The sequence below is a fragment of the Priestia sp. FSL H7-0729 genome (genome assembly GCF_038005685.1).
Lineage (GTDB): Bacteria > Bacillota > Bacilli > Paenibacillales > Paenibacillaceae > Paenibacillus.
Genome location: NZ_JBBOTQ010000004.1, coordinates 1 through 57,671 on the forward strand (window position 1 = coordinate 1; position 57,671 = coordinate 57,671).

At 45.8% G+C, this 57,671-nt stretch carries 56 protein-coding genes and 1 other RNA gene (1 of these 57 running past the window's edge); 49 read left to right on the plus strand and 8 right to left on the minus strand.

The genetic code is table 11. The annotated features are described in order from the left end of the window. Together MHH93_RS11095 and MHH93_RS11100 are read left to right on the plus strand one after the other, a co-directional pair. A partial coding sequence (locus MHH93_RS11095) for an SbcC/MukB-like Walker B domain-containing protein (RefSeq protein WP_500054113.1) occupies window positions 1-1,316 on the plus strand: 1,316 nt, incomplete at its 5' end. A gap of 475 nt (window positions 1,317-1,791) precedes the next feature. After that, complete coding sequence (locus MHH93_RS11100; protein ID WP_442032381.1) at window positions 1,792-2,136, plus strand: hypothetical protein; 345 nt, start codon at window positions 1,792-1,794, stop codon at window positions 2,134-2,136. A 319-nt stretch (window positions 2,137-2,455) separates the two neighbouring features. Here the strand turns inward: MHH93_RS11100 and MHH93_RS11105 are convergent, their stop codons facing one another. Together MHH93_RS11105 and MHH93_RS11110 are read right to left on the minus strand one after the other, a co-directional pair. Continuing rightward, window positions 2,456-3,589 carry a bifunctional cystathionine gamma-lyase/homocysteine desulfhydrase gene (locus MHH93_RS11105; RefSeq protein ID WP_500054114.1) on the minus strand — a complete coding sequence of 378 codons (1,134 nt, stop codon included), beginning with the start codon at window positions 3,587-3,589 and terminating at the stop codon, window positions 2,456-2,458. A gap of 1 nt (window position 3,590) precedes the next feature. Beyond that, window positions 3,591-4,514 (minus strand): PLP-dependent cysteine synthase family protein, encoded by a 924-nt coding sequence (locus MHH93_RS11110; RefSeq protein WP_500054115.1) that lies wholly within the window; start codon window positions 4,512-4,514, stop codon window positions 3,591-3,593. 213 nt (window positions 4,515-4,727) lie between these two features. Between MHH93_RS11110 and MHH93_RS11115 the strand changes: the two genes are divergently transcribed. The 24 genes from MHH93_RS11115 (at window position 4,728) to rnpB (ending at window position 27,492) form a co-directional block, all read left to right on the plus strand. Further along, window positions 4,728-5,087, plus strand: coding sequence for a histidine triad nucleotide-binding protein (locus tag MHH93_RS11115; protein ID WP_500054116.1), 360 nt, complete (start codon window positions 4,728-4,730; stop codon window positions 5,085-5,087). A 189-nt stretch (window positions 5,088-5,276) separates the two neighbouring features. Beyond that, window positions 5,277-5,450, plus strand: coding sequence for a 30S ribosomal protein S21 (gene rpsU / locus MHH93_RS11120; RefSeq protein ID WP_005547957.1), 174 nt, complete (start codon window positions 5,277-5,279; stop codon window positions 5,448-5,450). 15 nt (window positions 5,451-5,465) lie between these two features. Next, the gene (locus MHH93_RS11125; RefSeq protein ID WP_062835503.1) at window positions 5,466-5,909 is read left to right on the plus strand and encodes a GatB/YqeY domain-containing protein; all 444 of its coding nucleotides are present in this window, start codon (window positions 5,466-5,468) and stop codon (window positions 5,907-5,909) included. Between the two features lie 285 nt (window positions 5,910-6,194). Next, entirely contained in the window at window positions 6,195-7,517 is a 1,323-nt protein-coding gene (locus tag MHH93_RS11130) for an NfeD family protein (RefSeq protein WP_500054382.1), read from the plus strand. A gap of 166 nt (window positions 7,518-7,683) precedes the next feature. Continuing rightward, complete coding sequence (gene floA / locus MHH93_RS11135) at window positions 7,684-8,694, plus strand: flotillin-like protein FloA (protein ID WP_440390595.1); 1,011 nt, start codon at window positions 7,684-7,686, stop codon at window positions 8,692-8,694. A 13-nt stretch (window positions 8,695-8,707) separates the two neighbouring features. Then, window positions 8,708-9,304, plus strand: a complete 597-nt coding sequence (locus tag MHH93_RS11140) for a YqfB family membrane protein (RefSeq protein WP_500054117.1) — start codon at window positions 8,708-8,710, stop codon at window positions 9,302-9,304. Between the two features lie 180 nt (window positions 9,305-9,484). After that, a complete protein-coding gene (gene yqfC / locus MHH93_RS11145) occupies window positions 9,485-9,778 on the plus strand; it encodes a sporulation protein YqfC (RefSeq protein ID WP_500054118.1) in 294 nt (97 codons plus the stop codon). Further along, complete coding sequence (gene yqfD / locus MHH93_RS11150) at window positions 9,775-10,968, plus strand: sporulation protein YqfD (RefSeq protein WP_500054119.1); 1,194 nt, start codon at window positions 9,775-9,777, stop codon at window positions 10,966-10,968. The genes yqfC and yqfD overlap by 4 nt, the downstream gene beginning before the upstream one ends. Window positions 10,969-10,974: 6 nt before the next feature. Next, on the plus strand, window positions 10,975-11,946 hold the full coding sequence (locus MHH93_RS11155; RefSeq protein ID WP_215077563.1) for a PhoH family protein: 972 nt from the start codon (window positions 10,975-10,977) through the stop codon (window positions 11,944-11,946). 16 nt (window positions 11,947-11,962) lie between these two features. Then, window positions 11,963-14,212, plus strand: a complete 2,250-nt coding sequence (locus MHH93_RS11160) for an HD family phosphohydrolase (RefSeq protein ID WP_500054121.1) — start codon at window positions 11,963-11,965, stop codon at window positions 14,210-14,212. Window positions 14,213-14,291: 79 nt separating this feature from the next. After that, window positions 14,292-14,789: an rRNA maturation RNase YbeY gene (gene ybeY, locus MHH93_RS11165; protein ID WP_036674804.1), complete on the plus strand. Its 498-nt coding sequence runs from the start codon at window positions 14,292-14,294 to the stop codon at window positions 14,787-14,789. After that, window positions 14,789-15,160, plus strand: a complete 372-nt coding sequence (locus MHH93_RS11170; RefSeq protein ID WP_076211618.1) for a diacylglycerol kinase family protein — start codon at window positions 14,789-14,791, stop codon at window positions 15,158-15,160. Before ybeY ends, MHH93_RS11170 begins: the two co-directional genes overlap by 1 nt. Window positions 15,161-15,470: 310 nt before the next feature. Then, window positions 15,471-15,884, plus strand: coding sequence for a cytidine deaminase (locus MHH93_RS11175; RefSeq protein WP_076211616.1), 414 nt, complete (start codon window positions 15,471-15,473; stop codon window positions 15,882-15,884). A gap of 37 nt (window positions 15,885-15,921) precedes the next feature. After that, window positions 15,922-16,821 carry a GTPase Era gene (gene era / locus MHH93_RS11180; protein WP_145151051.1) on the plus strand — a complete coding sequence of 300 codons (900 nt, stop codon included), beginning with the start codon at window positions 15,922-15,924 and terminating at the stop codon, window positions 16,819-16,821. Between the two features lie 105 nt (window positions 16,822-16,926). After that, window positions 16,927-17,067 (plus strand): YqzL family protein, encoded by a 141-nt coding sequence (locus tag MHH93_RS11185; protein WP_091013993.1) that lies wholly within the window; start codon window positions 16,927-16,929, stop codon window positions 17,065-17,067. Between the two features lie 33 nt (window positions 17,068-17,100). Next, window positions 17,101-17,853: a DNA repair protein RecO gene (gene recO / locus MHH93_RS11190; protein WP_500054122.1), complete on the plus strand. Its 753-nt coding sequence runs from the start codon at window positions 17,101-17,103 to the stop codon at window positions 17,851-17,853. A gap of 409 nt (window positions 17,854-18,262) precedes the next feature. After that, window positions 18,263-19,150 carry a glycine--tRNA ligase subunit alpha gene (gene glyQ / locus MHH93_RS11195; RefSeq protein WP_017687252.1) on the plus strand — a complete coding sequence of 296 codons (888 nt, stop codon included), beginning with the start codon at window positions 18,263-18,265 and terminating at the stop codon, window positions 19,148-19,150. Further along, window positions 19,143-21,218 (plus strand): glycine--tRNA ligase subunit beta, encoded by a 2,076-nt coding sequence (gene glyS, locus MHH93_RS11200; RefSeq protein ID WP_500054123.1) that lies wholly within the window; start codon window positions 19,143-19,145, stop codon window positions 21,216-21,218. Before glyQ ends, glyS begins: the two co-directional genes overlap by 8 nt. A 229-nt stretch (window positions 21,219-21,447) precedes the next feature. Beyond that, window positions 21,448-21,915: a YaiI/YqxD family protein gene (locus MHH93_RS11205; protein WP_440131283.1), complete on the plus strand. Its 468-nt coding sequence runs from the start codon at window positions 21,448-21,450 to the stop codon at window positions 21,913-21,915. Between the two features lie 47 nt (window positions 21,916-21,962). Continuing rightward, window positions 21,963-23,783 carry a DNA primase gene (dnaG, locus tag MHH93_RS11210; protein WP_421885703.1) on the plus strand — a complete coding sequence of 607 codons (1,821 nt, stop codon included), beginning with the start codon at window positions 21,963-21,965 and terminating at the stop codon, window positions 23,781-23,783. A gap of 43 nt (window positions 23,784-23,826) precedes the next feature. After that, on the plus strand, window positions 23,827-24,966 hold the full coding sequence (rpoD, locus tag MHH93_RS11215) for an RNA polymerase sigma factor RpoD (protein WP_062835490.1): 1,140 nt from the start codon (window positions 23,827-23,829) through the stop codon (window positions 24,964-24,966). Window positions 24,967-25,150: 184 nt separating this feature from the next. Then, a complete protein-coding gene (locus MHH93_RS11220) occupies window positions 25,151-25,909 on the plus strand; it encodes a tRNA (adenine(22)-N(1))-methyltransferase (RefSeq protein ID WP_500054124.1) in 759 nt (252 codons plus the stop codon). Beyond that, window positions 25,885-27,000 (plus strand): Nif3-like dinuclear metal center hexameric protein, encoded by a 1,116-nt coding sequence (locus tag MHH93_RS11225; RefSeq protein WP_500054125.1) that lies wholly within the window; start codon window positions 25,885-25,887, stop codon window positions 26,998-27,000. Before MHH93_RS11220 ends, MHH93_RS11225 begins: the two co-directional genes overlap by 25 nt. Window positions 27,001-27,082: 82 nt before the next feature. Continuing rightward, an RNA gene (gene rnpB, locus MHH93_RS11230) (RNase P RNA component class A) lies at window positions 27,083-27,492 on the plus strand. Between the two features lie 277 nt (window positions 27,493-27,769). Here rnpB and MHH93_RS11235 read toward each other — a convergent pair. After that, window positions 27,770-28,999, minus strand: a complete 1,230-nt coding sequence (locus MHH93_RS11235) for an aminotransferase-like domain-containing protein (protein WP_500054126.1) — start codon at window positions 28,997-28,999, stop codon at window positions 27,770-27,772. Between the two features lie 108 nt (window positions 29,000-29,107). Between MHH93_RS11235 and pdxR the strand changes: the two genes are divergently transcribed. Both pdxR and MHH93_RS11245 read left to right on the plus strand, forming a co-directional pair. Further along, complete coding sequence (gene pdxR / locus MHH93_RS11240) at window positions 29,108-30,628, plus strand: MocR-like pyridoxine biosynthesis transcription factor PdxR (RefSeq protein WP_500054127.1); 1,521 nt, start codon at window positions 29,108-29,110, stop codon at window positions 30,626-30,628. Between the two features lie 86 nt (window positions 30,629-30,714). Next, window positions 30,715-30,972 carry a hypothetical protein gene (locus MHH93_RS11245; protein WP_500054128.1) on the plus strand — a complete coding sequence of 86 codons (258 nt, stop codon included), beginning with the start codon at window positions 30,715-30,717 and terminating at the stop codon, window positions 30,970-30,972. A gap of 100 nt (window positions 30,973-31,072) precedes the next feature. Here the strand turns inward: MHH93_RS11245 and MHH93_RS11250 are convergent, their stop codons facing one another. Further along, window positions 31,073-32,947, minus strand: coding sequence for a S8 family peptidase (locus MHH93_RS11250; RefSeq protein ID WP_500054129.1), 1,875 nt, complete (start codon window positions 32,945-32,947; stop codon window positions 31,073-31,075). Between the two features lie 283 nt (window positions 32,948-33,230). Between MHH93_RS11250 and MHH93_RS11255 the strand changes: the two genes are divergently transcribed. The 6 genes from MHH93_RS11255 to thiI all read left to right on the plus strand — a co-directional run bounded on the left by MHH93_RS11255 (window position 33,231) and on the right by thiI (window position 38,085). Next, window positions 33,231-33,737, plus strand: a complete 507-nt coding sequence (locus MHH93_RS11255; RefSeq protein WP_091014020.1) for a YpuI family protein — start codon at window positions 33,231-33,233, stop codon at window positions 33,735-33,737. A gap of 166 nt (window positions 33,738-33,903) precedes the next feature. Continuing rightward, complete coding sequence (locus MHH93_RS11260) at window positions 33,904-34,122, plus strand: DUF1540 domain-containing protein (RefSeq protein WP_500054130.1); 219 nt, start codon at window positions 33,904-33,906, stop codon at window positions 34,120-34,122. A 35-nt stretch (window positions 34,123-34,157) separates the two neighbouring features. Continuing rightward, window positions 34,158-34,571: a hypothetical protein gene (locus MHH93_RS11265; protein WP_500054131.1), complete on the plus strand. Its 414-nt coding sequence runs from the start codon at window positions 34,158-34,160 to the stop codon at window positions 34,569-34,571. Between the two features lie 193 nt (window positions 34,572-34,764). Continuing rightward, on the plus strand, window positions 34,765-35,517 hold the full coding sequence (locus MHH93_RS11270; RefSeq protein WP_500054132.1) for a lytic transglycosylase domain-containing protein: 753 nt from the start codon (window positions 34,765-34,767) through the stop codon (window positions 35,515-35,517). Window positions 35,518-35,688: 171 nt separating this feature from the next. Further along, complete coding sequence (locus MHH93_RS11275) at window positions 35,689-36,837, plus strand: cysteine desulfurase family protein (RefSeq protein WP_500054133.1); 1,149 nt, start codon at window positions 35,689-35,691, stop codon at window positions 36,835-36,837. A 6-nt stretch (window positions 36,838-36,843) separates the two neighbouring features. Beyond that, window positions 36,844-38,085: a tRNA uracil 4-sulfurtransferase ThiI gene (gene thiI / locus MHH93_RS11280; protein ID WP_500054383.1), complete on the plus strand. Its 1,242-nt coding sequence runs from the start codon at window positions 36,844-36,846 to the stop codon at window positions 38,083-38,085. 120 nt (window positions 38,086-38,205) lie between these two features. Here the strand turns inward: thiI and MHH93_RS11285 are convergent, their stop codons facing one another. Next, window positions 38,206-38,916, minus strand: a complete 711-nt coding sequence (locus tag MHH93_RS11285) for a TerC family protein (protein WP_500054134.1) — start codon at window positions 38,914-38,916, stop codon at window positions 38,206-38,208. A gap of 87 nt (window positions 38,917-39,003) precedes the next feature. Between MHH93_RS11285 and MHH93_RS11290 the strand changes: the two genes are divergently transcribed. From MHH93_RS11290 to MHH93_RS11315, 6 genes are all read left to right on the plus strand, one after another. Beyond that, complete coding sequence (locus tag MHH93_RS11290; protein ID WP_500054135.1) at window positions 39,004-39,663, plus strand: TerC family protein; 660 nt, start codon at window positions 39,004-39,006, stop codon at window positions 39,661-39,663. A 296-nt stretch (window positions 39,664-39,959) separates the two neighbouring features. Continuing rightward, window positions 39,960-40,454 carry a hypothetical protein gene (locus tag MHH93_RS11295; protein WP_100527044.1) on the plus strand — a complete coding sequence of 165 codons (495 nt, stop codon included), beginning with the start codon at window positions 39,960-39,962 and terminating at the stop codon, window positions 40,452-40,454. Window positions 40,455-40,630: 176 nt separating this feature from the next. Further along, window positions 40,631-42,475 carry a translational GTPase TypA gene (typA, locus tag MHH93_RS11300; protein WP_253439360.1) on the plus strand — a complete coding sequence of 615 codons (1,845 nt, stop codon included), beginning with the start codon at window positions 40,631-40,633 and terminating at the stop codon, window positions 42,473-42,475. A gap of 306 nt (window positions 42,476-42,781) precedes the next feature. Next, complete coding sequence (locus tag MHH93_RS11305) at window positions 42,782-43,078, plus strand: YlaH-like family protein (protein WP_047843765.1); 297 nt, start codon at window positions 42,782-42,784, stop codon at window positions 43,076-43,078. Window positions 43,079-43,168: 90 nt separating this feature from the next. Then, the gene (locus MHH93_RS11310) at window positions 43,169-44,230 is read left to right on the plus strand and encodes an LCP family protein (protein WP_500054136.1); all 1,062 of its coding nucleotides are present in this window, start codon (window positions 43,169-43,171) and stop codon (window positions 44,228-44,230) included. Window positions 44,231-44,328: 98 nt separating this feature from the next. Further along, complete coding sequence (locus MHH93_RS11315; RefSeq protein ID WP_500054137.1) at window positions 44,329-44,781, plus strand: pyridoxamine 5'-phosphate oxidase family protein; 453 nt, start codon at window positions 44,329-44,331, stop codon at window positions 44,779-44,781. Between the two features lie 7 nt (window positions 44,782-44,788). Here MHH93_RS11315 and MHH93_RS11320 read toward each other — a convergent pair whose 3' ends face one another. Then, entirely contained in the window at window positions 44,789-45,487 is a 699-nt protein-coding gene (locus MHH93_RS11320; RefSeq protein WP_500054138.1) for a YhcN/YlaJ family sporulation lipoprotein, read from the minus strand. A gap of 152 nt (window positions 45,488-45,639) precedes the next feature. Between MHH93_RS11320 and MHH93_RS11325 the strand changes: the two genes are divergently transcribed. Next, complete coding sequence (locus tag MHH93_RS11325) at window positions 45,640-46,974, plus strand: PhoH family protein (protein ID WP_500054139.1); 1,335 nt, start codon at window positions 45,640-45,642, stop codon at window positions 46,972-46,974. Window positions 46,975-47,195: 221 nt separating this feature from the next. Continuing rightward, window positions 47,196-48,467 carry an extracellular solute-binding protein gene (locus MHH93_RS11330; RefSeq protein ID WP_500054140.1) on the plus strand — a complete coding sequence of 424 codons (1,272 nt, stop codon included), beginning with the start codon at window positions 47,196-47,198 and terminating at the stop codon, window positions 48,465-48,467. A gap of 2 nt (window positions 48,468-48,469) precedes the next feature. Here the strand turns inward: MHH93_RS11330 and MHH93_RS11335 are convergent, their stop codons facing one another. Both MHH93_RS11335 and MHH93_RS11340 read right to left on the minus strand, forming a co-directional pair. Beyond that, complete coding sequence (locus MHH93_RS11335) at window positions 48,470-49,549, minus strand: hypothetical protein (protein WP_500054141.1); 1,080 nt, start codon at window positions 49,547-49,549, stop codon at window positions 48,470-48,472. 183 nt (window positions 49,550-49,732) lie between these two features. Then, entirely contained in the window at window positions 49,733-49,969 is a 237-nt protein-coding gene (locus tag MHH93_RS11340) for a DUF2626 domain-containing protein (RefSeq protein WP_017687281.1), read from the minus strand. Between the two features lie 314 nt (window positions 49,970-50,283). Here MHH93_RS11340 and MHH93_RS11345 point away from each other — a divergent pair, with 314 nt between their 5' ends. The 7 genes from MHH93_RS11345 to MHH93_RS11375 form a co-directional block, all read left to right on the plus strand. After that, window positions 50,284-50,934, plus strand: coding sequence for an RsfA family transcriptional regulator (locus MHH93_RS11345; protein WP_278298902.1), 651 nt, complete (start codon window positions 50,284-50,286; stop codon window positions 50,932-50,934). Window positions 50,935-51,084: 150 nt separating this feature from the next. Beyond that, on the plus strand, window positions 51,085-52,044 hold the full coding sequence (locus MHH93_RS11350; RefSeq protein WP_500054142.1) for a ketopantoate reductase family protein: 960 nt from the start codon (window positions 51,085-51,087) through the stop codon (window positions 52,042-52,044). After that, window positions 52,044-52,418: a DUF3397 domain-containing protein gene (locus MHH93_RS11355; protein WP_500054143.1), complete on the plus strand. Its 375-nt coding sequence runs from the start codon at window positions 52,044-52,046 to the stop codon at window positions 52,416-52,418. The genes MHH93_RS11350 and MHH93_RS11355 overlap by 1 nt, the downstream gene beginning before the upstream one ends. 153 nt (window positions 52,419-52,571) lie before the next feature. Then, on the plus strand, window positions 52,572-54,269 hold the full coding sequence (locus MHH93_RS11360) for a peptide ABC transporter substrate-binding protein (protein ID WP_500054144.1): 1,698 nt from the start codon (window positions 52,572-52,574) through the stop codon (window positions 54,267-54,269). A gap of 189 nt (window positions 54,270-54,458) precedes the next feature. Then, complete coding sequence (locus MHH93_RS11365) at window positions 54,459-55,391, plus strand: ABC transporter permease (RefSeq protein WP_264928075.1); 933 nt, start codon at window positions 54,459-54,461, stop codon at window positions 55,389-55,391. Window positions 55,392-55,438: 47 nt separating this feature from the next. Continuing rightward, window positions 55,439-56,320: an ABC transporter permease gene (locus MHH93_RS11370; RefSeq protein ID WP_500054384.1), complete on the plus strand. Its 882-nt coding sequence runs from the start codon at window positions 55,439-55,441 to the stop codon at window positions 56,318-56,320. Window positions 56,321-56,337: 17 nt separating this feature from the next. Further along, a protein-coding gene (locus MHH93_RS11375) for an ABC transporter ATP-binding protein (protein WP_500054145.1) crosses the window boundary here: on the plus strand, window positions 56,338-57,671 show its 5' portion. 436 nt of this gene lie beyond the right edge of the window; 1,334 of the gene's 1,770 nt are visible here — the first part of the coding sequence; the start codon lies at window positions 56,338-56,340; the stop codon falls past the right edge of the window.

Here is a 57,671-nt window from a genome sequence, read left to right on the forward strand (position 1 = left end):
AGGGCCGCTGGGCCGCGGAACTGCCGGGCATCGCCCAGGAGGAGGCCAAGGCCCTCTATCAGGCGATGCAGGAGCGCGATGCGCGCGCCGAAGACATCAAGGAACGTCTGAACAAAAGTGTGACGTTCCTTGAGGAGAAGGATCAGATCATTCAATCGCTCCAGCACAAGCTGGTGGAATTGGACAAACAACTGATCCAGTGGCAGACGGAGTGGCAGGGCAACAGTAAACAGCTTGCGGAAAAGGAAGAACGCTTGCGCCAGTGGGTTGGGGAGCAGCGGGTAGAAGACCTGATTGCTGCGGCTCAGGCTCGTCTGGATGGACTGCGGAAAGCAGCTGCAGACTCGGCACAACGCTTCAAAGAAGCGGATACGCTGAAGCAGGAGTCTGCCAAGAAAGATGTCATGGCTCAGCAGGCCGCCGCCTCGGCCGCAGAACATCTGCAACAGGCACAGGACCGGTGGGAGAAGTTACTGGAACAATCCCCGTTCGACTCGGATGATGCCGTTGTGTCTGCGGCGATTCCCTCTCATGAAGCGGAACGGTTGGCAGGGGAGATTCAGCAGCACCGTGAACGTGAGCGTGAACTGGCATCCCAATTACGTGAACTGGAACAAAAGCTGGGTGGAGCTGTCGTATCGGAGGAACAGTGGTTAGCCTGCACCGAACGTTTGCAACAGGTCCGAATTGAGGATGAGGCCGCACTTCGTGCCAAAGCACGTGCAGAACGTGATCTGGAGGATGTGGAGCAACGGCATGTTCGCTGGACCGAACTGGAGAACAAGCGGTTGGAGGTAAGCCGTCAAGGCGAATTGCTCAGCAAACTTCAATCCGCGTTTAGAGGTAATGCTTTTGTCGAGTATATTGCGGAGGAACAACTGATGCAGGTTAGTCATGCGGCATCTCAACGTCTGCGCTTCCTGACCAAACAACGTTATTCACTGGAAGTGGATTCCGGTGGTGGTTTTGTAATCTGTGATGATGCCAACGGGGGAGTCAAACGGCCGGTATCGACGTTGTCCGGTGGCGAGACGTTTTTGACCTCATTGTCACTGGCTTTGGCGCTGTCGGCCCAGATTCAGCTGCGAGGTCAGTATCCGCTCCAATTCTTCTTCCTGGATGAAGGGTTCGGCACACTTGACCCGGAGCTATTGGATACCGTCATTACGTCGCTGGAAAAACTGCATGACGACCGATTGGCTGTTGGCGTAATCAGTCACGTGCCTGAATTGCGTGCACGCTTGCCGCGCAAGCTGGTGGTAATCCCTGCAGGTGAGGCCGGGAACGGCTCACGTGTGGTCTTGGAAACCTTATAGAAGAAAACAAGTATGATCTTGCTTTGCGTAACTTTTTCTGAAAATGATGACCTGCTAAAGCGCAAGAAAGGAGAAAAGCGGGAAATCAATTCGACCTTCTCTACCCCAATTCTGTGAAATGAGAGAATGTTACACCAATCTAAATATCATTTTCAACTAGAAAGGCACCGATTGAAATACTTCTTATGTAAAAATATTTCTTTTCTTGCTTTTATAACATAGCGGAGTGAGTTTCATCACAGATACAGGTTCATCCCACTGTTATACTACAGTTAAGCCGACAAACTTGTTTTAAGTACCCCGGCGGACATCTGAACAGGACGTTTCCTGAATAGATGTCCGCGCAGCAGACTTCCGAGGAAGTCGCTCACGGGGTACTTCTTTTTTTTGTGTTTTCCCGTCGGCAGTGTCAATTCGCCCAGTTCTGAATACCATGAAAAGGTGATCAAGAGCAGAATCAGGGAGGCGTTGGCAAGTGGAAAAAGTGGAAGCGAAGAAATTATGCAAGGAACACATGCACCGTTATGTATGTGTACAGATGAATGACGGTATGCACTACGATGGCATTATGGAAAATGTAGATGACGAAATGATCTACCTGGCTGTTCCCGTTGGACCGGAAGCCATGGTGAATCATGCGAACTGGGCTCCAAATGCAATGCCTGGAGGGAACTATCCCATAGGGCATACTCGCGGATTTTATCCAGGTTACGGCTACCCTACGCCTTATCCGTATTATGGTTATGGCCGTAGACGTTTTAACCGTCTGGTGCTCCCGTTATTTGCGCTTACAGCATTAACCCTTTTACCGTACTATTGAAATTGAGAAATAAAGGCATAAATACAGTGAGTCATTTTCATCTTCCTTATGAGAGTCTTTGAAAAGAACAGTTCAGAATGAGTATGTTTTATTCATGGATACCACCATACAGTATGAAATAGAGCAGTCTTATCACATACGGAGTCTCAGCCTCATGTATTGCGTAATTATTACGATACTACTGGCAACATACCGAACATCCCGAAGGTCATGGCTGTACAGAAGCGAACTTCTGTAAGGCATGACCTTTTTTTGAACCTAATTATTGTGGTCAACTAAGTGTTCTCAAGCATCAGTCAGCATGGGCTTACACATGCCCTTAACTTAATGCAGATTTCATATCCTCAAGTAAATCCTCAACATCCTCGATCCCAACGGAGATACGAATCAAACCATCCGTGATCCCCAATTCTTGCCGCCGTTCATAAGGGATGGAAGCATGTGTCATTCGGGCAGGGACAGAAATTAGACTTTCCACCGCACCCAGACTTTCAGCCAATGTAAAATAACGGAGTTTGTTTAACACGTCATCTACTTTTTCAGCCCTGCCTACATCAAAGGAAACCATACCGCCATATCCTCTTGCTTGTGTGGAAGCGAGTTTGTGCTGCGGATGGTCGGGCAACCCGGGATAATAGACTTTGCTCACTGTCGGGTGCTGATTCAAAAATGTCACAAGCTGTTCGGTATTTCGTTCCTGTGCTTCCATCCGCAATCCCAGTGTTTTCAGGCCACGCATTAACAGCCAGGAATCCATAGGTCCCAGGACTGCGCCGATTGCATTTTGAATAAAATGCAGATCCTCTCCAAGTTGCTCGCTGTTGACAACCACAAGTCCTGCCACGACATCACTATGACCACCAATATATTTCGTTGCAGAATGCAGTACAATATCTGCTCCCAGAGCCAGCGGGGTTTGCCAATAAGGCGTACTAAACGTGTTATCCACGATGAACAGCAATTCATGTTGTTTTGACCATTTCGCTACAGCAGCAATATCAGTGATCTTGAGTAACGGATTAGTAGGTGTTTCTACATAAATGGCCTTTGTATTGGTTTGCAAAGCTTGCTCCAGTGCTTGTGGTGAAGTTGTATCTACAAAGGAAGACTCGATCCCCAGACGGTTCAGCACCTTGGTGAAAATGCGATAGGTCCCGCCGTATACATCATCCGTCAGAATGACATGATCTCCAGTTTTTAACAGCGACAGTACAGCGTGAATCGCAGCCATTCCCGAACTAAAAGCAAAACCTCGAACGCCATTCTCCAGCTCTTTAATGACTTCTTCCAAGGCATGACGCGTAGGGTTGCCTGTACGTGAATACTCGTATCCTTTGTGTACACCAACCGATTCTTGCTCATACGTGCTTACCTGATAGATAGGAACACTCACTGCTCCAGTGTGTGGATCACCAACAATTCCTGCATGAATCAGCTTTGTTCTGGGTCTCATTTCATTGTCCTCCATTATAGATATTTTGGCTTAAATACCGTTCGCTGCTGTCCGGGAAAATAACGACGATGTTACTTCCCGGAGCCGCGTGAACGGCTTCGTTCAATGCGGCTTGCATAGCTGCACCTGAGGAGCTTCCTACCAGTAAGCCTTCTAACAGGGCTAGATCCTTTACCCGCTCAAAGGCGTCTTCGTCTGAGATCGTATGAATGGCATCAAAGTAACTCACATCCATAAAAGAAGATAACGTTTCGACGCCTATTCCTTCTGTACGATGAGGTCCCGAGGGACCACCTGCGAGAATTGAACCTTCGGGTTCCACGATACATGTTTTGATTAACGGGTTTTGCTCTTTCAAATAGCGAGATACTCCCATAAAGGTTCCCCCAGAACCAGCTCCCGCGACAAATACATGCACCTGTCCGTTCAGATCACGCCAAATCTCAGGGCCTAGATGTTCATAATGGGCGAGAGGATTATCCGCATTGGAGAACTGACCCGGAATATATGAACCCGGTATTTCTTTCGCCAGCGATTCCGCCTTGCGTATGGCACCAGTGATTCCTTCCGATGTGGGGGTGTTCACGACTGTAGCTCCAAGGGCTTTCATCAATTGCTGCTTTTCGACGCTGAACTTCTCAGGTACCGTAAAAATTACATTTAGATTCAGGCCTACAGCCGCCATTGCAAAACCAATGCCTGTATTACCGGCAGTAGCTTCAATTACCGTTCCACCAGGGTTAACATCACCTCGTGCCAAGGCTTTCTCCAATAAAAACTTGCCGATCCGGTCTTTCACACTTCCTCCGGGATTCATAAATTCCAATTTGGCGAACAAGTGGATTCCTTCCGGTATTGGATAACGAGTTAATTCAAGCAGAGGCGTATTACCTATAAGTTCCTGTACATGTTGATAAACGGTCAAATTAACCAATCTCCTTTTTTGCGTTCATTAACTATACATATTTGTTTACTTGGAAAAAGTGCGTGATAAAACCATATTTCGATAAAATGGTCTATGCTACCTACATTAGTTCCCAGATTACCTGATTGTGTGTCTGGAGATTGGACGTGGGTTTTTACTTCTAGTATGATAGAAGGGAATACATACACTGGATTACAAAGGAGGGTATGAACTATGGATTGCTTATTTTGCAAAATTGTAGAGGGCACCATTCCCTCCAATAAAGTACTGGAGAATGACCATGTTATCGTGTTTCATGACATCCAGCCCGCTGCACCAACACATGTGCTTGTCATTCCAAAGAAACACATTGCTTCCATGAATGAAGTTACTGTAGAAGATCTGCCTTTGATCGGCGAGATTCATCTGGCTGCTCAAGAAGCGGCCAAGCGTCTTGGGGTGGAGGAAACCGGATATCGGTTAATTAACAATTGTGGTAAGGATGGAGAACAAACCGTTCATCATCTGCACTATCATTTGCTGGGTGGTACCAGACTTGGCGTGTTGACCAGTCTGTCGGATTCTCACAAATAAACGAGCTAACAGGTACTACTATTGAGGATTTAGTCATATGCATTAAATCCATGAATATGTGACCAAACGCTTATATAAATAAGTGATCATTACATTGAGGTTGACACCTTTATTACCTTTCGCCTATAATGAAAGATGATGAACCGTGTTATTGCTCTTGGACGGTCTGGTCGGAGGGAGGGAAAACTGGTGTCTGAAACTAAAGTTCGCAAAAACGAGACTATTGATGCTGCACTTCGTCGTTTTAAACGCTCCATCGCTAAAGATGGCGTATTGGCTGAGGTGAAGAAACGTAAGCATTATGAGAAGCCAAGCGTAAAGCGCAAGAAAAAGTCCGAGGCTGCTCGTAAGAGAAAGTTTTAGGAGGATTTTAACTACATGAATCTTAGCGAACGATTGAACGAAGATATGAAGCAAGCGATGAAGAGTAAGGACAAGTTCAGACTCTCCAACATTCGGTTGATTCGTTCGACGATCAAGAATCTTGAAATAGATTTGAAAAGAGATTTGGATGACAACGAAGTGCTTGATATTCTGAGTCGTGAAATCAAACAGCGCAAAGATGCCCTCCAAGAATTTGACAAAGCGGGCCGTGAAGACCTCGCGGCAAATGCAAAAGCGGAAATTGAAGTACTCATCCAGTACCTTCCCGCACAACTTTCCGAAGAAGAAATTAAAGTTATTGTACAGCAGACCATCCAGGAAACCGGTGCTTCTTCGAAAGCCGAGATGGGGAAAGTTATGGCTGCCCTTATGCCGAAAGTTAAAGGCAAAGCGGACGGCAAACTGGTGAATCAAGCAGTTCAACAATTTCTGCAATAAAGCAAATCAATAAACACCTTCTGACTTGTCAGAAGGTGTTTTTTCCATTTAGAATCAGAAGACATGCTGTCCTTGGAATAGTGAAATTCCTTTTTAATGGTTAATATATATGATTATGGTATTATATTCTTGCAATTGATCAAGATTTCAAATATAATTTTAAGATTTTGAAACGAATTGTTGCATTGCACGTAATAAATACCATAAGCTGGACAGTATAACATTAATGGAAAAGGGGGGACTATTGTGAAGGGAAAGCACCGGAAGAAGCTTACGGGGCCATTGATGCTCTTAATGCTGCTGACGCTGCTGCTTCCTGTCTGGATTGGATCACCGTCAGCGCATGCAGCTGAGAAGAGTGGCGCCGTATATATTATTCCGGTTGATAAACCAATCGAGCAGGGACTTGGCAAGTTCATGGAACGTGGGTTCAAGGAAGCGGAAAAGATGAACGCTGGCCTGATCGTTCTTGATATCAATACGCCGGGAGGCCGTGTGGATACTGCGGAAGCGTTGGGTACCCTGATCAAAGACAGTCCGATTGAGACTGTTGCATTTGTCCGTGGAGATGCTGCTTCAGCCGGAAGTTTTCTGGCCCTGAATGCAGATAAGATCGTAATGTCACCAGGCAGTATGATTGGTGCGGCAGCCATGGTCGACAGTGCGGGTAAACATGTTGATGATCCGAAGCTTGTTGCATTCTGGAAAAGCAAAATGCAGGGAGCAGCTGAAATCAGTGGTCGTGATGGCAAGATTGCAGCTGGAATGACGGATGTTAACATCGTGGTTGAAATGCCAGAGATCAATAAAACCAAGCAAAAAGGTGAAATTATTGCTCTTTCGGCTGAAGAAGCGCTGAAAGTTGGTTATGCCGACCACATCAGCAAAACACCTGAAGAAGCGGCAGCTTGGCTAGGTTACAGTCAGGATGACGTATTTAAGGTGGAACGTACGACAGCGGAGAATATCTCATCGTTTCTGACCAATCCGGTTGTCATGACAGTACTGTTATTCCTGGGAATTGCAGGTGTGATCATTGAATTGATTGTTCCTGGTTTTGGAGTTCCTGGTATTGTAGGTATCGTGTGTTTCGTGTTGTATTTCTCGGGTAATTACATTGCGGGATTTGCCGGAGCAGAGACATGGGTACTATTTACCGTCGGACTCATTATGATGATTCTGGAGATGTTTATTCCGAGCTTTGGTATTCTGGGGATTTTGGGATCGATTGCACTTGTGGCCGGTGTTGTAAGGGCTGCTTATGATACGAGTGATGCTTTTGTGTCTCTGGGTATCGCCTTTGGAGCAGCGCTGGTGGTCATTGCGATTATCTCAATCATCTTTAAGGATCGAGGAATCTGGAATCGATTCATACTAAGTGACAGCATGTCTGCGGATCGGGGTTATTCATCAGCTACAGAACGTAAAGAGCTGGTTGGTCTGCAAGGGATCAGTCTGACACCGCTTCGCCCTTCTGGTACAGCGATGTTTGAAGGAGAACGAATTGACGTTGTGACCGACGGAGATTTTATTCCCATCGATACACCGATTATTGTGATTAAAGCGGAAGGTACCCGAATTGTGGTTCAGCAAGCTTTGCCGGTGTAACTCGCTTTATGGCCGAAGCGGAATAACGCTTCGGCAATGTACATAACCATTTAAGCTGAAGCTGCCAGCGAGGTGGTGCATCATTTTTTCATTTAGCAGCGCACTCATGTATGCTTCTTTGACTGTGTTTATCAAAATTCAATTTGCAAATGGAGGAAATTAAACAATGGACACATCTACGATTACGATTTTGCTCATTGCGGTAGTAGGTATTATCGTATTGAGCGTATTCTTCAGCTTTTTCCCGGTTATGCTCTGGGTTTCGGCAATTGCATCCGGTGTACGCGTAAGTATTATCACACTGGTGGCGATGAGACTGAGACGTGTAACGCCTAGCCGTATCGTGAATCCAATGATCAAAGCAACCAAAGCGGGTCTAAAACTCTCAATGAACCAACTGGAAAGTCACTTCCTTGCCGGTGGTAACGTTGACCGTGTTGTAAACGCTCTGATTGCTGCACAACGTGCGAACATTCCACTCGAATTTGAACGTGCTGCTGCCATTGACCTCGCAGGTCGTGACGTATTACAAGCCGTACAAATGAGCGTTAACCCACGTGTTATCGAAACACCAATTGTCTCTGCGGTAGCCAAAGATGGTATCGAAGTTAAAGTTAGAGCGCGAGTTACGGTTCGTGCGAATATTGATCGTCTCGTCGGTGGTGCTGGTGAAGAAACGATCATCGCCCGTGTCGGCGAAGGTATCGTAAGTACAAACGGTTCCTCCAATTCTCACAAAGACGTCCTGGAAAATCCGGATCTGATCTCACGTACTGTATTGTCCAAAGGTCTGGATGCAGGTACTGCTTTTGAAATCCTGTCCATTGATATTGCGGACGTTGATGTAGGTAAGAACATTGGTGCCTTCTTGCAAACAGAGCAGGCAGAAGCTGATAAACGAATTGCTCAGGCAAAAGCGGAAGAGCGTCGTGCAATGGCAGTAGCGCAAGAGCAAGAGATGAAAGCACGCGTAGTTGAAATGAGAGCGCGCGTTGTTGAATCCGAATCCCAAGTACCTTTGGCAATGTCTGAAGCCCTGCGTAGTGGTAAGATCGGTGTCATGGATTACATGAACCTGAAAAATATTGAAGCAGATACTCAAATGCGTAACACATTGGGAAAACCTGGTGAAGGTTCAAATTCCAACGATCAGGGTGATTCCAAAAACGGAAGATAGGCGGTGAGTGCATATGGGCCTATTTGAATGGATTTTTAATAATCTGTATATCGTGGCCGTCATCGGTTTTGCGCTCTTCTCCTTCTTGGGGAAGGCTGCCAAATCGGCTGATCCAAAAAAGCGTCCTCCCAACGGGATGCCTACATTTGGAGGCAACGGCGATTCAGGCCGGGATGAACGCTCAAGAGGGGACTTACCTCCGCAGCAGACGTCTGGACCTGTAGATCCCCGCTATGATGAACAGTATGACGATCGGTATGATGACGAGGAATATAAGAATCAGTACGATCAGCCGTATTCGGAGCCTGTTGCATCTTCTCGCCCTGCAAATGACTCCAGAAGTGAGGGCACGATGAGTGCCATGGAAAATTCACTTGAAGAACAGATGAGAGGCATGGAAGAACAGCAGCGTTTGATCGAAGAACGCCTGAATCGCATCTCTTCTGCGAATCGGCCAGTTGTGTCTGATTCTGGTTGGGATGATTCCAGCACAGATGAATCGGGAGCATCTCCGCTTCGTCCGGCGGACATTCGTACAGGTGTATTATGGGCAGAAGTACTGGGTTCCCCACGTTCCAAGCAACCGTTTGGTACAAGAGGGAAGCTGTAAACAAGTTAGGCTGTTGGACGGAATTAGAGCCGTCTCTGGTGAGCATGAAGCCGCCGGAGACGGCTTTTTTTGTGTTCTATCCTTTTTTCTCAACATTCGTCCTTAACACGCCCCGGAATTTTCATAAATTCATGAATCTGCGCATAAGTTGAACTGTAGAGGAAGGGGGAAGACCTTCGAATGACCCGGATCAGCCGCAAGCTGCGCAGATGGACCAGTGAAGTGTTGGATCTGCCGCAGGATGTGCTTTATGATATGCCACGGTTAACCCTGATCGGCAGTAAGCAATTGTATATAGAGAATCATCGCGGTGTCATCCATTTTACCCCGGATCGCATTGTGTTGGCTCTTTCCCAAGGCCAGTTAGAGATCAAAGGAACTGCCTTGGTGATACTTAATATCTTGCCGGATGAAGTAGCAGTTGAAGGGACGATTCTGGATATTCATATGAATGGAGTGGAGGGGAACGGATGAAGCAGCCCAGTCTGTATAAACTGCGGGGAGCAGTCCGAATCAGGGTCACTGGGGGAGACATTGAAACATTGATCAACACGGTGGCAGAGCAGGGACTGGAAGTGTGGAACCTGCGTGCTCACGATGGACGCGTGGCAGAGATGAATATTTTGCTGCCGCATTTTTTCAGGCTGCGTCCTGTGTTGAAGCGGACAGGCTGCAGGGTGAAAGTGACCCATCGCAGCGGTTTCCCTTTTTTTGCAGCTCGACTATTACGCAGGAAGTTCTTTCTTGGGGGAATGCTGTTTTTTGTGGCAGCTTTGTTTGCGTTATCGTCTATGGTATGGGATGTAGAGGTCAAGGGTAACGCCACTATTCCTACGGACGAGGTACTCGCAGCAGCAAAAAAAGAGGGGATATATCCTTTCCAATGGGTGTTCCGCTTGCAAAGCCAAGAGAAGCTCTCCAGACAGCTTGCACTCGCCCTGCCGGATGTAACCTGGATTGGCGTGAGCAAAGAGGGGACAACCATTACCATTCAGGTCGTCGAATCGGCGCAACCAAAGCGCGAGCCGTTACTGAATCCCAGACATCTGATCAGCAAGTCAGATGCTGTCGTCACACAAATCTATGCGGAGCAGGGACGCCCTGTTGTTCAGAAGGACATGCGTGTCAAAAAGGGCCAGGTATTGATCTCGGGAATTCTCGGGGATGAGGAGAACACCAAAACTATCGTTGCCAAAGGCGAGGTTCGTGGTCTGGTATGGCGTGAGTATCAGGTAGAGGTCCCGCTGGTGCAAAAACATAACACCATGACAGGTGAGAGCAAAGAACGTTTTTACATGGTACTGGGAAATTGGGCGATCCAACTGTGGGGGTATGGAAGTACACCATTCAGTTCATTTGATACCGAGAGTAATCATAGACCATTAACGTGGCGATCCTTCACACTTCCGATGGGTTGGCTGACAGAGAAAGACCTGGAGACCCGAGAACATGAGGAACAACAGACGATAGAATGGGCCAGAACGAAAGGATTGGAAGGAGCAAGGAACGATATTATCGCCAAAAACGGCAAAGGAACGAAAATTATAAGTGAAAAAATTTTGCATGAGAAGAAAGAGAATGGTAAAGTTTATATGAAAGTCTTATTTGAAGTAGAAGAAAGCATTGCGGAGGAACTTCCGCTAGTCCATAGTCAAGGAGAATGAGGATATTTGTCAGAGCAAACACGCAGCATACAAATCTCCCTCCAGAGTGCGGGAGAGGGTCAATCTCTATTTGGACCCCAAGATACTTTTCTTAAACTGATTGAATCCGAGATTCCCGCCCAGATTGCATCCCGTGAAGCGGAGATTGTGATTTTCGGCAACGCACAACAGGTGGAATCGCTTGAACAATTATTTGATGTGTTACTGCAATTGATACGCAACGGATATGTGTTAACCGAAAGAGATGTGAAGTATGCGATTGAACTTGCCAAGGATATGCGTGCAGACCAGCTATTGGATCTGTTCAAGGGCGAGATTACAACGACATACCGAGGTAAACCAATCCGTGTTAAAACCATTGGACAGAAGCACTATGTAACTACAATTAAAAAACGTGATATTGTATTTGGCATTGGTCCTGCCGGTACGGGTAAAACCTACCTTGCTGTTGTACTGGCTGTTGCCGCAATTAAAGAAGGCAGCGTCAAACGCATTGTGCTCACACGGCCTGCTGTTGAAGCAGGAGAGAGTCTTGGGTTTTTGCCAGGTGATCTTCAGGAAAAGGTAGACCCGTATCTGCGACCGCTGTACGATGCCTTGTATGACGTTATGGGACAAGAACAGACCGCGAAGGCACTGGAGCGTGGCTTAATCGAAATTGCACCACTTGCCTATATGCGGGGGCGTACCTTGGATGACTCGTTCATCATTCTTGATGAAGCACAGAACACAACGCCTGAACAGATGAAGATGTTTCTGACCCGTCTTGGCTTTGGCTCCAAAATGGTCATCACCGGAGACGTGACACAGATTGATTTACCGCGTGGCAAGAAATCCGGGCTTGTGGAAGCGAATACGATCTTGAACGAAGTTGAAGAGATTGGATTTGTGCATTTTGCCGAACAAGATGTTGTGCGGCATTCCCTCGTCCAGAAAATTATCGTGGCTTACAACCACGCCGCAGAAAATCAAGCATAGAAAGGGATTGTCTAAAGTGACCTCGAAGGAACCGTCAAAAGGCAAATCTTTTCAGAATAAGGCTACAGGATGGAAGTATAGCGTGTGGGCACGCTATCTTCTGTTTTTGTTTCTGGTGATTCTTTTCTTCGTGAGTCTCGCCTCCAAGCTGCTCCCTGAGCGATATGATATTCAGGAAGGTACACGAAGTGAAGTGGACATTGCTGCGCCCATGCAGATTCCGAATAACAAGGCCACACTCAAAGCACAGGAAGAAGCTGCTGAACGGGTACAGCCGATATTTCAGATTATCCAGTTGCGAAACGAAAATCTGATGACAACCCTGCTTGATCGCGTAGATCGATTAAATCAGGATGATCAGATTTCAAGTCAGGACAAGATTGATATATATCGGGATGAAATTCCGCAGCGCCAGAAGGACTTTGTGACCAACTATATCAATAATAATCGGAAAGCCGGTACATACTCCGAGACTCTGTTGGAAGAGATCAGAAACGTGGTACAGGAGCAAAGCTACCGTATTCCCGAAGAAACCTACATCAAAATCTCACGTCTGACATCGGATGATATCCAGGAGATGAAACCAGTTGCAAGGGATATTGTTGCCCGGTTAATGACAGATCAGATCAGTGATGCAACAACTGCCCGTGCCAAAGTGGCTGAGATGGTTAGTGTCAGCTCTCTTAGTAAGCGTACGCAACGTGAGGTCGTGCAAGAGCTTGCTCGCCTCGTGGTGACTGCTAACCGCTTCTACGATGAAGAGGGAACCAAGGAAGCGAAAGTGCAGGCACGTGAGAACACGCAAACCGTTTTTATCAAGCAAGGAGACACCTTAGTTGCCAAAGGTGAGATGATCACCCCGGAGATGTATACTTTGCTGGATGAGAATGATTTGCTGAAAAATGAAGTGAACTACTGGCCACAGCTTGGTCTTCTTATGTTTTCCTGTCTGTTGTCAGCAGCAATTCTGATGTATATTCAGCAATGCAGCGGAACGCATTTCAAATATAATAATGCGCAGCTGTTGATGCTTGTTCTCATTTTTATTATTACGATTGTGGTTATGCATGTGACGGCGATTATTCAAACCAATGAGAGGTCGTATGTAGGCTTCCTTGCACCTGTTGCGGTAGGGGCGATGTTAATTGCGCTGTTGCTGGATACGTCGCTTGCCTTTGTATGTTCGATATTGATCGGTATGTTATCCAGTATCATTTTGAACACGCATCAGGGTCAACTTTTTGACTTCGAACTAGGTTTCTTCGCCGTGGTAGTTTCGTTTGTTGCGATCTTTGCAACTCACCGGGCTAGCCAGCGATCCACGATCCTTAAAGGGGCCATTATGGTCTGCCTGTTCGGGTCGATAGCCGTCTTCACCCTGGCTTTGATTGACTCGGGAGATTGGAACCGAACCACGACACTGTATGGCGTTGGTTTTGCATTTGCGGGTGGCGTGTTAACTGCCATACTGGTCATTGGGCTGATGCCATTTTTCGAAACTTCATTTGGCATTTTGTCAGCGCTCAAACTGGTGGAACTATCTAATCCGAACCATCCACTTCTACGTAAGTTGCTTACGGAGACACCGGGTACTTATCATCACAGTGTGATGGTAGGGAATCTGTCCGAAGCTGCAGCAGAGGCCATTGGAGCTAACGGATTGCTCTGCCGAGTGGGTTCGTATTATCATGATATTGGCAAGACGAAGCGCCCCATCTATTTTATTGAGAATCAGAACAATATGGAGAATCCGCATGATTCAATTGATCCAAAATTGAGCAAATCCATTATCGTTGCCCATGCGCGCGATGGGGTGGAAATGCAGAAGGATTATAAGCTGCCCAGACCTATTCGTGATATTGCGGAACAGCATCACGGCACAACATTTCTCCACTATTTCTATCACAAAGCTTTGCGTCAGGCGGAAGAAGCAGGCGTTGAACCTGATTTCACGGAAGAAGATTTCCGTTACCCTGGGCCGAAGGCTCAGTCCAAGGAATCAGCTATTGTTGGCATTGCCGATAGTGTAGAGGCTGCTGTGAGATCTTTGCGCAAACCGACCGTGGAGCAAGTGGAGTCCATGATTGAGAAGATTATTAAAGGACGATTGGACGATCATCAATTCAATGATTGTGACCTTACGATGCGTGAACTGGATATCGTCGCAAGAACATTGAAGGAAACGGTGATGGGTATCTTCCACTCCAGGATCGAATATCCGGAGGAAATTAAGAAACCCAAGCCGACTTCGCCCGAAGCAGGCTAATTTAATAATAGTTCGTGTTCAAAAGGTCGGTTTTTGTTTTGAACAACCTCTAATATGAGCAGACAGGAGTTATGAAAGAATGAGTCTTAATCTGGCATGGAATAATGAACAACAGGACAAAGAAATTACTGAACCGATGATTGCAATGCTGGAACAGTTGCTGAATCTAGCTGGAGAAGCGGAAGGTGTTGCAGACGGGGAAGTGGCTCTGACTTTTGTGAACGATGAGCAGATTCATGAGTTGAACCGTGATTATCGTGGCATTGACCGTCCTACGGATGTACTGTCATTTGCGATGAACGAAACGGTGGATGAAGAACTCGATATTATCTATGAGCTTGACGAAGATGAAGAAATGGAAGAAATGCCAGATGTTCTTGGAGACATCATCATTTCCGTACCACGGACCATCCTGCAAAGTGAAGAGTATGGACACTCCTTTGAACGTGAGCTTGGTTTTCTGTTTGTCCATGGCTTCTTGCACCTGCTCGGATACGACCATCAGGATGAAGCAAGTGAGGCTGAAATGATGGGTAAACAAGAAGCGGTATTGGCCCAGGCCGGGTTGACACGATAATGAAAAGACGCTCCTGGGGTCTGGTATTCCGCAATGCTGCGGAAGGAATCGCATATGGGTTGCGGACTCAGCGTAATGTGAGAGTTCACACGGGAGTGGCTATCTTGATGTGTGTAGCCGGCTTTTTTTTCAGAATTTCAAGAACGGATTGGATGTTTGTGCTGACCGCTGTCTTTTTGGTTCTGGTGACTGAATTGATGAACACGGCTGTAGAGGCAGCAGTTGATTTGGCACATCCCCATATCCATCCGCTGGCAAAAGCGGCGAAGGATACCGCGGCCGGGGCAGTTCTGCTGGCTGCGGTATTCGCCGTCATCATCGGTTGTATCGTATTCATTAAGCCGGTGATGAACTGGTTAGGTTTGTACTGATGTTGTTTTAACTTTGTTTTAATTCGTTTCAATTTGATTTTAATACTACACAACTTTGTAAAGTTGGACCTTTTTTTAAGTTGAACTTGTAGACGTTACACGATAACGTAGAGGCCAGAAATAACTTGTAGAAGCGTAGCGTTCGCCTTTATCCCCGGATTTTCACTTTGAAAAAGTGAATAATAAAAATCTGGGGATAACAGCGATCGAAAAGTTATTCTGGACGCGGAGTGGCCAGTGTAAATGAACTTTAGTTGAACTTAACTTATAGAGCGCAACTTTATATTGCACCCTAAGGGAGAGAATATTGATGGATAATGGTTTGCTAATGCAGGAGGCAATTAAGGCACGTACGAAGGCGTACACGCCTTACTCCCATTTTGGTGTAGGTGCAGCTTTGCTTGACAGTGAAGGGCATGTGCATCATGGTTGTAATATTGAGAATGCTGCGTATACCCCAGGTAACTGTGCTGAACGTACAGCGATGTTCAGTGCCATTGCAGGTGGGCAGAAGCCTCGCAGTTTCAAAGCGATTGCCATTGTAGGAGATACGGATGGTCCGATTGCTCCATGTGGTGTATGTCGTCAGGTCATGTACGAGCTGTGTGAACCCGATATGAAAGTCATCTTGGGGAACATGAAAGGTGATCTGCAAGAGACCACCGTTGCTGAATTGTTACCTTGGGCTTTTGGGCCTTCTGATCTGAATTCTGCCAAAAAATAAACCAATATTCCAGGCCTAGGCGCCTGAGGAGGAACATATGAAAAAACAAGCATTTAAATCCGGTTTTGTAGCCATTATTGGACGTCCAAACGTAGGTAAATCCACCCTGATGAACCAGGTGATCGGACAGAAAATCGCGATCATGTCGGACAAGCCGCAAACGACTCGTAATAAAATTCATGGTGTCTATACATCCGAACATCAGCAAATCGTATTCCTCGACACGCCGGGGATTCACAAACGTCAATCCAAACTGGGCGATTACATGAACCAGACTGCGCTGAACACACTCGGAGAAGTGGAAGCAGCACTGTTTCTAATTGACGCTTCGGAAGGTATGGGTGGCGGTGACCGTTATATTGCGGAACAGTTGAAAAATATCCGTACACCTGTCATTCTGGTCATGAATAAAATTGACAAAATTGAGCCGGAAGCGTTGCTGCCCCTTATCGAAGAGTATCGCAAGTTACATGATTTCGCTGAAATCGTGCCTGTTTCTGCCATGCTCGGAAGTAATGTAAGCACCTTATTGGAACAGCTCGGTAAGTATTTGCCAGAGGGTCCACAGTACTATCCTGATGACCAGGTTACTGACCATCCGGAGCAGTTTGTATGTGCAGAGTTGATCCGTGAGAAAATTTTGCAGATGACTCGTGAAGAAGTGCCTCACTCCATTGCTGTAACGATCGAAGATATGAAAGTACAAGATAACGGTGTCGTTTATATCTCAGCCGTCATTTTTGTGGAACGGGATTCGCAAAAAGGGATCATCATCGGGAAGCAGGGTGCCCTTTTGAAAGAAGTGGGTAAACGAGCCAGACATGACATTCAAAATCTGTTGGGTTCCAAAATTTTCATGGATTTGTGGGTTAAAGTGAAAAAAGACTGGAGAAATCAGGATCGAGTTCTGCGTGACCTTGGCTTTGGCCGCGAATGATCGCCCGAATGTGTATCCAGTAATTGCAACACATAGTTTACCTTGCAAGACTCCATCCTATCTGGTAGATGCAGACGTCATTTCCGAAGAGAGGATGAAATTCCGATGCGAGATTTTTCGTGGAAGGTTTTTGCGATGACGGGGGATGTAGAGTCCTACTTGTTATATACCGAGGCGTGTAACTCGTTAGGACAGGAGTCGGATCATGCAAGGGAAGTGATTGAAGATGAAGAAGCCGAAGGATAATTGGCTGATTCGGGAATGGTTAGGTGACGAGGCATGCTATACAGGGTGGAAGGGATTGTCATCCGCAGCATGGACTACGGCGAAGGGAACAAAATTATTACGCTTTGCACCGAAAGTGGCGGGAAAGTAGGGGTACTCGTCCGCGGTGCCAAAAAGCCCAAGAGCCGACATGCTGCACTGGTGCAGCCGTTTACGTATGGTCAATATGTATATTTTCGCAATACAGGTCTAGGCACACTAAACGCTGGAGAAATTGTTGAATCCTATCATGAGTTGCGTGAAGACCTGATCAAGGCATCTTATGCCTCTTATGCGTGTGAACTATTGGATCGCGTGCTTCAGGATGAAGAGACAGGTACATTTTGGTTCAAACAATTAAAGGCGTGTTTGCAGGCGTTGAAGGAAGAGAAAGATCCTGTTGTTATTACAAGTCTGTACGAAATGAAAATATTACAGGCAGCCGGATATGGTCCACAGTTCGACGAGTGCATCTCCTGCAATCAGGAGCGGCCAGACGAGCAGTTGTTTATAAGTCCCAGACTTGGCGGCGTTTTGTGTCGTGCATGCAAACATTTCGATCCTCCAGCGATGTCCGTAAGTCCAAAGGCTCTGAAATTGTTGCGTGTGTTCGCCCAGTTGGATCTGCAGCGCTTGGGAAATATATCAGTGAGTGAGTCTACCCGTGATGAGATCAAAAAATTGATGCGTGCTTTTATGGATCATCAACTGGGTCTGAATCTTAAATCCCGTTCTTTCCTCGATCAGATGGAGAAGTACGGGATTTGAGGCGTTTACGTGAATGTGAAACTATATCTTGACTTCATACTAGATTTTATATATTATGAAATATAATTTCTCTTTATGAGACATGCATTGAACGAGAAAGTAAAAGATTGGATTTATTGCATTGGTGGAGACAGGTGTTGTATAACACATGTGATTCATGAATGAGCGAGCCGGGGATGGTGGAAGCCTGGTTGAATCTGTCTTTGAAACGGCACTCGGGAGCATGAATGGACACGGAAAAGTGGGCTGGAACGACAGGATTTATTCTGTTTGATCCAAGCCAAGTAGGGTGGAACCGCGGGAATAGCTCTCGTCCCTACGTCTGTACAACAGGCGTAGGACGGGGGCTATTTATTGTTGTCTGCACCGTCCTAAGCTTGCTAACAAACCATCGAAAAGGAGCATGATTATGAATTTTCAGCAGATGATTCTAACGCTGCAACAATTCTGGGCCGAGCATAACTGTATTATTGTCCAGCCATATGATACGGAAAAAGGGGCAGGTACGATGAACCCGATGACCTTTTTGCGTTCGCTTGGACCCGAACCTTGGAAAGTGGCCTATGTGGAGCCTTCCCGTCGTCCTTCGGACGGACGTTATGGTGAGAACCCTAACCGGCTGTACCAGCACCATCAGTTCCAGGTCATTATCAAGCCTTCACCGGACAATATTCAGGAAATTTATCTGGAAAGTCTGAAGCGTCTGGGTATTGATCCGCTCAAACATGATATTCGGTTTGTTGAAGATAACTGGGAGAATCCTTCCCTTGGTTGTGCAGGTCTTGGTTGGGAAGTATGGCTGGACGGAATGGAAATTACGCAATTTACGTACTTCCAACAGGTTGGTGGAATCGAGACGAATCCGGTAGCTGTTGAAATCACGTATGGTATGGAGCGTTTGGCTTCTTACATTCAGGATAAAGAAAATGTGTTTGATTTGGAGTGGGTGGAAGGTATCACTTATGGTGATGTATTCCGTCAGCCAGAATTCGAACACTCTAAATATACGTTTGAAGTATCTGATGTCAAAATGTTATTTACACTTTTCAACATGCATGAAGAAGAAGCAAACAAGGCCATGGCGCAGCATCTGGTATTCCCGGCATATGACTATGTGCTGAAATGTTCCCACACATTTAACCTGTTGGATGCACGTGGAGCCATCAGTGTAACGGAACGTACGGGTTACATCACACGTGTCCGTAATCTGGCTCGCCAAGTAGCCGCAACATACATGGAAGAGCGTGAGAAGCTGGGCTTCCCGCTGATCAAGAAAGGGGGAGCCGAGCATGTCTAAGGATCTGTTGTTTGAAATCGGACTGGAAGAAGTCCCTGCACGTTTCATGCGCGCAGCGATCGCACAGCTGCAAGAGCGTGTCGTGAAATGGCTTGACGCATCCCGCATTGCTTATGGTGAAGTGAATGCGTACGCCACACCGCGCCGACTGGCTGTTTTGATCCAGAACGTGGCTGAAAAACAGGAAGATATAGAGGAAGAAGTGAAAGGTCCTTCACGCAAAATTGCCCTGGACGACAGTGGCAACTGGAGCAAAGCTGCACTCGGATTCGCTCGCAGTCAAGGTGTTGAACCGGACCAATTCACGTTTAAGGAACTGAACGGTGTCGAATATGTCTATGCAATGAAGTCCAGCAAAGGTGTGGAAACGGCTTCTGTGATTGGTGAAGGATTGCTTTCTGTATTACATGCCATGACGTTCCCGAAATTCATGCGTTGGGCTTCCTATGATTTCAAATTTGTTCGTCCAATCCGTTGGATTGTGGCAATGCTTGGCAGTGACGTCATTGATCTGGAAGTGACAGGTGTCAAGTCGGGTAATGTAACTCGCGGACATCGTTTCCTCGGTAAGGAAGCCGTGATCTCCACTCCGTCTTCATACGTGGAAGTGCTGCGTTCAGAGCATGTCATTGCAGATATTCAGGAACGTGAACAGATGATTGTATCCCAGATTCAAGCACTGGCTGCTGAGAAAAAATGGGATATTGCGATTAAGGAAGATTTGCTGGAGGAAGTCCTGTTCCTGGTGGAAACACCTACCGTATTGTTCGGGACATTCGACTCTTCATTCTTGAATATTCCACAAGAAGTATTGATTACTTCCATGCGTGAGCATCAGCGTTATTTCCCTGTACTGGACAATGAAGGACAATTGTTGCCATTTTTCGTGACGGTACGCAATGGTGGAAGTGATTCACTGGATGTTATTGCAAAAGGAAATGAAAAAGTACTGCGTGCACGTCTGTCTGATGCCAAGTTCTTCTATGAGGAAGATCAGAAACTTCAGATTAAGGATGCATTGTCGAAACTGGAAAGTATCGTCTTCCAGGAAGAGCTGGGAACGGTTGGAGATAAAGTGCGCCGTATCCGCAAGATTGCCGATGGAATTGCTGCCAAACTGCAAGTATCCGGTGATGTTGCCGAATCCGTTAGCCGCTCAGCAGATATCTGCAAATTCGATCTGGTGACACTGATGGTGGGTGAATTCCCGGAACTGCAAGGTGTGATGGGTGAGGATTATGCTCGTAAATCTGGCGAAAAAGAAGAGGTGGCCAAAGCGGTATTTGAACACTATCAGCCACGTTTCGCCGGAGATCAATCCCCTGCCTCTCTTGTGGGTGCCATTGTGAGTGCCGCGGACAAAATGGATACAATTGTGGGTTGTTTCTCAATCAACATCATTCCAACGGGTTCTCAGGATCCGTATGCACTACGCCGTCAGGCTGCAGGTATTGTACAGATTTTGCTGGATCACAAGCTTCCGCTGACATTGTCGGACGTGTTCGGAGTAGCACTTCAAGTGCATGCCCAGATGAACCTGTTGAAACGTGCAGACGAAGAGGTTCGTAAAGATCTGCAAGACTTCTTTGGTCTTCGAGTGAAAAAATTGTTGTCCGAAACTGTTCGCTACGACGTAGTGGATGCCGTAATTTCTTCCGGATTCGATGATATCAGCGCTGTGGTTCCAAAAGGTGAAGCGTTGATGGCGGCTGTTCTGACAGGAGACGCATTCAAAACAACGGTTGAATCGTTTAATCGTGTAGGGAATCTGGCTGCCAAAGCATCCAATGCTTCGGTACATCCAGAACTATTCACAGAAGATGGAGAGCGTCAGCTACACGAGGCATGGAGCAGAACAAATGCGGAGTTCCGTCAGGCGTTGACTCAGCACGATGCTGCTGAAGCGCTGGCTATTGCATCTGCTTGGAAAGATGGAATTACCTCTTTCTTCGATTCGGTCATGGTTATGGCTGAAGATGAGGCTGTCCGTGCCAATCGACTTGCCTTGCTTGCAGCTATTGATCGTGACTTGAAAGGATTTGCTGATTTTTCCAAGTTGGTCTGGTAAATTGGGCATATTTGATGAGTCCTTTTCCACAGACTTGGAGCAAAGCTAAAATTCAGTATTAAAGAAGGATATATGAGGGTATAAATATACGGAACGGGTTGTGAAATGTTTTTTTACAACCGCTCCGTATTTTAGCCTTTGATTTCCCTTGTTGTGGCAGAAGGATTTTGCCTGGCCGGGGTCGTATATTACAATATGCAGCTATTTTAAGAAACCGGGTGGTCTGGGTTTGAGTGAGTTGAATATACGTCATATTGTTGTGGATGGTGATGCTTGCCCGGTGAAAACCGAAATCGCGCAAACTGCTCGCCTTTTCAACATCCCTGTACTGTTAGTCTCTTCATTTGATCATTTGCTTCAAGGGGGAGAAGGGGTGCGTACTGTGCAAGTGGATCGCAGTGATCAGAGCGCAGATCTCTATATTGCTAATCATATTAAGCCATATGATGTGGTAATCACTCAGGACTATGGACTTGCGGCACTTGCGCTCGGCAAACGTTGTTATGTTTTATCCTTTCGTGGTCGTGAGTTTAACGACCGTGACATTGATTTCATGTTGGATTCTCGTCATACTGCGGCCAAAGCACGAAAAAGAGGCCACTACGGGAAAGGTCCAAAGCCTTTCACAGAGCAGGATCGAGAAATTTTTCAACATAAACTGACAAAACTTTTAAAAGATTTGCAGGAGAATGTGTAAGTTTATCGAATTATATCTACGTGTTGAAGAGATGAAGGTGGCCAGAGATGAGTACCGGACAAGGCGGTATACCCGAAAGTATTATTGAATCGGTGTTACAGCAGAATGATATTGTCGATACGGTGAGCCGATTTGTGCATCTGACCAAGCAGGGGAAGTATATGAAAGGCCTCTGTCCTTTTCATTCCGAGAAGACGCCTTCGTTCACCGTTACACCTGAGAAACAAATTTTCTACTGCTACGGTTGCGGCACGGGCGGAAATGCCATCAAATTCAGGATGGAAATCGAAGGGTTATCCTTTCCCGAGGCTGTCAAAACGATGGCGGAAGAAAGTCACATCTCTATGGGGGACTGGCAAGGGCGTGAATCTGCTCATGTAAATCCGGAGACCGAACGTCTGTTGGAGGCCTATGAGCTTACTGCGAAGCTGTATCATTTTTTGTTGAAAAATACAGAGCACGGCAAGTCAGCCATGGAGTATTTACGCTCCAGAGGTTTTGGCGACAAGTTGATTGACCAGTTTCAGATTGGTTTCGCACCAAATCGTTGGGACACGCTGGTACAGTTTCTTGAAAAACGTAACTATCCGCTCGAAGAGATGGAAAAGGGTGGACTTCTGTCACCGCGAAATGAAGGTCAGGGATATGTGGACCGATTCCGAGACCGGATTATGTTCCCGATTAATGGCAGGAGTGGTAAGCCAATTGCATTTGCAGGACGCATATTGGGAGATGGGCAACCGAAGTATCTAAATTCACCGGAAACCCGGTTATTTAACAAAAGCCGTGTTCTCTATAATCTGCATCAGGCCAAAAATGCAATTCGTAAACAAAGACAAGCCATATTGTTCGAGGGGTATGGTGATGTCATCTCCGCATGGGATCAGGACATCCAGAACGGTGTAGCGGCAATGGGTACTGCGCTAACCGAGAACCAGGCACTGATGCTCAAAGGGATGTGTGACGAAGTCATCATATGTTATGACGGCGACAAGGCAGGACAGGCTGCTGCACTCAAAAACTTCCCCATTCTTGAGGAAGCCGGATTGCAGGTCAAAGTGGCTCTCATTCCCGAGGGACTTGACCCGGATGATTTTATCCGGAAGCATGGTGGTGAACGGTTCCGAAACCAGATTGTGGACGGTGCCGTGACAACTACAAAATTTAAACTTATAAACTTAAAAAAAAGCCATATACTGCTAGAGGGTGGCGGACAAATCGCCTATTCGAAAGAAGCAGTAAAATTGATTGCCCCCTTACCTTCTCCTACAGAAAGGGAAGTGTATCTTCGTGAACTGGCTGCAGAAGTGGACGTATCATTTGAAACTTTGAAGCAGGAGTGTAATGAAGAACGGGAGGCGATGAAAAATAACCTCCAGTTTGGGGATAATAACCCGAAAAGGTGGAATAATGGTAGGCAACAAAATAGACAGGTGCCTACACCAAATCTGTTGCCGGCTTATCACGCTGCTGAACGCAAACTGATTGCCTGGATGTTGCAGGATGATGAGGCTGCCCAGTACGTGAACGAGCATCTTGGTGAAGCTTTTAACTTGGATGATCATGCAGCTATTGCTGCTTATCTATATGCCTACTATGCGCAAGGCAAACCGTCGGATACAAGCCGCTTTATGTCTTCACTGCATGACGATCGATTGGAAAAAACGGTCAGTTCAATCTCGATGATGGATGGTCCAGGTGAATGGAGTATTCAAATGCTCGATGATTGCATCAGGGAAGTGCTGAAGTATCCACGTAAGAAAGAGTACGATTTGAAAAAAGAAGAAATGATTGCTGCAGAGCGGGCAGGCGATTCTGTACGCGCGGCACAGATTGCAATTGAAATGATTGCCCTAGAGAGACAGTGAACGTCTGATTATTGGATGTTTCTAGGGAGGAGGGAGTCGAGTTATGGCGAATGATCAGCATACTGAACTAGAAACAGAATTGACACTGGATCAGGTTAAAGATCAATTGATTGAATCAGGTAAGAAAAGAGCCTCACTGAATTACAAGGAAATTATAGAGAAACTCTCTCCTTTTGAGCAGGATGCAGAGCAAATGGATGAGTTCTATGAGCAACTGAGTGATCTGGGTATCGATGTAGTGAATGAGAATGATGAAGAGGTTACACTGCGTCCTAGTGAAGATTCCGAGAACAACACGAGAGAGGGAGAGGACGAATTCCACTTTGATGATGATCTGAGCTTGCCGCCAGGTATCAAAATCAATGACCCTGTCCGTATGTATCTTAAGGAAATCGGTCGTGTGCCATTGTTGTCGGCAGATGATGAAGTACAATTGGCCAAACGGATTGAGAACGGGGATGAAGAAGCCAAGCGTCGTCTGGCTGAAGCGAACCTGCGTCTGGTAGTCAGTATCGCCAAGCGTTACGTTGGACGTGGCATGTTGTTCCTTGATTTGATTCAGGAAGGTAATATGGGTCTGATCAAAGCGGTTGAGAAGTTTGACCACAAAAAAGGATACAAGTTCAGTACGTATGCTACATGGTGGATTCGCCAGGCGATCACTCGTGCTATTGCTGACCAGGCGCGTACCATTCGTATTCCTGTACACATGGTAGAGACGATTAATAAGCTGATCCGGGTATCCCGTCAGCTGTTGCAGGAACTTGGACGTGAACCAACACCAGAGGAAATCGCTGCTGAGATGGATCTGAGTGTCGAAAAAGTTCGTGAAATTACGAAGATTGCACAGGAACCGGTTTCTCTGGAAACACCGATCGGTGAGGAAGATGATTCCCATCTGGGTGACTTCATTGAGGATCAGGAAGCACTTGCTCCTGCAGATGCTGCTGCGTATGAGTTGCTGAAAGAACAGCTCGAAGATGTATTGGATACACTGACTGAGCGTGAAGAGAATGTTCTTCGTCTACGTTTTGGTCTGGACGATGGACGGACGAGAACGCTGGAGGAAGTGGGCAAGGTATTTGGTGTTACGCGTGAGCGTATTCGTCAGATTGAAGCCAAAGCTCTTCGTAAATTGCGCCACCCGAGTCGTAGTAAACGACTCAAAGATTTCCTCGAATAATCGAACTATGGGAGACTTTCCGCAAGACGCTTTAGCGGCGGCGGGGTCTCCTTTATTTTTAATTTGAACGTCTTGATTTCTTGGTTTTGGAAATTCATCCTTGAAATGTTTGATTGGATTTCATTTTATCGCTTTTCTTTGTTCAATGCAAATCAATAAATTAAATGAATGGTGTAGGTGCTTCATGAAACTTTCGAATCGATTACAGCGAATACATGATCAAATTCCCGATGGCAGCCGCATGGCTGATATTGGTTCAGACCACGCGCTGCTGCCAGTAGCCGCGATCCGCAGTGGGAAAGCCGCGAATGCAGTAGCCGGGGAAGTTAATCCTGGGCCTTATGATGCTGCATGCAAACAAGTCAGTGATGCTGGCCTGAAAGAAAAAATAACGGTACGCCGTGGAGACGGATTGGATGTGATCTCTGCGGGAGAAGTGGATGTCATTACCATTGCAGGTATGGGTGGTGCTCTGATTGCTTCTATTTTGGACCGAGGCATATCCAAACTGGAAGGCGTCCAGTTACTTATTTTGCAACCGAATGTGGGAGAGGATATCCTCAGACGCTGGTTGCTGGAGCATCACTGGGTGGTTGTAGCAGAACAGTTGCTCGAAGAAGATGGCAAGATCTATGAGATTATCACGGCGATGCCACAGTCCGTAAGCCCGATTGCCAATGTTGAGGTATATCGTGCACGTCCGCTTCAAGGCGGGGCAGAATTGACGGAGGATCTGCTGCTGCGCATGGGACCATATTTGGTGGATCGTCCAACGGATGTATTTTTTGCCAAATGGGAAAGTGAGATCATCAAACTGCAAGGGGTTGTAAACTCCATCTCCAAATCCGATCAGGATTCTTCCCGGGACAAGGCGGCTGAGGTAGAGCGTCTTATCGCAAACTTGAAGGAGGTTTTGGCATGTTTGCCAAAGGTCAAACTGTAATTCAACTGATGGAGCAACTTGCTCCGAAACATCTGGCTGTACCCGATGACCGGATTGGTCTACAGCTCGGTAGTTTGCAAAAAGAAATCAGTCATGTGTTAGTTGCATTGGATGTGACGGATGCAGTGGTGGACGAAGCGATTCGTATCGGTGCCAACCTGATCATTGCTCATCACGCCATCATTTTCCGACCGGTTAAGTCACTGAATACAGATACCCCTATGGGTAAATTGTACGAAAAGCTGATTAAGCATGATATTGCTGTCTATATCAGTCATACTAACCTGGACGTGGCCGAGGGTGGTATGAATGACTGGATGGCCGAGGCACTCGGTATCGAGAGCAAAGAATCGCTGGAAGATGTACACACAGATCATCTGTACAAGCTGGCTGTATTTGTGCCTCGTACCCATCATGAACAGGTACTTCAGGCTATTCTGGAAGCCGGGGCGGGGAGTATCGGTCAGTACACCAAGTGCAGCTTCAACACGGAAGGTACAGGAACGTTTGTACCTGGTGAAAGGACTGAGCCGTATATCGGCACCCAAGGGCAGATGGAACGTGTGGAAGAAATGCGGATTGAGACCATTGTACCCCAAAGTCTGAGAAGTAAGGTCCTTCAGGCGATGCTTAAGGCTCATCCGTATGAGGAAGTGGCCTACGATCTCTATGCAATGGATCTAAAGGGCCGTACGCTCGGTCTGGGACGCCTGGGACCTCTTAGGGAGCCTAAGACATTAGGCGAGCTGGTGGAGGTCGTGAAGACCCAATTCAATGTGTCTCATGTACGTGTTGTCGGAGATCTGAACAAGCAGATCAAAAAAGCAGCAGTGCTCGGCGGCTCTGGTAGCCGTTACGCGCTTACTGCCCGTTTCAAAGGTGCGGATGTTATTGTGACCGGAGATATTGATTATCACACGGCTCATGATGCATTGATGGCAGGCATGTGTATCATCGACCCGGGACATAATTCCGAGAAGATTATGAAACCGAAAACGGCCGATTGGCTTCGATCCCGTCTGGAAGAGAAACAATATGATACGCAAGTTACAGCTTCAGAGGTCAATACAGAGGTATTCCAGTTTATCTAAAAAGATAGCGGATGTGTAATTCCCAGTAATATTAAGCTTGTATGGGAACTCAAATGCCTGTATACTATGTAATGTTGTTCGGAAAGCTTGACAGACAATCGCTGGTGGCCTTTGTTGCCACGAGAGGAAAGTCCGGGCTCCACAGGGCAGGATGCTGGATAACGTCCAGTCAGCGCGAGTTGAAGGATAGTGCCACAGAAATGGACCGCCGATGGCCGGATTTTCCGGCACAGGCAAGGATGGAACCGAGGTGTAAGAGACCCCGAGGAACGCTGGTGACTTCGTTCCTGGTAAACCCCATCTGGAGCAAGACCTAATGGGACACAGTCGCCTTTTCGGAGGAGGCAGCCTTAGCCCGAGGTGTGTCTAGGTTGGTCGCTTGAGCTGTACAGCAATGTATGGCCTAGATAGATGATTGTCGCTTCTGGTGGGAGGGTAGTTCCCGTATGAACCACGAAGAGCACAGAACCCGGCTTACGGTAAGCTTTCCTAACTGCAACAACAGTATTACAGTGTAGTCCACCTATCAGTCGAGGACAATCCGTGTCATTCACCGATGGCCTGACTGATCAGAAGGACCCATGCATATTTGAAAAAACATAATTCCTGTTGATACAGGTTCTATACTATAAAAAAGGCGGCAGTTCCGATATTATCGGATCTGTCGCCTTTTGGTTTCTCATATCAAGTTTGGACGTGTCTGGTGTTGTCAGACACGTCCAAGTCAATCTCATCTGCTAAAATATCGCGTAATGTTTATGACAGTTCATTACAGTGTAACAACACTGTCGGATGTTAACGAAGCATGCCAACGTTGGATGGCGCGATCCATACGTTCCACGGCTTCAGGAAGAAGCTCAGGGTCCGTATGAGTAAAGTTAATTCGCATGCGGTTCAACTCCGGTGTACCTGCATAGAAGGAATCCCCCGGAACAATGCACACCTTCTCCTGGATACCATAAGTGAACAGATTGCTGGCCAGCATGCCTTCAGGCAGTTGCAGCCACAAGAACATGCCACCCTGTGGTGAATTCCACGAGATGCCTTCCCATGATTTGGCAGCCATGAGCGTGGTCAGAGTTTTCATCCGTTTTTCGTAATCCTCTGAAATATGGCGAATATGCGCATCCAGATCGAAAGATTCAAGCAGTGCATGAAGCGCTCTTTGGTCGATGCTGCTGGAATGCAAGTCGGCACCTTGTTTGGCTCGTGCCGCCATTTTGACAATATCGGGAGCAGCCAGTATCCAGCCCGTACGAAGACCAGGTGCTACCGTTTTGGAGAATGTACTGGTATAGATAACATTGGAAGGGCCATCATAGGATACGGCATCCAGTTCTGCCAGAGCAGGGACGTCCAATTGCTCCGGATTGAACCGGATTTCACCATACGGATCATCTTCCAGAATAAGTACACCGTACTTGCGGCACAGATCCACAGCCTGTTGTCTTCTTTCTCTTGACCATACTTTTCCCGTAGGATTGGAGAACGTTGGGTTAATGTAGACAAGTTTTGGACGATGCAACTGGAGCTGTTTCTCCAGAGATTCAGGCAACATACCGTGATCATCACAGGCTACGCCGTGAGATTCAGCCTGATAGGAATGAATGACTTGCAGAGCAGCAAGGTAGGTTGGTGACTCAACCAATACGCGGTCACCCGGGTCGAGAAGGATGCGGCAAACCAAGTCAATGGATTGCTGTGAGCCCGTAGTGAGTAGCATGTGATCGGGTGAAGCGGGAATGCCCTTGGATTCAAGACGTTCGGCGATTTTGGCGCGAAGAGGACGGTAACCCTCAGTCTCCGCATATTGAAGAGCGGCTGCTCCGCTCATAAATACTTTTTCATACGCAACGCGAATGGCTTCCAGCGGGAAAGAAGTCTGGGCTGGTAATCCACCGGCTAGCGAGATCATACCAGGTGCCTGAGCGGCCTGGAGCATGTCGCGAACGACAGAGGACGGGGTGTTTTGTGCCATTTTGGACCAAGGGATACTCATGTTATTCTCATCTCCTGTTATTCACTGTTATACTGATATTATAAACTATAATAGACGGACTGCACTATAACAGTAAAATGAGGATCATAACAGTTGGGGGGAGCAACCATGCATATTGAATTAAAGCGGGGAAGCAGTACCAAATTGTACGTGCAGATTGCCCTAACGATTGCCGATCGCATCAGATCAGGACTTATTGAACCCGGAACCCGACTTCCTTCTGTTCGTAAAATGACTGCAGATTTGGGGGTTAGCCTGGTCACTGTATCCAAAGCGTATGCTGAACTTGAAGCGATTCAATTGATCACCTGCTCTCAGGGTAAAGGTTGTTATGTAAGAGGTACTTTAAACGCGGATTCGATGGAGGATGTGGATCGAGCCAAGCGTAATCATGCCAACAGTGAATCCGGTACGTCATGGAATTGGCAGATGGCACTTGTGGATTATTTACCCCGAGCACAGCTCTGGAGACATTTCGATACGTCCCCTCAAGTACGGTATGAACTACATATGTCAGCGATTCAGCCTGAACTGCTGCCTACACGCGAGATTATCGACAGTGCCTACCGGCTCTCCTCTGACCATGCAGAGCGTATGGCGGCGTATGGATCTTTTCAGGGAGATCGGGAGCTCAGGCAGATCTTCGCCGAACACTTTGCCGAACGTGGACTACAGGTGGTACCTGAACGCATGCTAATTACAAGTGGTGCTCAGCAGGGGATTGACCTTGTGGCCCGGACTTTTGTCGGACCTGGGGATGTTGTATACATGGAGGCACCCAGCTATACCGGAGCCATTGATGTCTTTACGAGTAGAGGTGCGAAGATCATTACGGTCCCGATGGATGACGAAGGTATGCGTATCGATCTATTGACCCGATTATGTGATACCTATCCGCCCAAACTCATCTATACGATCCCGACTTATCACAATCCAACAGGTATTACGATGAGTGCGAGAAGGCGGGCACAGCTTCTGAATCTCGCGCAAAGCTATCACTGCCTCATCCTGGAGGATGATCCGTTTGCAGATCTTTATTTTCGGGATCCACCGCCAGCTTCCATTAAATCGATGGATGGGTCAGGTCATGTCGTATATATCAAAAGCTTCAGCAAGGTGCTCTCTCCCGGTTGCCGTATAGCCTGCGCCATCGCAGACGGAAGTGTATTGACCCGGCTGGTGGCTGCGAAATCTACAGCGGATTTGGGCAGTCCGCTGCTTACACAAAAGGCATTGCAATCTTTTATTCAGAATCAGTACGGTGCCTATGTATCCCGATTGAGGGATGAATTGTATTCTCGTTTGTGCGCAGCATCTGAAGTGCTGGAAGAGCATGCTATTACGGGCATGCAATGGAGTTTGCCGGAGGGAGGACTCAATCTGTGGCTCCAACTCCCGAATAACTTGGATATGCGCGAGTTGCATCATCAGTCACTTGCTGCCGGTGTCTCTTTCCTTCCGGGTTCCGCCTGTTATGTAGGAGAGATGGATACACCGAGTCTGCGCATCTGCTTCACTGTAACGAGCGTTGAGCTATTGTGTGAAGGCCTCCGTGTACTGTGTGGAGTCATTCACAGAGTTACACCTGAGCAGGGTGGGACAGTGGCGGACAGGCTACCGCTCATATAATTTTTCGGAGTATGGACATACATCCAATCCACTTTCGACCTGCTGCAATAGGTTATAGTATCACCAGAAAGGGAGTTGGTTTTGAAATGAACCATTACTGTCCACCGCTTTGCCCGATTGTCTGTGACCCGATCCAGGTTGTTGAGGATTATTACATCCCACAGATCGTGCCTGTCATCCACCCGATTGAAGTGATCAAAAAACATCACTGTGTTCCGATTCACCACCACATGTACCCTGTAGTTGTCAATGAAGAGGACCCTTGCTATGTTTCCAGTCACAATCCAAAGAAAAAATCCGTAAAAAAATCAAGTAAAGCCCGCACATCTTCTCGCAAGCGCTAATCGCAGCGGGTGCCCCGGGGAAATTGGATATAAACCAAAGAGCAGCGTACGCCCCGGGGCGCAGCTGCTTTTGTATTTTTACGGAGTAGAGTCATTACGGTTACGGGGTATACTTTTTCATCGTATTATCCATCTGTTGTCTGACATGTTGCGGCCAGAACTGCAAAGGAGCGCTGTTGCCTGATGCGGCTTGCAGTGCCTTATAGACATCGATTTGCCCATAGCCGAAATACTTATCGTGACCCGGATCACCGAGGTCAATAACACTTTGGCGCATCAAATCCATCACTTCCGTGTTGGTCAAATCCGGGTTTAACGAACGAATCAAACCTGCAAGTGCGGCTACATGGGGGCTAGCCATGGACGTTCCGGACAAGGCCGCATACTGATTGTTTGGATAGGTACTGGCGATACTGGACCCCGGTGCCATCACATCCACATAATCCCCGTAGTTGGAGTAGGAAGCTTTGCTCATATCCGGGTCCGTAGCTGATACGGCAAATACTTCCGGATAGGCAGCAGGGTAGCCTGGACGCTCTGTATTATCATTCCCCGTGGCTGCGATCAGAACGATATCCCGGTCAAAAGCATATTTAATGGCATCATGAAGAAATTGCGCATCAGCATAATTGCCCAGACTCATGTTGATTACTTTGGCTCCATGATCGGCTGCCCAGATAATGCCTTCGGCAACGGCATACGTGGTACCCGAACCTGAGTTGTCGAGTACTTTAACCGGTAGTACCTTGTTATACCAGCTCATGCCGGCCACACCTTCATTATTGTTAACTATAGCGCCAATAATGCCAGCGACGTGTGTGCCATGTCCCACATCATCCATCGGTTGGCTTCCCGGCTCGACCACATTATAACCCTCAAGGAGTTTTCCTTTCAGGTCAGGATGGTTCATATCAACCCCCGTATCAACTACTGCAACGATGACGTCTTTGTTACCCTTGGTAATATTCCAACCTCTATTCGTCTCAATCGCAGGCAGGTTCCACTGATAATCGGAGAACAAAATGTCATTGGGTATCGTTACATCGGTTTGTTCAGTTACGGTATCATTGGTTAAATACATGTAGTGGGGTTCCATATAAAGTGGATTCCATTTGCTTTCGAAATAGCTATGCAATTGCTTGTAACTCATGTCATCTGACCGAAAAACATACGTGTATCCCAGCTTGCGTATTGAGTTAGACTTTAGATCAGATTTAATGATACGCATATCACGTTCACCGGGATCCTGACGAAAACGGATGACGATCTCATTTTCGTAAAAATGACTGGCATTTGCATTATCATGTCCGGTTTTCACTGTGATTTCGTTAAGCGTATCCGGATGAACCGATTCAATTTTGAATTTACCTTCACGCGGATAAGGGATCATGCGCAGATTTTTACGCTGATGTTGTTCAACAGCATTTAATACGTTCTGGCTAAACAAGGCAATTACAGCTCTTTTGCCATCTTTAGAGGGTTGCCCCATCACAAAATATTTTTCTTTTCCCAAAGGGAAAGAAGCGGATTCAAAACTTTGACGTTTGTTTACCGCTTTTTTGGCAAGGTTCAGTGCATGTTGAAGCTTTTGTTGTTCCAACTTGCTTCCTTGTGTGGAAGCTTGATCAAACGGCTTGTTGAAGGAGCCATTAGTATTCATGAGATGGATGGATCTGATATGTTCATGTGAACTTTGGAGATCATTCACATATCGATTCATCTGCGCAGCATTCATTGTGGCGGTTTTCTCCAGCATGATACTGAGATGTTGTTTGGCATCCATGCGGGTCAAGAGATCGGTTGCTTTGACATCCTGTACTTTCAGACGCTGCTTACTTGTATGCTCTTCATGAGCAGAGTCGGACAGCGCACTAGGCTTAGGTTCTTGACGATTGGATGTTGGGAGCAAAAGCGTCAGGGCGAGTGCTCCCGCACCAGCTGCAAGGGCCCAGTTAATCCATTTCGGTCTGGACATGATGGATGGAACCTCCTTCGTTCATTTTGAACAATCGTTAACCGTGCTTTATCGTTGTCACTGGTTATATCTATCGTTAGAAAAAGCGGAATGTTTTATGCAAACGAGTTCGAGTCTGACTGCGTATAATAGGCATGTTTAATGGTAGAAACGGAAAGCATGATTAAGGGATACCGCTCGTCATCTTTTTATGGTAGGATTATAGCTGAGAATTGAAAGGTCAGGGGAAAACCACCGTTGGCCGACCTATATGTAAGGACTTATTTAAGGGGGAGCTACCTTTATGTCAGCAGCCAATGTACAGAAAACATGTGAGTCAACTAGGGAAAAGTTAAAACCGGCTATCGATCGGATTGAAAAATTTTTGAATGAAAATGCTTTGCCTGAACTGGATCAGAATCAGACGGAAGAATCAACAGTCTTCTACAAAGGATTTCTTTCAGATCTCCGTCATTTACTCGTTTTTTCTGAAGTTTCTTACGAAAAACTTGGCGTTGTGCTGCGTCGTGCCAACTTTGATGTCGATTTTGCCGAAAAGGCTCTTTATAATACGTATCACCAATGCGTAAACAGCTTTTTCTATCCCAAAAATGAATGTTATTCCGAAGACGGAAGATATGCTTACACAGGACAAGACGCCATTCGTTTTCGTGACAAGCCAATTCGTGCAGTGCGGGATGTCATTCTTGAGGTTTCCAAAACGTACGAAGAATTGCGCGATGATCTGGCATATTATGAAAGTGACTACCTGACTCAGCGCCGTATGCAAAATCAACGTAATCACGCTTAATTTATGTTTAAACCTGAATATGAAAATGGAACGAAACCGCCCTTGTGGCGGTTTTTTTGTGTTTTTGGCGAGAAACAGATGTGGTGAGATCATGTCATCATCTGGCATTTTAGCGGAGAATATCGGGTTTGTGGCGGGGAGAGAATAGTAATCGAGGTGATAAAAAATGAGCCAAGACAAACCAATTGTCAAATGCAGCGTCTCCAACTGCAACTTTTGGGGAGAAAACAACTTCTGCCACGCTGAAGCCATCATGATTGACATTGACCAACATGCCACCCGTCGTCTGCATGAGGAATTTGCCGGTGAGACATTTGACTCGGACCACCATGATCATGCACGTACATCCTCTGCAACATGCTGTCACACGTTCAAACCCAAGTGAGCAGTCATCCCTATTCATAATGGAGGTGCTTCCAAATGAAAAATGACGATAATAATATTCGTTTTAAGGATCGCCCTGAAACCAAGGGGGAAGTTGAAAAACAGCGTATGCGTGTCGATTATCCAAGAAAAGTACATCGGGAAGAGTACGGGGCAGAGGTCGCTCCTCCGACTGTTGTAAGAACTGGAGGGACCGAACGTTCAGAACCAGTAGTTGAGAAGCATGAGGCAGACCGTGTCATGGAGTCAACAGGCAAGGTCGCAGGTTATATAGGTCTGGCCTTCGGTATTGCGTCCTTGTTTATGTGGTCCATTGTACTTGGACCGGCGGCAGCTGTTCTGGGTTACTATGCTTATGTAAATGGTCGGAAAACAGCGGGAGCTTGGTCCATTGGACTGGGGATTGTAGCCACGCTGAGTTATTTCTTCATGATTCCATTTGCACGTTAAGTGTGAAATATCATATTCAACCAAGCCTTCTGTTTTCACCCATGTGTGGTGACTTACAGGAGGTTTTTTTTTCGTATATGCGCAGGTTGGACCGTGGGATTCAACTATTTTTTTGAAAACAATGGAACCTTGCTGTAAAACGATGTAGAATAAGGTCATAATACGCTTAAATATACGGGAGTGGGTATAACTCATGCAGATTGATCCAAGCGGATCGCGGCAATTGTTGGAACTACAATTGTCCAATGTGAATAACCAAATCAGTGGATCACAACCAGATGCTGGTTCAACAGTGGATTTCGCTAATGTGATGGACGGGCTGTTAGGTACGGGTGCCAATTCGACGAGCAATACGGATTCCACCGCTACGGTCTCCAAAAGATCCAGTGATGGTTTGTTGTGGTTACAACTTGGAAGCACGTACAATCCGGATATCAATACGGCAGGATCGTCCTCTGTCTCCAATAACATTGTGGAGTCTTTATCTTCTGTATCCAATACAGGAATTGTGGATTCCGGGGCTTCTGTACCTACCAATTATGAATCTTTGATTGCGGAGGCAAGTGCCAAATACGGTGTTCCTGAATCATTGATCAAGGCCGTCATTGACACAGAGTCCAATTTTAATCCAAATGTCGTGTCGTCCGCCGGTGCCAAGGGACTCATGCAATTAATGGATGGGACAGCTGCAGGGCTGGGTGTGAGTAATTCATTTGATCCTGCCCAGAACATTGATGCGGGTACTAAATATCTTTCTCTTCAGCTCCAGCGTTTCAATGGAGAAGTGAACATGGCGCTTGCTGCATATAATGCAGGACCGGGTCGTGTTTCACGTCTGGGCGTGTCGAGTGATAGTGAACTGATGAGTGTACTTAACCGTCTGCCATCAGAAACACAAAATTATATCTCCAAAGTGGAGAAGGCAAGGGCGAAATATGTGATCTAAACGCACAGAAAACCTTTGCGATAACACATGATAGGCAGGATCAGATCCAATGTGGGAGCAGCAGCGCTTGAAACGCCTGTTCCCGGTTGGTCTTTTTGTGTTGTATGGGTATCATGTTACAATGCTCACAGTAGGTTCATGAACGAAGAGATAAGGGAGGTCTGACCTCATTTGAAATATTTTGATTATGCTGCAACCACGCCTCCCCATCCGGATGTAGTTCGTACGATGGCCGAAATTATGGAGACACAATTCGGTAATCCCTCCTCTATACATGGGTATGGAGAGCGTGCTCATCAATTGCTGCGTCGTGCACGCTCCGGCTGTGCTGCGGTGATAGGCGTTAAGCCTGAGGAGATTGTATTTACTTCTGGAGCGACTGAGAGCAATAATCTGGCGATAAAAGGCGCTGCATTACGTTATCAGTCACGAGGCAAACACATCGTCACAACGGCTACCGAGCATGCTTCGGTGTATGAAAGTGTTATGCAATTGCAACAGTGGGGATGGGATGTGACGCTAATTCCTGTCAATTCCGCTGGTGTGGTGAATGCTCAGCAGGTTATAGAAGCGATTAGACCGGATACGGTCTTAGTAACTCTGATGCATGTAAACAATGAAACAGGAGCCATCCATCCGATTGCTGAGATTGGTAGGCAGCTCAAAAAGAAAGCACCACGAGTGCTCTTCCATGTGGATGGTGTTCAGGGGTTTGGAAAAATGGAGGCTACACCTGCCGCTTGGGGCGCAGATCTGTACAGTTTATCTGCCCACAAGATCCGTGGACCGAAGGGAGCAGGTCTCTTGTACGTGAGAAGTGGAGTGGAACTTACGCCATTAATGTCAGGCGGATCACAGGAGCATGGCCTAAGAGCAGGCACGGAGAACGTGGCCTTGCTGGTAGGCATGGCAAAGGCCATGCGGATGGCAGCAGAAGGCCAGATTGATTTTGCCCGACGTACCAGGGTACTCCGTGATCAATTGATGGAAACGATACGTGAAATTCCTGAATTTGAATTGAACAGTCGCACCGAGGGTGCACCTCATATTGTACACTTCTCCTATCCCGGGATGAAGGCAGAAGTGGCGCTGCATACCTTGGAGCAACATGGCGTAACCATATCCACCCAATCGGCCTGTTCTTCGCGTTCGGCAGAACCGAGTCGGGCTCTACTTGCGATGGGAAGAGATGCAGCTTGTGCTGCTGGCGGATTGCGTATTAGTCTTGGAGATGAACATACAGAAGAAGATGTAGCCTTGCTTGAACAGGCTTTACATCAGATGGTGGCGCAGTTGCGACCCCTCGAAAGGCGGATGTGAATGGATATGAAATATGATATGCTGCTTCTCCGTTTCGGAGAATTTATGTTAAAAGGGAAAAATCGTGCCCGATTCGAAAAAACGATCATTACACAGGTGAAAGCTTTGCTTAAACCTTATCCAGGAGCGAGCCTTCGCAAAGAATATGGCCGTGTCTATGTGGATCTTGGCGGTGAATCACATACTGAACTGATTAAGGTGCTAAAGCGGGTATTCGGCGTGATGTCGATTAGTCCGGTTAAAGTTACTCCATCCGAGCTTGATGAGATTGTGAAAACGGCAGTTGCTTTTATGGACGAACGGGAAGATGAATTCAAGGAAGGCACCACATTCAAGGTAAATGTAAGGCGGGTATGGAAGGAGTTCCCGAACTCTTCACATGAAATGAATCATCTGGTTGGCTCCCCGATCCTTCGGAAGTTCCAGCAATTGAGTGTTGATGTTCGTCAGCCTGATATTGAGCTGCGGGTGGAAATTCGGGATCAGGGCACTTATATTTTCAATGAAACCATTCCGGCAGTAGGTGGCTTCCCACTGGGCACGAATGGAAAAGCAATGGTACTGTTATCAGGTGGAATAGATAGCCCGGTTGCAGCCTGGTCTTCCATGCGACGTGGACTGGAAGTGGAATGTGTACATTTTTACAGTTACCCGTTCACAAGCCAGCGAGCCAAAGAGAAAGTCATTGATTTGGCGCGTGCCCTTGCTGATCATGCAGGAACAATTAAGCTTCATCTGGTTCCATTTACGGAGATCCAAACGGCATTTACCCAACTGGGTCAGGACAATCTGATTATTACCCTAATGAGACGTTCAATGCTGCGAATTGCATCCAAACTTGCCGAGCGGGAGCGCGCACTAGCACTGATTACTGGAGATAGCCTGGGGCAAGTAGCGAGCCAAACGCTTCCAAGTATGAATGTGATTGGTCGTGCGACAGATCTTCCGTTGCTGCGACCATTGGTTATGATGGATAAACAGGAAATCATTACTCTGTCCAAACAGATCGGAACGTATGATATCTCCATTTTGCCATATGAGGATTGCTGTACTCTCTTTGTACCCAAGTCGCCTTCCACCAATCCCAATCTTCGAATTGTGGATAAAATTGAATCAACAATGAGCCATCTGCCAGAATGGGTCGACCAAGCTGTGGAATTAACAGAAACCATCACGCTGCACGCCGGTGAAACTTCTGTGGTAACGAATCAGACAGGCGATCATGGCATGAAGGATGACTGGTTCTAAACTCAATAATAATTAGCATGGCTGACATAACAAGGGCTATGTTAACTGCAAAAAAGGACTGTACGATGAATATCGTTCAGTCCTTTGCTGTATTCATAAAAATGTGTGGATGAATTTAGCCTAAGAATAGGAGCGTTGCTGTTCCCCGCCAGATCCTTTGTGGCTGGAACTGCTGGAGCGTTTGCGATAACCTGCAAAGACTACGCCTCCGATAACCACAACGATGAAGAGAATGCGCAATGCCGGATGTTCGGTAAAGTAAGGCAAGAGTCGCTGCTCCTCCGTAATCATATTGGAAGCCGTGTATCCCAGAACGATGGCTCCAACATAGATGATCCAGGGAAAGTGATTAATTAGCTTGATAAACAGGGTGCTGCCCCAGACGATAATAGGTACACTGATCAGTAGTCCGAGGATAACAAGCACGAGATGCTGCTGCGCAGCTCCGGCAACTGCAATCACGTTATCGAGTCCCATGGCTGCATCCGCGATCACGATTGTACGAACAGCGGTCCATAAGGAAGTCCCCGCCTGAACTTCATTGTGTTCGTCTCCCTGATCCGCCAATAATTTATAGGCAATCCAGATCAGCAGTAGGCCTCCCACAAGTAAGAGCCAAGGCACTTTAAGCAACCATAAAACAACAACTGTTGCCAAAATTCGAATCAGAAGCGCGCCGCCCGTTCCATATAGAATCGCCTTTTTCTGCACGGAAGGGTGCAAATTTCGAGCTGCGAGACCAATGACGATGGCATTATCTCCAGCCAGAATGAGATCAATAAAGACAACGTTCAGCAAAGCCAGCCAGAATGCGGGGCTAAATAGCTCCATGCAATATGTCACTCCTTATATACGGTTCAATCATTAAGAATAGCATGGACAACTCTGACATACAAGTTAATGTGGGGGGATGAGGACATGGATACACTCTGGCTGTTGACTGAGATTTTAATGATCAATCTGGTATTGAGTGGAGATAATGCGGTTGTTATTGCGCTTGCGAGCAAAGATCTGCCACCACTACAACGCAAAAAAGCGGTATGGTGGGGAGCTTTTGGTGCAGTGCTACTGCGCTGTGTATTAACCTTCGTAGCGGTATTATTGCTCGGGGTTCCCTTTATCCAAGCGGCAGGTGGGCTGCTGTTACTCTGGATTGCCGTGAAGTTGCTGCTACAAAATGATGATGAAGTACATATTCGAGAAGCTTCTACGACCTGGAAAGCCATTCAAACGATTCTAATTGCCGATTTTGTAATGAGCCTGGATAATGTTTTGGCCATAGCGGCTTTGGCAGATGGAGATTTAGCTTTGATCGTCATCGGAATTGCAATTAGTATCCCCATTGTTGTATGGGGGAGCGGGTTAATTGTTGGTTTGCTTAAGCGATTCCCGATTCTGGTATTCGCCGGATCAGGCATTCTGGCTTTCACAGCCGGTGAGATGGTGATGAAAGACCCTAAGCTGGGAGAATGGCTGGGAGGTATGGCATCAGAGGTGCATACACTGCTACCCGTAGCGATGGCTTGTCTTGTGGTTGCAGTTGGAGGAGCACACAAATTTGTGCGGAAGAACGCATAGTTTAACTATGGATAAAAGCTTGATATATGACCGTCTTAACCATCCGGTTTAGGCGGTTTTATGTTGAAAGAGTACTCAAGTTGTGACAACTCCCATTGGACTAGTCATAAGTTGCACATTTTAGGGTAATACAGGTAAAGAGCACATGCAAAGTGCGACATAAAGTATAGTTTTTTGCCGAAACTTCGGATACACTAGAAGCAGGATTACAGGTATTAAAATCAACAGTCGAACTGGAATGCGTATCGTTTATTAAGGAAAAAATTACATAGCCATGGTATAAGAGGTGATTGCAGATGAGGATGAGAAATGAAAAAGCGATAGGACTATTTATTGTAGCTGCGGGAATTATCATTCTGCTTGGCAAGTTTGGTGTGTTTGGCTTCATTGGTCGTAATTTCTGGCCTTTGCTGATCCTGTTACCAGGTATCGCCCTCCACGCGTTATATTATGCGCGTATTTCACCATCGTGGTCACTTGTTCCTGCCGGGATACTAACGGTGTATGGTGTTTTATTCAGTATAACGAATACATGGGGCGCTGGACTGATGAGCAGGCTGTGGCCAGCATTCTTGCTTGGGATTGCTATAGGGTTACTCGAATATGGAATGGCTGAACGGCGAAGACCGGAATATGTGTTACCTGTAGCATTGATCCTGGGTGCGGTATCTATCATATTATTCGGATTTACCTTGCTGCAAACGGGAATAATCTATGTACTTGCTGTCCTTTTGATCCTGGGCGGAGTCTGGTTATTGCTGGGACGAGGACGTCAAGGGAGAGGCTGGTAACATTCCCAGTGGTCTTTTCGTTCGAAATATCTTGATTTTTACCTATAATAAACTATAATATAAGGGATATAGACATGCGTCGGGATATCACCGACGCTTATTTTGTGAGTAACCTGCGAAATTGCGGGAAGTTTAGTAGATAAGAATTGAAATTGGAAAGGATATGGATACAAACCATGCATTCAAGAGAACACATTCGCAATATTGCGATTATTGCCCACGTCGACCACGGGAAAACTACGCTCGTCGACAAGTTGCTCCAGCAATCCGGTACTTTCCGTGATCACGAAACGGTACAGGAGCGCGCAATGGACTCCAACGATTTGGAGCGTGAACGCGGTATTACGATTTTGGCCAAAAACACGGCTATAACTTATAAAGATTACCTGATCAACATTGTGGATACACCAGGACACGCCGATTTTGGTGGAGAAGTGGAACGTATCATGAAAATGGTTGACGGCGTATTGCTCGTTGTTGATGCTTATGAGGGCTGTATGCCACAAACGAAGTTTGTACTTCGTAAAGCACTGGAGCACAACCTGACACCTATCGTTGTTGTAAACAAAATTGACCGTCCAGCGGCTCGTCCGGCTGAGGTAATTGATGAAGTATTGGACCTGTTCATTGAACTGGGTGCCAACGATCAACAACTTGAATTCCCTGTTGTATATGCTTCCGCATTGAACGGAACATCCAGCATGGAAAGTGATCCTGCTAAACAGGATGACAACATGATGGCGATCTACAATACGATCGTTAGTCATATCCCACACCCTACCGAAAATGTTGAAGAACCACTTCAATTCCTCGTTACTTTGATGGACTACAATGAATACCTTGGCCGTATTGCCATTGGTCGTGTTAACCGCGGTGTGATCCGTCAAGGACAATCGGTAACGGTTATTATGCGTGATGGTAAGAGCAAAACTGCACGTATCGAGAAACTGTTCGGTTTCCAAGGTCTCAAACGTATTGAGACGGAAGAAGCAGGAGCAGGTGACATCGTTGCGATTGCAGGGATCAAGGACATCAATATTGGTGAAACCATTGCCGACCCTAACAATCCAGAAGCACTTCCAGTTTTGAAAATCGATGAGCCTACACTGCAAATGACGTTCCTCGTGAACAACAGTCCATTCGCAGGTCGTGAAGGTAAATGGGTAACTTCCCGTAAACTTCGTGAGCGTTTGTTAAAAGAATTGGAAACAGACGTATCCCTTCGTGTTGACGAAACGGAAAGCCCGGATGCATTTGTCGTTTCCGGACGTGGTGAGCTTCACTTGGGTATCCTGATTGAGAATATGCGTCGTGAAGGATATGAGCTTCAAGTATCCAAACCAGAAGTTATCATCAAAGAAGTTGACGGTAAGAAAATGGAACCGGTTGAGCGCTTGTTGATTGATATCCCTGAAGAAAGCATGGGTTCCGTAATGGAGAGCCTGGGCGCACGTAAAGCAGAGATGGTTAACATGGTTAACACAGGTAGTGGTCAAGTTCGTCTGGAGTTCCTGATTCCGGCACGTGGTTTGATCGGATATAGCACAAACTTCCTGACATTGACTCGTGGTTACGGTGTAATGAACCATGCATTTGACAGCTACGCTCCAGTAGTATCCGGTCAAGTGGGTGGACGTCACCAAGGTGTACTGATCTCAACTGAAACGGGTACATCTACGTTCTACGGAATGATGGGTGTTGAGGATCGCGGTACGCTCTTCTTGGAGCCGGGAACTGAAATCTACGAAGGTATGATCGTTGGTGAGCATACACGTGATAATGATATCGTTGTTAACATCTGCAAAGAAAAACAACTGACTAACGTTCGTTCTTCTGGTAAAGATGATACGGTTAAAATTAAAACGCCAATTATCTTCTCATTGGAACAGGCGCTTGAGTACCTGAATGAAGATGAATATTGTGAGATTACTCCTAAATCCATTCGTCTTCGTAAGAAGATCCTGAATAAATCCGAGCGTGAGCGTGCAGAAAAACAACGCAAAATGGCTTCTAAAGCTTAATAACAACAAAATAAAAATTATAAGTTAACGTTTGATGGAACATATATGCACCATCGGCGTTGATTACAACCCACTAAAGTAGTGGAGGATACGGAATCGATTCTGTAGGAGCGAAGCGTTCGCCTTTATCCCCGGATTTTACCATTGAGTAAATGGATCAAAAAAATCTGGGGATAACAGCGACCAAAAGAACGATCCGAATCCGAAACGGTCTCACATGCAGAGCTTTGTAATTAATGTTGTTGGTGTGCTCCATCAACCAGTTAACTTATATCCTAGCATGAACACGAAAGGAGCTGGCTGTGCATGCAAGCATGGTTCGCGTCAAACCCGATCGTAGCCTACATCGTCATCTTTGTATTGATTACTTACGTATATAACAAGGTGTTTCGGGTACGTCAGAAATTGCCACTTGGTAAGGAAATCGTTCTCTATATTTTGATGGCGATGGGCACATTCATGCTTCTTATTTTTCAGATCGACAAGCTTCCCATCATTCAATGTTTGTTGGTGGCGGTTGGTTTGATGTTGTTAGTGAGAGTGCGTTATTTCATTGAAGGTCGTCAAAAGAAAAAAGCGGAAGCTGCCGCTCGAAATTCATAAATCCTGTCTTGTACAGACCATCCGTTTTCCTTAGGGAAAGCGGTTGTCTTTTATTTAGACAAAAACAGATGTGATAAAGGTGTTGAAGATATGAACTCAAATTCGAACGGACTGCCTCCACGGAGACAGGCACCAACGCAATCTGGTGCTTCTGGATCGAAGAATGGCAAGGGCAAGCAGCCTAAGAAGAAAAAGAGAATGAATGCTTTTGGCACAATCCTTTTAAGTCTATTGGTTATTGCCATTCTGGTAGGCGGTGGATATGCGTACTGGGTATACAATCAAGTCGTGGATACAGGCATCGATAAACCGGTACCTCCCGGGATGTCAGCCACAACCAAACCGATCACGATGCTATTATTAGGCACAGATAACCGTCCTGAAACGGGCACACATCTCTCGGATGTGGTTATGGTGGCTTCGTTGAATCCGGAGACCAAGACAGCAACCATTGTATCTTTGCCTCGAGACACGCGTATTCAATTGGATGGGTATAAATCCAACAAGCTGAATTCTTATTATCCAAGATTCAAAGCACAGGAAAAAACCACTGGCAAAAATGCAGAGGATCAGATGAAAGAAATGATGAGCAAATATTTGGATGTAGATATTAATTATACAACCGTACTGAACTTTCAGGCTTTCCGTGATGCTGTCAATGCCGTGGGTGGCGTGGATGTGACTGTGGATAAAAATATGTGTTATAGAGATACAGCCGATGGGACAGATATTAATCTGGTCGCAGGTGCACAACATCTTGATGGTAAAGCGGCACTGGATTTTGTTCGTTACCGAAAATCCAATTGTAATCCAAAGACTGCTGAGTCCAATGACTTTGATCGTAACAAACGTCAAAACCAAGTGCTGAACTCCATGCTGGATCAGATGAAATCTCTTGGAGGCATTACGAAGATCAGCAAAGTGATTGGTGCAGTTGACAAGAACATGACGACAGATGTGGAATCGGAACAAATGAAAAACTTTATCTCGACATATTGGAACATTTCCACCTCGGATGTGCATTATACTCCGGTTACCGGAGAGTGGAGAAGTCCTTATGTGTATATTAATGAGACGGAACTCGCCAATGCGAAACAGGCCTTGCAAGATACACTTTCAGGTAAAGTAACCCCTTCATCTTCAGGTGAATAACCTTCATTCTTTTGGGATTGGAAGCACGTTAATCGGTATGCTATAATAACATAAACCAAGTATAAGAATTGCATAAAGAAGGTTAGGGGGCTGGTTGAATGTCCGAAGCCGTCACACAATTAACTGAATCTCTTTTACAGCAATTCAAGAATGAGACCTTTGTGCTTTTGAGCACAGTGGATGTAGAATCCGGAGGTCCGACTTCAACAGCCATCTCCTGGATTTATGCGGAGAATGCTTCTACTTTTCGTGTAGCGATCGATCATCGTTCACGTTTAGTGAATAACATGATAACTAATCCGCTCATTACGGTTACTGTCTTTGGAGAAGAGACGGTATACGCAGTGAACGGACGTGCTACGGTACGACAAGATCCGTTGCAGGATGTTCCATTTAATATGTGCTGTTTCGACATTACAATTGAAGCGGTGAGGAATGCTCTGTTTTACGGTGCTCAACTGTCCTCTGTGCCTCAATATGTCAAAATATATGATCAGCGTGCTGCTGAGAAATTAGATGAGCAGGTTTTTGCTGCCATGAAAAAAGCCTAGTGAGAGATCACTGGGCTTTTTGTTGTCTTTTGTCAGATGAATGCAGCTGCTGCATTTGTTGTTTTTGATTCACGGGTTCATCCGGATTTTGACGGACATTAACGTCTTTCGGAAGTTGGGGGATAATTCGTCCGACCATGTCAGCAAGTTCTGAAGCAAAACCGGATATGGGATGCCCTTGACGAATATGTTCACCAATCTCTTTAATTCGTTCAGTGACATCGGCATCCGCAGTAACAATGGAATCCACACCTTCGGGGTCTTTACGAAGCGCTTCGGCAACCGAGTACTTAATGGTACCTACCCGAGCGCGTTCCAGTTCACCATCAACATCAATACCAACGACGGCTGTATTACCGAGAATAACGCAGTTCGCATCTTTAACACCCTCGACTTGCTTGGCAAGAGCTTTAAGGTGATTGATTCGTTTTTCATTTGGCATCCGGCCACTCTTTGCATCATCCGCAATGTTGGTATCATGGACTTCACCTGTATTTTCATTGAGACGGTCCAGACGTGAAGGATTCATCCGATCTTCCTGTGCATTGAGCATGTGAGATCCTTTCCTTTGATCTTGCTGAGTTGTTACATTTCCTCCGTAGCTTCTTGGATGCGACGTATGCGGTTCCTGAGAAGCGTTACGTGTGGTACTGTTGCAACCTGTAAGTATAAAGATCAGAAGCAGCGTGCAAACCCATATTTTCATAAATGTTCATCCTTTCTTGGAGTTTTTCAGAATGGTTGACAATTATTTTGCCCTAGTCGAATACATTTATGTATGGGATCATGATTGTCCATGCCGCTGCTGAAAGATCACACTATCCATGCCTTTAACGACGCCGCTTTGGAGGGGATTGAATGAAAAAGATTTTTGTATTGGATACCAACGTGCTTCTGCATGACCCCAATGCCATATTTGCCTTTGAGGAACATGAGGTAATCATTCCCGCGGTTGTATTGGAGGAGATCGACTCCAAAAAAAGAAATGCCGATGAAATTGGGCGTAATGCCCGTAATGTATCGAGACTGTTGGATGGATTACGTGAGCTGGGTCACCTGCACAGTGGGGTACCTTTGGCTAATGGAGGTAATCTGAAAGTTGAGTTGAATCATCGGAGTTTCGTAAAAGTTCAGGAAATGTTTGGTGAAGTGTCCAACGATAATCGCATTTTGGCTGTCGCACTGAATTATCAGATCGAGGAAAATGAAAAGCAAATAGTCGAACGTCAGGTCGTGCTTGTCAGTAAAGATGTACTTGTGCGTATCAAAGCGGATGTACTTGGTCTGTTCACACAGGATTACTTATCAGATCGGACGGCAGGACTCAGCGAGTTATATCCAGGTTATACGGCCCTAAAAGTTCACCCGTCTGTGATTGATGAGTTTTACACATATCGTTTTTTACCAATCAAACCTTTACAGTTGTCCTATTCGTTGTATCCGAATGAGTTTGTTATTCTCAAGGATGAGATGGGAACCAATAAATCGGCTTTGCTCAAAGTGAATACAGAGGGAACAAAGCTGGAGCCACTTTTCCTTAGTAACGATAATGTCTGGGGCATTAGCGCACGTAATGCACAACAACGCATGGCACTGGAACTGCTTCTGAATGATGATATCCCGCTTGTTACGATCACCGGTAAAGCTGGAACAGGGAAAACCTTGCTGGCACTTGCAGCAGGTCTGCTTAAAGTGGAGGATGATCATAAATACAAAAAATTATTGATCGCTCGTCCTGTCGTTCCGATGGGGAAAGATATCGGTTACTTGCCTGGTGAGAAGGAAGAAAAACTTCGTCCATGGATGCAGCCAATCTATGATAATCTGGAGTTTTTGTTTGACACCAAAAAAGCCGGAGATATCGATAAAATTCTAATGGGACTTGGCAGTATTCAGGTAGAGGCTTTAACGTATATTCGTGGAAGATCGATACCTGGACAGTTTATTATTATTGATGAAGCGCAGAACTTGTCCCGCCATGAAGTGAAAACCATCGTATCAAGGGTCGGTGAAGGCAGTAAAATTATCTTGATGGGTGACCCCGAACAGATCGACCATCCTTATCTTGATTCTGCCAGTAACGGTCTAACGTATATCGTGGAACGCTTTAAGCAAGAGGGAATCAGCGGACACATCATGCTCGAAAAAGGGGAGCGGTCCAAGCTGGCACAGCTTGCAGCTGATTTATTGTAAAATTCCGGGCATTTATTTCCCGGAAAATGTTGTTATTAAAGCCGGCTCCTGGAGCCGGTTTTTTGCTGAAAAAATAAGTAAGCGTTATTACACAGAACTCGATATGCTCGTATTATGCAAAAATCCGGAAAAGTGTTTTTCGGCAGGGTAGGACAAGAGCACTACTTATTTGTTACAATAATTGCTGCAGGAAAAAACTAGGTGAACAGGGAGGGAAGTTAATGAAGCGTAGACATCAGGTTGTTTTGTTCGCGGTATTGCTGCTTTCGTTAACGATCTTGTCACCGAGTTTTGACTTTAGAGGTTCACAGCTCAATCAGGAACGCGATCAGGAGAAGGATACGTTTCCTGGTTCTTCGTCCCGTAATGAAGATGCTCAAGCTCCGCTGGAGATTGTGGTTGCCATGTCGGATGAAGAGTTTCAAGCCTTTCAAAAGATAGCCAAGGAAGTGGCTGCTTCCAAGCTGATAGAGATTAATCTTCGGAATGAGAAGCCAGATACATATAAGGGTGTTTTGGATCTCGAATTTTCACTAGGAGAGAACGGGGATGTTGTTCTGCTTGATAGTGAGGAAGTGCAATACTATGCCCAAAAAGGGTACCTGTATCCGTTAAACGGAACAACATTATCGAAGTCGCTCGGAGATACGGTAGTTGAGTTACGGGGTATGACAGAATGGAATGGCTATCAATGGGCAATGCCTTTTGATTTTGACCCTTACATTCTGGCTGCACAATCTTCATTTCTGAAGAGATCAGGCATGGAGTTGTTACCTCAGAATAAAGATCAGTGGGTCAAGCTTACTCAACAAGCTATGGCGGAAGGAGTTCCTTTAATTACAATGAACATCAATGATATGTATGGGACGAATGCGTGGCTGAATCATCTGGAACCCAGGATGGCACCAGATCAAGTTAGTCAAACGCAAATGGATTCGCAAACGGGAGATCTCCAGCAGGGGATTCAGTTGATGAATCAGATCCAACCTCATATTATAGCTCAGTCTACCAATCCGATGCTCTCAACAACTGCTTACGAGAACAACACACCGATGGTTGTATCATTGTTATCTCAATTATTAAGTGCAGATCAAGCGAGTGCAGTTCATAATGATTCTTTGGAGCGGATTTCTTTTGATACCTTGGAAACTGTAAGCTCCAGAAGCCTTGTCATTACTGCAGGTTCGGTTGAGGCACAGGAGGCCAGTAGATGGATTGAAGGAATGACGTCCGCTACGACACAGCTGAAATGGTACCAACAGGTTAATCGGTTGCCCGCAAAGCAACAGGAACTGGATTTGGAGTCTGAGAAGCTCGCTGGACGTTATGATATGACAAAGAGACATTCTTGGTTCTCAACACCCCAAGATGCCCCCGTTGCAACGACCGAAAGTCATGTTCTAATAGCTCGTTTTCATAAAAAAGTGCAACAATTCTTAAAGGGAGAAATCACGGCCAATCAATACGTAGATAGTATTAGAGCGATAAATTAACTTTAAAAAGATATAGCCAGTTTTACTTCCAGTACACCCTCACTTGTTGAAACATCTGTTGCTTTGACAAAAGACAGGATTTTCTGTGGATAGAACCCAAGGTCGAATTCTCTTTCCAGCATTCGGCGAGTGGTGTCTGGTAATTCAAGCTGGTTGAATACAAGTTTGTCCACATGAAAACGAATGGAGTTTTGTGGTTCATTTTCTACCGTATAATGTCCTTCAATGCTTAATTGCAACTGATCCCGCTGACCGGAAGCTATAATCTTATCCTGTTTAAACTGAAAAGCAAAGTCTTCGAAGATGGAATTCTGGGAACGTAGAAATGTATTAAGCTCATCCTGCCCAATTCGAATCGTATACGTTGTTCCAGTTGTAGATATTCCCCCATTTTGCTTTTGGATAAAATCAGGTAGGTTCTGCATGGCGGATGCCAATGCTTTGAAATATCGTTTCACCTCATAGATGCCGATATTCTCCCAATAAAGAGTCAGTTCATCCATCAGCTTCTGAATCGCTGCCGCATCTCCGCTGGTGGCTATTTGGGCATCCATTTCTTTTTGCAAGGCGACTACACGTTCCCGCTGGTTTTGAAGATTAGTCTTCATTTCGGTTAGTTCAGCTGTAGTCTGACGAATCTGAGTGGACGTCTGTTGCAGGTTGCGATAACGGTCCTGATACTTGTCCAGCACAGCTTGATCCCGTCCAATAATAATCTGGTAATAATCATACAGTACAAACAGGTCTTTGAATGACCTGGCTCCCAGGACCGTCATGAGGAGGCTGTCGCGTTCTCCTGTGTAGTAGGACCTCACTACAGCTCCGGCCCGATCTTGCTGAATATGTATCTGCTCTTCCTGTTCCTGAAGCTGGATGGCTAACGTCTCGTTTTGTTGAGCCAGCAGCTTCTGCCTTTTGGCGATGCGTTCGATTTCATGATCGATTTCGACGATGGATAGACTTTTTTGCAATATCTCACGTGTATCCTCAGGTGATGACTCTGCGTAGGTATAGATTGAGGGTAGTTGTAGGACTACAATGATGCATAATATAAATGCGACAATACCGGTATGACGTCTCACCGATCATTCTCCTTTCCACTTCTTCAATGACAATAGTACAGACTTGTTGTCTTCCAGACAATATATGAAACAAATACGTGAATTATCCTTAGTGGTTACATAACACCATGAACATTCATTTAATCTGAACACAACAAAAAAGCAACCCGACAGATATCGGATCACTTTCATGCTGCAGGTGGATTAGAGCGGCAAACCCATTTCGAATACGGTCCAGTAGCTGAACCCCGTGAATGTTACGATCATATAACCCCAGAAGAGCAATATGTACGTTCGCTCGGTAAATTTCAAGTATCCCAAAATGACAAAAAACGCAGTCTGCAGGAAAAAAAGCAAAGCCATTTCGACCAGATCTCCCGCAAAAGCCATCAGGCCAATTGCAAGCGTGAAGAACCCGAGTACCCGAAACATGCGTGCCACGGTAAATCCTCCTCTCCTAAGTACGATCATAGATTGTCTACACAACATTATACCGGGAAAGGAAAAACGTGTAAACAAATTTGGATATGAAAGCGAATTCTTTTTTTGCTAACAGTGAGTATAAAGGCATATCTTTTACATATGTCACGTATGAGCAAGCCTGAATGTGGAAATACATTTTAGTATGAAATCAATTCTATGAACTCTATGAGAGGCATAAGAATGAATGAAGCAGCTTTTATACCTAATTCACATACCGGGATTCCGGTAATGCGGACGGTTATTTTAGGATGTTGTTAGGAGGGTATTATAGCATGACTGCAGTGAGACAGGATGCTTGGAGTACAGAGGACGATTTGATATTGGCTGAGGTTACTTTACGTCATATTCGTGAAGGCAGTACACAATTGGCCGCTTTTGAAGAGGTGGGCGAGAAGATAGGCAGAACATCTGCCGCATGCGGTTTTCGCTGGAACAGTTGTGTTCGCAAAAAGTATGAATCTGCCATCAGTAACGCCAAGGCACAACGGCAAAAGCGGAGTTATCTCAGAAAGCAGCCAGCTATGCTTGGACCACAGGTTGCAGCATTGTCTACACTGGATACTGAAGAACAACTTTACAAATCAGATGGAATCTCAGACGATTCATTATCGATGGATGCCGTAATCCGCTTTCTGAGACAATGGAAGGGAACAGTTCAGGAGAGTAGTCGTCAACTCAAGATGCTGGAGAAGGAGCTTCGGGAGAAAGAAGATGAATTGCTTGAACTGCGTCTTGAGAATGACCGTCTCTCCAAGGAAGTGAATGAAGTACAGACGGATTATCGCGTGGTGAATGACGATTACAAAGCTTTGATTCAGATTATGGATCGTGCTCGCAGACTCGCATTTTTGTCCGAAGAAGAAGAAGAGCTCAAGACACGTTTCAAGATGGATGCCAACGGGAATCTGGAACGAATTGAATAGCACGTTCAGACGTCTGATTTGTGAGAGTCAGGTATGAACCCGCCACACCTCCGTTACCCAACGGCAGGTCTGACGGGTTTTTAGTTTGGTCTTTTTGTTCTATTATAGATAATAGAAGAGCAACTACTGAGACGGATAGGAGTGCAGCATATGATCATTGACATCGTAGGGGCGGGGGCCCTGGGTCTTTTGTATGGAGGGAAACTGCTGATGGCAGGTAACCAGATCAGATTTTGGACTAGAACAACTGCTCAGGCAGATCTCCTCACCCGAGATGGCGTAACTATTGTGGAACGAGACGTGGAGATGCATATTCTACCGGACCAAATACAGGCGAAACCAATAAGCGAGCTGACTGACACATGGAAGAACACACCAGGAGATTGGTTACTGCTCATGGTGAAGCAGACAGGCATTGACGGTTTTATTCATGAGGTTAGTCCATTACAAGATCGCATGTTAAATATCGCTTGTTTTCAAAATGGGATGGGCCATATGGAAAAACTTCAAGCAGTTTTGCCAAAGTCGCTTCTGTGTAGTGCGATTACAACAGAAGGTGCGAAGCGTGTACAGAGTAAGGTGGCTCGTGCAGGTACAGGTGAAACCAGACTGGGAAGATACAACATACATAAAGTGGTTTTTAACTCTGTAGAGGAGAAGAGTACATTTACGCTGGCGGGATTATTGCAGCAGGCAGGATTTGACTGTACAGTGTCGAATGAAATCGATAAGCTGATATACAGGAAACTGTTGATTAATGCAGTCATTAATCCGCTTACAGCACTATGGCGAATCCCTAATGGAGAATTGCTCATCACGGAAGAACGCAAGAGGCTAATGCGCCAGTTATATGATGAAGTATGGTTAGTATACTCTGAGCGAGGAATCTGTTTGGATCTGGATATGTGGGATCAACTGATATCGGTCTGCCGCTCTACTGCCACGAACACTTCTTCCATGCTTGCAGATGTCCTCGCTGGACGTGGTACAGAAGTGGAATCAATTAACGGTCACATCGTAAGGATGGCACGGGAGTTGGGCCTTGTTGCACCTACACATGAAATACTGCTTCATCTAATTGAAGGAATGCAACCGGAAGGAGTGAATTAATGGGACTTTTTATCGTGTTGAGCATATTACCCTTTTTTCCGTTCTTTCTTGTCTATTGGGGCATGTACGTATGGAAAAAAGACAAACGAAACGCCATGCGGATGGCCATGGATGTAACCACCTTTTTTCTTATTTTTTCGGTATCGGCGTTATTCAACTTAACATTTGATTCGAATTTTGGTTTTTATCTGACATTATTACTCATACTACTAGCACTTGGATTCATCGGAGGAGCGCAAAATCGACTAAAGGGGAAGGTCGATGGGGGTAGAATGTTCCGGGCCGTTTGGCGCATGGCTTTTGTAATCATGAGTTTCGGGTATGTTTTGTTTACTTTATTTGGATTATTTAGATACTTCATGAAACAGATGTAAGGTTACATAACGCAAAAGAGGCAAAAAATGTGTCGATTTTGTCGAAAACTGAAAAAAACATTACTTTCTGAAAAAGTAATGTAGATTTTTTTGACCGGTGGTTGTATAATCTATAAACATATAAACCATATCAATTTAGGGGGAACGTGTTAGATGAAAAGGAAAAGTCTATTAGTCCTTTTGACGCTGATTTTGGCGTTCGGTACCGTACTTGCAGCGTGCGGATCGAAAAACGAAGGCACAGGTAACACCGATACTGGTTCTGCAAGCGAAGGAAATGGTCTTGCTAAAGATCAAATCCTGAAAATCAACCTGTCAGCTGAACCTCCTACGTTGGACCCGGCTCAAGCAAAAGACAGCCAAACCAACACAGTTTTGAAATTCTTGTATGAAGGTCTTGTACGCATCGATGCTGATGGTAAAGAACAAGCAGGCGTAGCTAAAGACTGGACAATCTCCGAAGATGGTTTGAAATATGTTTTCAACCTGAACCCGGATGCTAAATGGAGCAACGGTGATGCAATCACTGCCGAAGACTTTGTTCGTTCTTGGGAACGTGCTTTGAAACCGGAAACAGCTTCTCCTTACGCATACCAATTGTACTACATCAAAGGCGCTGAAGGTTACAACCTCAGCAAAGACGAAACATACAAAGGTACTAAAATCACTGATTTCTCACAAGTAGGCGTTAAAGCTACTGATGAGCATACACTGGAAGTAACGTTGGAAAACCCAACACCTTACTTCTTGGGTCTGACAGCATTCTACACGTACTACCCAGTACATGCGTCTGCTGACACGAATGACAAATTCTTCACAGACTACAAAAACATGATCGTTAACGGACCATTCACTTTGGATCAATTCGCTAAAGGTCAAAAAATTGTTGTGAAGAAAAACGATGGCTACCATGCGGCTTCCGACATCAAATTGTCTGAAATCGATATGTCTCTGACTAACAGTAGTGCTTCTGAACTGCAAGCTTACAAATCAGGACAATTGGACTACACTGGTGCACCTAACGGTGAAATCCCATCCGACCAAATTCCTTCTGTAAAAGCGGAATTGCCGGACGAGTTCAAAGCTACTGGTATTGCAAGTACGTACTACTATCAGTTCAATGTAAACGAAGCACCATTTAACAACGTTAAAATCCGTAAAGCATTTGCAATGGCAATTCAGCGTCAGCTGATTGTTGACAAAGTTACACAAGGTGGACAAATCCCGGCATTCGGCTTTGTACCTCCAGGTATCCGCGGTGAAAACGGCGAATTCCGTGATGAGCACAAAGATGATTACTTCACTGAAAATGTGGACGAAGCTAAAGCATTGCTTGCTGAAGGTATGAAAGAAGAAGGTTACACAACATTGCCAGCAGTTACTTTGATCTACAACACTAGTGATGGTCACGCGAAAATCGCTTTGGCGATTGCTGACATGTGGAAACAAAATCTTGGTGTTGATGTGAAAACAGAAAACCAAGAGTGGGGCGTATTCCTTGAGAACCGTCAAAACCAAAACTTCCAAGTAGCTCGTGCAGGTTGGTCTGCTGACTACAACGATCCATACAACTTCTTGGAAATGTGGACTACTGGAAACACAAACAATGATTCCAAATTCAGCAACGAACAGTATGACAAAGATGTTAAAGACACTGTAAAATCTGCTGATCCAGCTGCACGTATGGCTGCATTTGCTGACGCTGAGAAAATCCTGATTCAAGATGAAATGGGCGTTATGCCAATCTACTACTACACTAACGTATCTTTGACTAAGCCTTACCTGAAAGGCGTACAACTTGATTTCAGTGGAGCTATTGACTTCACTCGTGCATATCTGGAAGAGAAATAAGTTGTTCTGAAGTCTATATGATTACTTCGGGATATATATGTGGAATTCCATATATATCCCGATTTTTTTGTATGTGCACCGATTTTCCTTATAATTCTTGAAATTTCCGATAAATGGATTGGACTTTATTAGAGTCTAATTCTACAATCGATTTGTATACAAAATATTGTTTGTGGAGGTGTGCAAGGGTTGATTAAGTACGTCTTGAAAAAATTGCTATTTATGCTGCTATCGCTTTTCATACTCGCATCTGCAACCTTCTTCCTGATGAAGGCGATTCCGGGTGACCCTTTTACAGCCGAGAAAAAAGTGTCGCCTGAAATTCGTGCCTTGCTGGAACAGAAGTATGGATTGGACAAACCGATGTATGAACAATACCTGAAGTATATGGGTGGAATCATTAAGGGAGATTTCGGGGTTTCGATGAAATATCTCAATCGAGATGTAGCCGGAATGATCGGTGAAACTTTCACCGCTTCGTTGAAGCTTGGAGTATTTGCCATTGTTATCTCCATTATCGTGGGTGTTTTACTGGGGCTTATTGCTGCAGTTTACCATCGTAAACTTATTGATGATGTCACCATGATTCTCGCTGTCATAGGTATAGCTGTTCCGAGCTTCTTGCTTGCGTCACTATTGCAGTATCTCTTTGCTACTAAATTGGGCTGGTTTAACGTTATGGGCTTCGATGGTCCACTGGACTACGTTCTTCCGGTTGCAGCGCTGTCTGCTTCTCCGATTGCCTTTATCGCTCGGTTGACGCGTTCGAGTATGCTCGAAGTTTTACACGCTGATTATATCAAAACAGCAAAAGCCAAAGGCCTGAAATGGCCTGCAATTATGTTTAAACACGTTGTAAGAAACGGTATTCTACCGGTAGTAACTTATGTTGGTCCAATGACAGCGAATATCATCACAGGTTCCGTTGTAATTGAACAGATCTTTAACATCGGTGGCATAGGTAAAGTGTTTGTAGAGAGTATCACAAACCGTGATTACACCATGATCATGGGGATTACGATTTTCTATGGTATCCTCCTGATGTTGGCGCGTTTCTTTACAGATATCGCTTATGTGCTGATTGATCCTAGAATTAAGCTGGAAAGCCGGAAGGGGGCATAACGTTGTCTGGCACGAATAATAAAAACAATGAAACGGCGAACACTGACCTGACTAGTCAGGCAGCGGTTAAACCGCAAGAAAGTGTATCCCTTTTTAAAGATGCTATGTACAGACTTGCAACCAATAAGGCTGCAATGATTAGTCTAGGTGTATTGATTCTTGTCGTGATTTTCTCTTTGATTGGTCCAACTTCTTTGTTTACCAGTTATAATTATTATTCCAACGATCTACTGAATTCCAACGCACCGCCGAGTGCGGAGCACTGGTTCGGTACGGACGAGCTTGGACGTGATGTGTGGGTAAGAACTTGGGTAGGGGCACGTGTATCCCTTACTGTAGGTTTAGCCGCAGCTTTAATTGACCTTGTTATCGGGGTTGTTTATGGAGCAATCATGGGTTTCTACGGTGGACGTGTAGATGGAATTATGAATAAGTTCTCCGAGATCCTCTATTCCTTGCCTTACATGCTGGTTGTAATTTTGTTGCTGGTTGTATTGGAACCAAGTCTGACAACGATTATCATTGCCCTTACCATAACAGGCTGGATCAGCATGTCATGGATTGTGCGCGGTGAGATTATGCAACTTAAAAACAGAGACTTTATTCTTGCTGCACGGTCCATGGGCGCAAGCACGGGGCGTCAATTGTTCCGTCACTTGCTGCCAAATGCAATAGGACCGATTCTCGTAACATTGACGTTATCCATTCCGAATGCAATCTTTGCCGAAGCGTTCCTGAGCTTCCTTGGATTGGGTGTATCTGCACCGAGATCTTCACTAGGTTCCATGATCAACGATGCACTTACTGGCTGGACACTATTCCCGTGGCGGATGTGGTTCCCAGCAGGTCTGATGGTTCTGACAATGCTTGCATTTAACTTGCTCGGAGACGGTCTGCGCGACGCACTCGATCCGAAATTACGTAAATAGAAATAGGAGGTGGGATTATGGAGCCGATTTTAACAGTCAAAGACTTGAGTGTGTCGTTCTCAACGCGCTCTGGTGAATTTGATGCCGTTAAACATGTGAGTTTTGAACTTGGCAAAGGAGAGACGCTGGGGATCGTAGGTGAATCGGGTAGTGGTAAGAGTGTTACCGCCCAAACCATCATGAAATTGATTCCCTCCCCGCCTTCGAAGGTCAAAAGCGGAGAAATTACTTTTCACGGGCAAGACCTGCTGAATAAAACAGACAAACAAATGGAAGCAATTCGTGGTAAAGATATCGGTATGATCTTCCAAGATCCAATGACTTCTTTGAACCCTACCATTAAAATTGGTAAACAAATTACGGAAGTATTGCGTAAGCATCAGAATATGTCCAAACAAGCGGCAAATAAAGCTGCGCTGGAAATGCTGGAACTTGTAGGTATCAAAAATGCGGCTATTCGCATGAATCATTACCCACACCAATTCTCTGGCGGTATGCGTCAGCGTGCCATGATTGCGATCGCGCTTGCTTGTCGTCCATCTCTTCTGATTGCGGATGAGCCGACAACTGCACTTGACGTTACAATTCAGGCTCAAATTCTGGATGTAATGAAAGACATGCAGCAAAAGCTTGGAACATCCATCATGCTGATTACGCATGACCTTGGTGTAGTAGCAGGTATGTGTGACCGTGTTGTTGTTATGAAAGAAGGCGAAGTTGTTGAAACAGGAACAACTGCTGAAATCTTTAGTAACCCTCAACATCCATATACGATTAAATTGCTGAATGCTTTGCCTCGTCTGGACGAGCCCAAAAAGGAAAAACCAGCTCCGGCCGGTATTATCAAAGGCAGCAACAAGCCTCTGGTACAAGTGAAAAACTTGAAACAGTACTTTAATTTGGGCAAAGGTAACATTCTCAAAGCGGTCAATGATGTAAGCTTTGATATCTTTGAAGGTGAAACACTTGGCGTTGTAGGCGAGTCCGGCTGTGGTAAATCCACAACAGGTCGTACCATTCTGCGTCTTTACGAGCCGACTGGCGGAAGTGTTAACTTTAACGGAACCGATATCTACAAGTTGTCCCCGCGTAAAATGAAAGAAATGCGTAAAGATATGCAGATGATCTTCCAAGATCCATATGCATCCCTTAACCCGCGTTTCAACGTTATGGATATTATCGGGGAATCTCTCGATATTCATGGCCTGGCTTCCAGCACTAAAGAGCGTAAGAGACGAGTGGAAGAGTTGCTTGATCTGGTAGGTTTGAATCCAAGCCATGCACTTCGTTATCCACATGAATTCTCCGGTGGTCAAAGACAACGGATCGGGATTGCACGTGCACTTGCTGT

Excerpts from the sequence above, each read along its gene's own strand:
- MHH93_RS11105 (WP_500054114.1), bottom strand. The coding sequence starts at position 3,589 with ATGAGACCCAGAACAAAGCTGATTCATGCAGGAATTGTTGGTGATCCA.
- MHH93_RS11115 (WP_500054116.1), top strand. The coding sequence starts at position 4,728 with ATGGATTGCTTATTTTGCAAAATTGTAGAGGGCACCATTCCCTCCAAT.
- MHH93_RS11125 (WP_062835503.1), top strand. The coding sequence starts at position 5,466 with ATGAATCTTAGCGAACGATTGAACGAAGATATGAAGCAAGCGATGAAG.
- MHH93_RS11130 (WP_500054382.1), top strand. The coding sequence starts at position 6,195 with ATGCTCTTAATGCTGCTGACGCTGCTGCTTCCTGTCTGGATTGGATCA.
- floA (WP_440390595.1), top strand. The coding sequence starts at position 7,684 with ATGGACACATCTACGATTACGATTTTGCTCATTGCGGTAGTAGGTATT.
- MHH93_RS11140 (WP_500054117.1), top strand. The coding sequence starts at position 8,708 with ATGGGCCTATTTGAATGGATTTTTAATAATCTGTATATCGTGGCCGTC.
- yqfC (WP_500054118.1), top strand. The coding sequence starts at position 9,485 with ATGACCCGGATCAGCCGCAAGCTGCGCAGATGGACCAGTGAAGTGTTG.
- yqfD (WP_500054119.1), top strand. The coding sequence starts at position 9,775 with ATGAAGCAGCCCAGTCTGTATAAACTGCGGGGAGCAGTCCGAATCAGG.
- ybeY (WP_036674804.1), top strand. The coding sequence starts at position 14,292 with ATGAGTCTTAATCTGGCATGGAATAATGAACAACAGGACAAAGAAATT.
- MHH93_RS11170 (WP_076211618.1), top strand. The coding sequence starts at position 14,789 with ATGAAAAGACGCTCCTGGGGTCTGGTATTCCGCAATGCTGCGGAAGGA.
- MHH93_RS11175 (WP_076211616.1), top strand. The coding sequence starts at position 15,471 with ATGGATAATGGTTTGCTAATGCAGGAGGCAATTAAGGCACGTACGAAG.
- era (WP_145151051.1), top strand. The coding sequence starts at position 15,922 with ATGAAAAAACAAGCATTTAAATCCGGTTTTGTAGCCATTATTGGACGT.
- MHH93_RS11185 (WP_091013993.1), top strand. The coding sequence starts at position 16,927 with ATGCGAGATTTTTCGTGGAAGGTTTTTGCGATGACGGGGGATGTAGAG.
- recO (WP_500054122.1), top strand. The coding sequence starts at position 17,101 with ATGCTATACAGGGTGGAAGGGATTGTCATCCGCAGCATGGACTACGGC.
- glyQ (WP_017687252.1), top strand. The coding sequence starts at position 18,263 with ATGAATTTTCAGCAGATGATTCTAACGCTGCAACAATTCTGGGCCGAG.
- glyS (WP_500054123.1), top strand. The coding sequence starts at position 19,143 with ATGTCTAAGGATCTGTTGTTTGAAATCGGACTGGAAGAAGTCCCTGCA.
- dnaG (WP_421885703.1), top strand. The coding sequence starts at position 21,963 with ATGAGTACCGGACAAGGCGGTATACCCGAAAGTATTATTGAATCGGTG.
- rpoD (WP_062835490.1), top strand. The coding sequence starts at position 23,827 with ATGGCGAATGATCAGCATACTGAACTAGAAACAGAATTGACACTGGAT.
- MHH93_RS11220 (WP_500054124.1), top strand. The coding sequence starts at position 25,151 with ATGAAACTTTCGAATCGATTACAGCGAATACATGATCAAATTCCCGAT.
- MHH93_RS11225 (WP_500054125.1), top strand. The coding sequence starts at position 25,885 with ATGTTTGCCAAAGGTCAAACTGTAATTCAACTGATGGAGCAACTTGCT.
- MHH93_RS11235 (WP_500054126.1), bottom strand. The coding sequence starts at position 28,999 with ATGAGTATCCCTTGGTCCAAAATGGCACAAAACACCCCGTCCTCTGTC.
- pdxR (WP_500054127.1), top strand. The coding sequence starts at position 29,108 with ATGCATATTGAATTAAAGCGGGGAAGCAGTACCAAATTGTACGTGCAG.
- MHH93_RS11245 (WP_500054128.1), top strand. The coding sequence starts at position 30,715 with ATGAACCATTACTGTCCACCGCTTTGCCCGATTGTCTGTGACCCGATC.
- MHH93_RS11250 (WP_500054129.1), bottom strand. The coding sequence starts at position 32,947 with ATGTCCAGACCGAAATGGATTAACTGGGCCCTTGCAGCTGGTGCGGGA.
- MHH93_RS11255 (WP_091014020.1), top strand. The coding sequence starts at position 33,231 with ATGTCAGCAGCCAATGTACAGAAAACATGTGAGTCAACTAGGGAAAAG.
- MHH93_RS11260 (WP_500054130.1), top strand. The coding sequence starts at position 33,904 with ATGAGCCAAGACAAACCAATTGTCAAATGCAGCGTCTCCAACTGCAAC.
- MHH93_RS11265 (WP_500054131.1), top strand. The coding sequence starts at position 34,158 with ATGAAAAATGACGATAATAATATTCGTTTTAAGGATCGCCCTGAAACC.
- MHH93_RS11270 (WP_500054132.1), top strand. The coding sequence starts at position 34,765 with ATGCAGATTGATCCAAGCGGATCGCGGCAATTGTTGGAACTACAATTG.
- thiI (WP_500054383.1), top strand. The coding sequence starts at position 36,844 with ATGAAATATGATATGCTGCTTCTCCGTTTCGGAGAATTTATGTTAAAA.
- MHH93_RS11285 (WP_500054134.1), bottom strand. The coding sequence starts at position 38,916 with ATGGAGCTATTTAGCCCCGCATTCTGGCTGGCTTTGCTGAACGTTGTC.
- MHH93_RS11290 (WP_500054135.1), top strand. The coding sequence starts at position 39,004 with ATGGATACACTCTGGCTGTTGACTGAGATTTTAATGATCAATCTGGTA.
- MHH93_RS11295 (WP_100527044.1), top strand. The coding sequence starts at position 39,960 with ATGAGGATGAGAAATGAAAAAGCGATAGGACTATTTATTGTAGCTGCG.
- typA (WP_253439360.1), top strand. The coding sequence starts at position 40,631 with ATGCATTCAAGAGAACACATTCGCAATATTGCGATTATTGCCCACGTC.
- MHH93_RS11305 (WP_047843765.1), top strand. The coding sequence starts at position 42,782 with ATGCAAGCATGGTTCGCGTCAAACCCGATCGTAGCCTACATCGTCATC.
- MHH93_RS11310 (WP_500054136.1), top strand. The coding sequence starts at position 43,169 with ATGAACTCAAATTCGAACGGACTGCCTCCACGGAGACAGGCACCAACG.
- MHH93_RS11315 (WP_500054137.1), top strand. The coding sequence starts at position 44,329 with ATGTCCGAAGCCGTCACACAATTAACTGAATCTCTTTTACAGCAATTC.
- MHH93_RS11320 (WP_500054138.1), bottom strand. The coding sequence starts at position 45,487 with ATGAAAATATGGGTTTGCACGCTGCTTCTGATCTTTATACTTACAGGT.
- MHH93_RS11325 (WP_500054139.1), top strand. The coding sequence starts at position 45,640 with ATGAAAAAGATTTTTGTATTGGATACCAACGTGCTTCTGCATGACCCC.
- MHH93_RS11330 (WP_500054140.1), top strand. The coding sequence starts at position 47,196 with ATGAAGCGTAGACATCAGGTTGTTTTGTTCGCGGTATTGCTGCTTTCG.
- MHH93_RS11345 (WP_278298902.1), top strand. The coding sequence starts at position 50,284 with ATGACTGCAGTGAGACAGGATGCTTGGAGTACAGAGGACGATTTGATA.
- MHH93_RS11350 (WP_500054142.1), top strand. The coding sequence starts at position 51,085 with ATGATCATTGACATCGTAGGGGCGGGGGCCCTGGGTCTTTTGTATGGA.
- MHH93_RS11355 (WP_500054143.1), top strand. The coding sequence starts at position 52,044 with ATGGGACTTTTTATCGTGTTGAGCATATTACCCTTTTTTCCGTTCTTT.
- MHH93_RS11360 (WP_500054144.1), top strand. The coding sequence starts at position 52,572 with ATGAAAAGGAAAAGTCTATTAGTCCTTTTGACGCTGATTTTGGCGTTC.